Here is a 55,324-nt window from a genome sequence, read left to right on the forward strand (position 1 = left end):
CCCGGGGGCGGGGGGGCCGCCGGGGCCCCCCGGGGGGGCTTGTTTTTTTTCCGCCCGCGCCCGGGGGGGGGGGGGTGTGTCGCGGCCGGCCGGCTCACCACCACGCGCCCGTCGGGAAGCGGAACGCACCCCGGAACGGATCAGAGGGCCTGCGCCCCCTGCGCCACCGGGGCGGCGATGCCGAGTGCCGTGGTGTACATCGACATCACCAGCTTGCCGATCGCCGGGTAGGCGCCGAGCGGCTCGGCCGCCGCGCAGCCCGCGTCCTTGGCGGCGGAGTCCAGCAGCCCTTCGGCCACCTCGGGGCCCACCAGGTACGGCGCGACCGCCAGCTGGATCGAGCCGGAGTCCTTCAGCTGCGCGGCGATCGACGCGACGGAACCCTCGACGTCGAGCGCGGCGGCCATCACGGGAACCGCCAGCCGTGCGGCCAGCAGCATGCCGGTGATCCCGGCCGCCTGCACGGCCTCCTCGCCGCCCACCGTGGCCAGTACGATCCCGTCGGCGGCCGTGGCCACCGTGAACAGCCTCGCCCGGTCGGCGCGGGCGAGCCCGGCCTCGGAGAGGCGTACGTGCAGTGCTTCGGCGAGCAGCGGGTGCGGGCCGAGCACATCGGTCAGCTCGGCCGGTGCCTGGCTGTCCGTGATCGCTTGGCGTATCCGCTGCACAAGGGTGCTGTCCGGTCCCGCGAGCAGCGGCACCACGACGGCGGCCGGCCCCTCGGGCGGAGCGACCTCGCGCCCGGCGGCCGTGGCCTGCTCGAAGCGTGCGGTCCGCTCGGCGGCGCAGTGGGCGAGGGCGGAGACAAGGGACGGGTACTCGGCATCGTCGCCGTCGAGGTAACCGATCACGGCGTTCAGACCGGGCAGCTCGGAGCGGGCGATGCTGATCACTTCCTCGGCCAGACCGCGGCTGGCGGAGGAGGGGGTACCGGGAACGGCGAGAACGAGCGCGGCAGCGCCCTCAGGTGCGACCACGGGCTCCGGGCGGCGGTGCCGTCCGGACTGGCGAGGTCGCGGCATTCGTACAGGCAGGCCGGAAGCGGGCCCAGTGGGGGTGCTCATGGCGCCGCATGCTACTGGTTTTGGGTACCCCACTGCGCGGGGAGGGTCCGGTCGCGCGTTGTCTGTCCGTATTTATCCGTTGGGCGGCTTACCGGTCAACTGCCCTGCTCTGTCACCCCTGCGGGGGTCTGTTGGTCCAATCCGGACAACGGAATGCTGAGCAGTGTCGGATGACGCGGCAGGAGCAGACCGCCGGTGGCCAGGGCCCGCGCGATGCGCAGGGAGCCGATCAGGGGATCACCCGAACCGGGGACCGTCCGCGCGTGCGGCAGCAGCCGGGCCAGCTCCTCGCGCAGCGGTACGAGCAGCGGCTCGCCCATCCGGAACAGGCCACCCGTCAGCGCCACTTCGCAGCCCTCGTCGCCGGCACCCGCCGCCGGGCACACGGCGGCGGCGGCCTCCGCGATATGTCCGGCGGCTTCGCGGAGGATGCCCTCGGCCACCGGATCGTGCGCGGCGCAGCCGGCCACCTCGGGAGCGAACGAGGCGAGCACCGCGGGCCGGTCGGTACGCGGATAGAGCAGGCCGGGAAGTCCGGGCGCCGGGCCGAACACCGCCTCCAGCCGGCCGAGCAGCGCCTCGGATCCGCCGCGCCGCCCGTCGTGGGCGCGCATCGCCGCGTCGAGACCGGCCCGGCCGATCCAGGCGCCGCCGCCGCTGTCGCCCAGCAGATGACCCCAGCCGTCGGCCCGCCGCCACCGCGTCAGATCCGTACCCAGGGCGATCAGACCGGTGCCGGCCGCGACCACGGCGCCGGGGCGCTGTCCGACCGCGCCGGCGTACGCGGTCACGGCGTCGGCGGCGAGCGCCAGCCGGCGCACCCCGAGGGCGTCCGCCAGGGCGTCGGGCAGTTCGGCCCGCAGCCGGTCCCCGAGGGTGCCCATGCCGGCCGCGCCGATCGCCGCGGCCGCGATGCGGCTGCCGCCGCCGTGCCGTGCGAGCAGTTCCCGGACGGCGGGCAGCAGTTGTTCCAGCAGGTGGGCGGCGTCGATGCCGGAGGGGCCGGTCCGCACCGGTTCTGCGGATGCCGCCGTCTCCAGGGGGGTGTCGGAGCCCACGGTTCCCAGTGCCACCCGGAGCCCGGAGCCGCCCGAGTCCACGCCGAGGACGTACTCCCCGCCGTGACCCGGCCGTCCGGGGCCGCCGGGCACGCTCGTCACGGCAGGCGCCAGTCCACCGGAGCGGCGCCCTGACGCTCCAGCAGCTCATTGGTCCGGCTGAACGGGCGCGAACCGAAGAACCCTCGGTCCGCCGACATGGGGGAGGGGTGCGAGGACTCGATCGCCGGGAAATTGCCCAGCGAGGGGCGCAGGTTGCGGGCGTCGCGCCCCCACAGGACCGACACCAGCGGGGTGCCGCGCGCGACCAGCGCGGAGATCGCCTGCTGGGTCACCTCCTCCCAGCCCTTCCCGCGATGCGCGGCGGGCCGGCGGGGCGCCGTGGTCAGCGCCCGGTTGAGCAGCAGGACGCCCTGCTCGGCCCACGGCGTCAGATCGCCGTTGGAGGGGCGCGGAAGCCCCAGGTCCGAGTGGAGCTCCCGGAAGATGTTCTCCAGGCTGCCGGGCACCGGCTGGACGTCGGGTGCGACGGAGAAGCTCAGCCCCACCGCGTGCCCCGGTGTCGGGTAGGGGTCCTGACCGACGATCAGGACCCGCACCTGCTCGAAGGGTTGCTGGAACGCCCGCAGGACGTTCGCGCCCGAGGGCAGATAGGTGCGCCCGGCGGCGATCTCGCCGCGCAGGAACTCGCCCATCGCCGCGACGCGTCCGGCCACGGGCTCAAGGGCCCGTGCCCAGCCGGGCTCGATGATTTCGTTCAGAGGTCGTGCTGCCACGGGCGGCACTCTACTGCTGATACGACGGTATGGATCAACCGCCGGTGGCGGCCGCCCGCACGCACAGGACATCGGGCAGGTGCGAGATGAGCTGCTGCCAGCTGTCGCCGTCGTCCGCGCTCGCGTACACCTCGCCGTTGCGGTTGCCGAAGTAGACCCCCGCCGGATCGGCGTCGTCCGTGCAGAGCGCGTCCCGCAGCACCGTGCCGTAGTGCGCCCCTTCCGGAAGCCCCGCGGAGAGCGGCTCCCAGCTGTCACCGGCGTCACGGGTCCGGAAGACCCGGCAGCGGTGCTCCGCCGGCACCCGGTCGGCGTCGGCGTTGATCGGGAAGACGTACGCCGTGTCCGCCCGGTGCGGGTGCGCGGCCACGGCGAAGCCGAAGTCGGACGGCAGGCCCTCGCCGATGTCCTTCCAGTTGCTCCCGGCGTCGTCGCTGCGGAACACGCCCCAGTGGTTCTGGAGGTAGAGCCGGTCGGGATCGACCGCGTCCCGGCTGACCTTGTGGACGCACTGGCCGAACTCCGGGTGCGGGTCCGGCAGGAAGACGGCAGAAACCCCCTTGTTGGCCGGGGTCCAGCTCTCGCCGCCGTCCGCGGTCCTGAACACCCCGGCGGTGGAGACCGCGACCGTCACCGACCGGGCGTCCCGCTCGTCGGTCAGGACCGTGTGCAGCCCCTCGCCGCCCCCGCCCGGCACCCATTTTGAACGCGTCGGATGCTCCCAGAGCGGGCGGACCAGCTCGAACGACTCGCCGCCGTCCCGCGACCGGAACAGCGCGGCCGGCTCGGTGCCCGCGTACACGACGTCGGGCGCCTCCGGGCCCGCCGGCTGCAGCTGCCAGACCCGCTCCAGCGACGTGCCGGTGAACTCCGGGAACTTCACGGCCGGGCGCTTGGGCTCCACCCAGCTGACGCCCAGATCGTCCGAGTGGAAGACGGACGGGCCCCAGTGCGCGCTGTCGCCGCCGACCAGCAGCCGGGGGACCTCTCCACGGGTGTCGATCGCGACCGAGTAGATCGCCTGCGCATTGAAATGCGGACCCTCGAACGTCCACGCGCCATCGTGCCGACGGCCGATGAAGAGTCCTTTGCGGGTACCCACGGTGAGCAGAACATCGGTCATGACCCGAACCTCCCGAAACGCCGTTGTGCCGGATACCGGCCAGTTTGCACCCGGCCACTGACAGCGGCGCGCAGGACAGCCCGGGACACCGCCAATTCCACGGTCGTGCCAGGTCCGGCGGGGTGCCCGAGGTCCGGCGAGGGGCCTCGCCCCGCGACGGCCGCCGGGTCAGCTTCGGGGCGGCGCCGTGCTGCTGCGCACCACCAGATTGGTGGCCAGGTCGACCCGGGTGGTCGCGGGCTGCCGGCCCCGGCCCAGGTCGAGGACCAGCCGGGCGGCGGTCTCGGCCATCTCTATGAGCGGCTGGCGCACCGTGGTCAGCGGTGGGCCGATCCACCGGGTGAGCGGCAGGTCGTCGAAGCCGACGACGCTCAGATCCTCGGGGATGCGCAGTCCCAGCTCCCGCGCCGCCTCGTACACGCCGAGCGCCTGGAGGTCGTTGCCGGCGAAGACCGCGGTCGGCCGGTCGGCCCGGCGCAGCAGCTCAAGGCCCGCGGTGTAGCCCGCCTCGTGCTGGAACTCGCCCTCGCGGACCAGGGCGGGATCGATCGGCAGGCCCGCGGTCTCCAGGGCGGCGCGGTAGCCGTCCACCCGGGCCCGGCTGCACATCATCCGGGACGGGCCGCTGATCACCCCGATCCGCCGGTGCCCGAGTGCGGTGAGGTGACGGGTGGCGGCCAGGCCGCCCTGCCAGTTCGTCGTCCCGACCGAGGGGACGTCGTCGCCGGGATCACCCGCCGGGTCGACCACCGCGTAGGGGATGCTGCGGCTGGTCAGCTGGGCGCGCTGGGCGGCGGTGAGGTCCGAGAGCACCAGGATCACGCCGACCGGGCGCCTGGCCAGCACCCCGTCCACCCAGGTCTGTCCCGGGGTGAGCCGGCCCGCGCTCTCGGAGAGGACCAGGCTCAGCCCCTCCTCCCTGGCGACGTTCTCCACCCCGCGCACGACCTCCATGGCCCAGGCGCTGTCCAGCTCGTGGAAGACCAGGTCGATCAGCTGGGACTGGGTCGTGGAGCCGCGTCTGCGGCGGTAGCCGTGCACCAGCAGCAGCTCCTCCACCTTGGTGCGGGTGCCGGGGGCGACATCGGCGCGCCCGTTCAGCACCTTCGAAACTGTCGGAGCCGAGACTCCGGCCGCTCGGGCGATTTCCGCCAACGTGGCGGTGCCTTCCGACGGTTCGCCGGCCGGCGCATTTCCCTGATGTGACTGGACGTTTGCGGGGCTCATAAAGGGATCGTAGCTTCCCGCCGCACCGGCCGACGGCTGGGTCAGGCGCGAGTAAATCCCGTTCCCCGACCCCTTGACGCACCCGAAACCCGACCGTACGGTTCCGGCAACATTCGGAAGTCACACCGAAACATTCGACAGAGGTGCGGTCATGCGGTCGGGTATTTTCACTCAGGGCACACGTACGGCGAGATGGACCGCGGCCGGTGCCGCCATGGTCATGGCCGGTCTGCTGGCCGGATGCGGCTCCGACAGCGGCAGCGGCAGCGGGGGCGGCGGAACCCTCACGGCCTACGTCTACGGGGACGACGCCGTGAAGATCCAGGAAGCGGCGGTGAAGGAGTTCAACAAGACCTCCGACGTCAAGGTCAAGCTCGTCCCCGTACCCGGCACCGACTACGTCAACAAGCTCCGCAGCGCCATGGGCTCCCCGAGCGCCCCCGACATCTTCTACAACTGGGGCGGCGGCTCCATCAAGCCGTACGTGGACGCCAAGCAGGTCGTCGACCTCACCTCGACGATTCAGAGCGACCCCACACTCAAGGACGGCTTCCTCCCGTCGATCGTCGAGGCGGGCAGCCTCGACGGGAAGAAGTACGGCATCCCGATGCGCGGCATGCAGCCCGTGATGCTCTTCTACAACAAGACCCTCTTCGCGCAGAACAAGCTCCAGCCCCCCAGGACCTGGGAGGACATGCAGAAGGCCATCACCGTCTTCAAGGGCAAGGGCATCACGCCGTTCGCCCTCGGCGGCTCCGACAAATGGCCCGAGCTGATGTGGATGGAGTACCTCCTCGACCGGATCGGCGGCCCCGAGGTCTTCCGGAAGATCCAGGGCGGCGACAGCTCCGCCTGGGGCGACCCCGCCGTCCTCAAGTCGGCGCAGACCGTCAAGGAGCTCGTCGACGGCGGCGCGTTCGGCAAGAACTTCAACTCCGTCGACTACGGCAACGGAGGCGCCCCCACCCTGCTCAACAAGGGCAAGGCCGCGATGCACCTGATGGGCTCGTGGGAGTACTCGACACAGCTCGGCAAGGCACCCGCGTTCGCCAGGAAGGACCTCGGCTGGACCGCCTTCCCGACCGTCGCCGGCGGCGTCGGTGACCCGGCCGACGTGGTCGGCAACCCCACCAACTACTGGTCCGTCAACACCAGGACCAAGCACAAGGACGCCGCGATAGCCTTCCTGAAGACCATGGCCGCCAAGTCCTACAGCAAGGCCCTGGTCGACAACGGCGACATCCCGACCACGTCGAACGCCGCCTCGACGCTGGACTCCGCGCCCAACCCGCGGTTCGCGCACGACCAGTACTCGATGGTCCAGAAGGCGCCGAGCTTCACGCTCTCCTGGGACCAGGCGCTGGAGTCGCAGATCGCCACCCCGCTGCTCACCGAGATCAGCAAGCTGTTCGCCGGCAAGTCCACGCCCGAGCAGTTCGTCGCCGCGATGAAGGCCGTCAAGTAACGATGTCCCAGCTCTCTCCGTACACCGAGGTGCGTGGCGGAAGGAAGGCGGCCGCCGGCAACGTCGGCCGCCCCTCGGTCGCCTGGGCCCTTCCCGGGATCGTCTTCTTCGCCCTCTTCGCGATCGTCCCGCTGGCGATCGCCGTCTACCTGTCCTTCTGCCACTGGGACGGGCTGAACTCCCCGACACCGGTCGGCACGGACAACTGGACCCGGCTGTTCAAGGACCCCGAATTCCGTCAGGCCGCCTGGCTCAGCCTGCTGCTCACCACCGTCAGCTGGGCCTTCCAGACCCCGGTGGCGCTGCTGCTGGGCGTCTGGGCGGCAGGCAGACAGCGCAGCCGGACCTTCCTCTCCGCCGTCTTCTTCATCCCGCTGCTGCTCTCCACCACCGCCATCGCGATGCTCTTCCACGCTCTGCTCGACCCCAACTTCGGCGTCATCAAGCAGATCGGCCCCTGGTTCGGCATCGACCCCAACATCATGGGCTCCTCCACCGGCGCCCTGCTCACCGTGGCCTTCGTCGGCGGCTGGCAGTTCATGCCGTTCCACACCCTGATCTACCAGGGCGGCGCCCGGCAGATCCCCGAGGTCCTCTACCAGGCGGCCGCCATCGACGGCGCCGGCATGCTGCGGCAGTTCTTCCATATCACCCTGCCGCAGCTGCGCAACACCATCACGACCTCCTCGGTCCTGATGATCGTCGGCTCGCTGACGTACTTCGACACCGTGCTGATCATGACCAAGGGCGGTCCGGGCACGGACACCACGATCCTGCCCTACCTGATGTACCGCACCGGATTCCAGACGTACGACCTCGGCTACGCCGCCGCCATCGCCACGGCCCTGGTGGTCGTCGCCACCGGCCTTTCACTGATCCTGGTGCGCTTCAGCGGCTTCGGCTCCATGCGCTCGACGCGGGAAGGTATGTGACGTCATGTCAGTCGACACCCGTCGTGCGGCGCCGCCCACGACACCCGCGCTCCGGACCCGGAAAACCGCCGCCCGCCGTCCCAGGAGATGGGGCAATCCGCTGGCCGGCCTCGGCTCGCTGGTCTGGCTCGTCATCGTCGTCGTCCCGCTGTACACGCTGGTCTCCTCCTCGCTGATGCACCAGGACGAGGCGCTCAGCGGTGATCCGCTGGCGTTCCCGTCCCACCCCACGCTGGAGAACTACAACAGCGTGCTGCACAGCGGCTTCCTCACCCTGCTGGGCAACACCGCGATCGTGGCCGCCGCCACGGTGGCCATCGTGCTGGTCCTCTCGGTGCCCGTCGCCTATGTCGCGGTGCGCACCCGCAGCAGGCTCTCCTCGCTGGCCTTCCGGACGTTCCTGCTCGGCGTGGCCATCCCGGCGCAGGCCGTGATCGTGCCGCTGTACCTGCTGATCGGCAAGATGGGCCTGTACGACACGCTGCCGGCGATCATCCTGCCCACCGCGGCCTTCGCGATGCCGGTGGCCGTCCTCGTCCTGAGCGGCACCATGCGCGACGTCTCCGAGGAGATGTACGAGGCGATGGCGCTCGACGGCGCGACCCCGCTGAGGATGCTGTGGCAGCTCGCCATCCCGATGTCCAAGGCCGGCATCAGCACCGTGGCGATCTTCTCGGCGCTGCAGGCCTGGAACGGATTCCTCTTCCCGCTGATCCTCACCCAGTCGGAGGAGAAGCGTGTCCTGACGCTCGGTCTCTTCAACTTCATGTCCCAGTTCGGAGTTAACATCCCCGCCGTACTGGCGGCGATCGTGCTCTCCGTGGTGCCGATCTTCGCCGTGTACCTCGTGGCGCGCAGGGCGCTGGTCAACGGACTGATGGGGGTGGGCGGCAAATAACGCACCCACGCCGCCCCGCACCACCGCACTCATGAGAGGAACCCCTGCCCCCATGGCAATCCCCGCTGTCCCGCACACCCGCCGCACCGAGGCGGCCCCCGAGACCGACGGCCCCTGGCGCGACCCCTCGCTCACCGCGCGGGAACGGGTCGCCGACCTGATCCCCCGGATGACCCTGGAGGAGAAGGCCGCCCAGCTGTACGGAGTCTGGGTGGGCGCCGACGCCGACGGCGACGGGGTCGCCCCGCACCAGAACGACATGGTCGACCCGGTCGACTGGGACGACCTCACCACCCGGGGCCTCGGCCAGCTCACCCGCCCCTTCGGCACCGCCCCCGTCGACCCCGGCCTCGGCGCGCTCGCCCTGGCCCGCGCCCAGCGCCGGATCGCCGGTGCCGGACGGTTCTCCATCCCGGCCCTCGCCCACGAGGAGTGCCTGGCCGGATTCACGGCCTGGGGCGCCACCGCCTACCCCGTACCGCTGTCCTGGGGCGCGGCCTGGAACCCGGAGCTGGTCACCGAGATGGCCCACCGGATCGGCCGGGACATGCGCTCGGTCGGCGTCCACCAGGGCCTGGCCCCCGTCCTGGACGTGGCACGCGACCTGCGCTGGGGCCGCGTCGAGGAGACCATCGGCGAGGACCCCTACCTGGTCGGGACCATCGGCACGGCGTACGTACGCGGCCTGGAGTCCGCCGGCATCGTCGCCACCCTCAAGCACTTCGCCGGGTACGCGGCTTCGGCGGGCGCCCGCAACCTCGCGCCGGTCCGGTCCGGGGCCCGCGAGATGGCGGACGTCACCCTGCCGCCCTTCGAGATGGCACTGCGCGAGGGCGGCGCCCGCTCGGTGATGTCCTCCTACGCCGAGATCGACGGAGTGCCCTCCGCGGCCGACCCCGCCCTGCTCACCGAACTGCTCCGCGAAACCTGGGGGTTCACCGGGACCGTCGTCGCGGACTACTTCGGCATCGGCTTCCTGGAGACCCTGCACAAGGTCGCCGCCGACCGCGCGGACGCCGCCCGGCTCGCCCTGGGCGCCGGCGTCGACGTGGAACTGCCCACCGTCCGCAGCTACGGGGACACCCTCGTCGCCGCCGTACGCGACGGGGCCGTGCCCGAGGAACTCGTCGACCGGGCCCTGTCCCGCGTACTGCTGCAGAAGTGCGAACTGGGCCTCCTCGACCCCGGCTGGTCGCCGCTGCCCGCCGCCCTGCTGGACACCGACCCCGAGCCGGCCCGTGGCACCGTAGACCTCGACCCGCCGGAGAACCGGGCGCTGGCCCGCGCACTCGCCGAGCAGGCCTGTGTGCTGCTCGCCAACCCCGACGGCGTGCTGCCGCTGCCCGGCACAGGCCGGATCGCGGTCGTCGGACCGCGCGCCGACGACCCGCTGGCCATGCTCGGCTGCTACTCGTTCCCCAGCCACGTCGGCGTCTCGCACCCCGAGACCGAGATGGGCATCGAGGTGCAGACCGTACTGGAGTCGCTGCGCGGCGAACTCGCGGGCGCGGACGTCGGATTCGCGGCCGGCTGCCAGGTGGACGGTACGGACACGTCCGCGATCGCGGAGGCCGTCCGGCTGGCCGGGGACGCCGATGTCTGTGTGGCCGTGCTCGGTGACCGGGCCGGTCTCTTCGGCCGGGGCACCTCCGGGGAGGGCTGCGACGCGGCGGACCTCTCGCTGCCGGGTGTGCAGGGTGAGCTGCTGGACGCCCTGCTGGCCACCGGTACCCCGGTGATCCTGGTGCTGCTGACCGGCCGCCCGTACGCGCTGGGGCGGTGGGCGGACCGGACGGCCGCCGTCGTGCAGTCCTTCTTCCCCGGGGAGGAGGGCGGTCCGGCGCTGGCCGGGGTGCTCTCCGGGCGGGTCAACCCCTCCGGCCGGCTCCCGGTGGGCGTACCGAGGGGGCCGGGCGGTCAGCCGTGGACGTACCTGCAACCGCCGTTGGGGCTCGCCAGCGGGGTCAGCAATCTGGACCCGACGCCGCTCCACCCCTTCGGGCACGGCCTGTCCTACACCTCCTTCGACTGGGAACAGGCAGGTCCGGTCCCGGCCGAGATCCCCACCGACGGCTCGGCCGACATCGAACTCACCGTCCGCAACACCGGTGACCGGGAGGGCGCCGAAGTGGTGCAGCTGTACGTCCACGACCCGGTCGCCCAGACGACCCGCCCCCAGGCACGGCTGATCGGCTACGCGCGGGTGCCGCTCGCCGCCGGTGCGGCGGCCAGGGTCCGGTTCCGCTTCCACGCGGACCTGGTGTCCTTCACCGGCATCGGCGGCCGCCGGATCGTCGAACCCGGCGACCTCGAACTGCGGCTCGCCGCCTCCAGCGCCGCCACCGCTGTGCGCCGCACGGTACGGCTGCGGCTGACCGGGCCAGAGCGGACGGTCGACCACCGGCGGCGGCTCGTCTGCGGGACCTCGGTCGAGCCCGTGACGGAGCCGGCCGCGCGCTGACCGGCCGCCCGTGAACCTCCCCGCCGGACGTGCGGGGAGGTTCACGAAACTTTCGACATTTCTCCACGGCCGGGCGCGGAAAGGAATCAATTACGGCAGCGCTGTTATATTAGTGCTGTGACATCTTCCGATCCCACAGCGCTCCCCGACCCCTGGCGCTCCCTGCACGAGCTTCTGGCCGCCATGGACGCCGAGATCGAGCAGGTCTACGTCGAGCGGGGCATCAAAGGCGTGCGCCCCCGGTTCGCCTATCCGCTGATCCGGCTCGCCCACACCGGACCGCTGACCATCCGCGAGCTCGCGAAGTCCCTGGACCGCTCGCACTCCGCGATCAGCCAGACCGTCGCCGCCATGCGCAAGGAGGATCTGGTCACCTCGGAGCCGGGGCCCGACGCCCGAACCCGGCGGATCGACCTGACCGAGCGCGGGCGGTCGCTGGTGCCGTTCCTGGAAGCGGAGTGGCGCGCCACCCACGCGACGGTCGCCGAGCTGGACAGCGAGGTCCCGTACGCGATGACAGCCGTGGTCGAGGACGTGCGGCGGGCGCTGGAACACCGGTCGATGCGGCAGCGGATCCTCCACCACCTCGTCGAGTCACCGCGATGAGGGAGCGTGCCCGTGTCCGGTTCCTCGATACCCGCCCGCTGCGCGGAAACCGGCCGTTCCGCGACCTGTGGATCGGTACCGCGATCTCTCAGATCGGCGGGCAGACAGCCAACGTCGCGGTCCTGGCCCAGGTCTGGGACCTGACCGGCAGCCCGGTGTCCACCGGCGCCATCGGGCTCGCGACCGGACTGCCGATGGTGCTGTTCGGGCTGCTCGGCGGCACGTTGGCCGACACGGTGGACCGCCGTGCCGTGGTGCGGGCCACCACGGCGGGCCAGTTGCTGGCCTCCGTCGGGCTGTGCGCCCAGGCCCTGGCGGAGAACCGGAACGTGTGGCTGCTGCTCGCCCTGGTCGCCTCCGGGACGGGCTGCGGCGCCCTCGGAGCCCCTGCCCGGCGCACCTTCCCGGTCCGGCTGCTGCCGGGCGACCAGGTCGCGGCTGGGCTCGCGCTGACCAACGTCTCCTTCCAGGCGGCGATGCTGACCGGCCCCGCTATGGCCGGGCTGATCATCGCCCGCTGGGATTTCCCCGCCGCGTACGCCGCCCAGGCCGTGGCCATGGCCGTCTCGATGCTCGCGGTGATCCGGCTGCCCGCGATGCGGCCGGAAGGCGCCGGCGCGGCGGGAGGCAGACGCCGCCCGGAGCGCGGTGGTCGGCGGATCGTCCTGCGCCGCCCGACACTGTGGGGCTCGATGGCCACCGACCTCTCCGCGACGCTGCTCGCCATGCCCATCGCACTGTTCCCGCTGGTCAACGAGATCCGCTTCGGGGGAGACCCGCGGACCCTCGGCCTGTTCCTCTCGGCTGTCGCGGTCGGGGGAATCACGGCCGGCCTGCTCTCCGGTACGGTGACGCGGCTGCGCCGCAGCGGCCTGGTGCAGCTGTCCGCGGCGGCGGTGTGGGGGTTGGCGCTGGCCTGTTTCGGGCTGGCGGGGCCCTTGTGGCTCGCGCTCGGCTGCCTGGCGGTGGCGGGCGCCGCCGACACCGTATCCGTCGTCACCCGCAGCGCCCTGGTCCAGCTGGAGACCCCGGACGCGTACCGGGGGCGGGTCTCCTCGGTCGAACACGTCATCGGTGTCGCGGGCCCCGAACTCGGCAACTTCCGGGGTGGCCTGTTGGCGTCCGTCACCTCGGCCCCCATCTCCCTGGTCCTCGGGGGACTGTCCGCCGTCCTGGCGATCGGAGCCGTAGCCGTGACCAACCCCCCTCTTCGCGCCTACCGCACGCCGCCTGCCGCCGCGAAGCCGACCGCCCCCGGTGTCACCGACGCGGCGGTGGCCGCTGGTTAGTCTCCCGGCCCGCCGCCGGGCTTGAGCCGGCGAGCGGGCATGCTTCATCCAGCCCGGAACTCCGGGCACAGGGGAGTAGCAGAGCGGATGAAGAACGTGAACGAGGACAGTGCTGTGCCGGCCGAACGCCTTGAGGTGACCCCAGTCGGCGAGGGCGTCGAGATCAGGCTCGGCACACCGGAAGGAGAGCTCGCGCTGATCTGCACTCCGGAGCGGGCCCGCGAACTGGCCACCGCCCTCGGGCTCGCGGCGGACGAGGCCGACAGTGTGCGTACGGCCGACCCCGTCACGGTCAGGGCCGGCGAACTGCGCCGCGGAGACGTCCGGGACGGCGACCGTGCGATGACGGTGGACGGTGTCAGGGTCGACGGGGCCACCGTCCACGTCACCTGGAAGTCGGGCGCCGGACGCGGCTGGAACCAGCTGTACGACGCGGACGCCCGCATCACCCTGCGCCGCCGCGGCCGGTAGGCGCCCCCGGTCGCCCCTGCTCCCGCCGCGCACCGCCGGGTGAAGGGGCGCACCCTGGAGGAAGAACCTCCGGAGGTGAGCACCCATGACGCAGACCGCTGTCGGATGGCACATCGAGCTGGAATTCGAGGAGGACTCCCACCGCACCCGCGCCGCCGCTCTGGTGCGGCTCTCCGACGGGAGCGAGGTACGGGCCCACGGCTACGCCAGCAGGCATCCCGCGGACTCCGAGCAGCCCCGGGTGGGCGAGGAGATCGCCGGTGCGCGTGCGCTCAACGAGCTGGCGATGAAGCTGCTGACCAAGGCGCACGACGAGATCGACGAGGAGTCCGGCCGTACGTCCTATCCGCTGACCTGATCGGCCGGACAGCCCTCAGGGGGCTACGGACCCGGCCTCGTACGAGAGGCGTCGTAATTTGACGGACGTCGTAGTACGGGATGTATCGTACTAGCGATTCTTCCGTACCCGGCGAAACGGAGTCCGTCGTGAGTGCCCTTTTCGAGCCCGTCACCCTGAGGTCGCTTGTCGTGCCCAACCGGGTGTGGATGGCGCCGATGTGCCAGTACTGCGCCGAACCGGTGGGGCCCGAGGCGGGCGTACCGACCGACTGGCACTTCGCCCATCTCGCGGCCCGCGCCGCCGGCGGCACCGGGCTCATCCTCACCGAGGCGACGGCCGTCAGCCCGGAAGGCCGGATCAGCCCGGCCGACCTCGGCATCTGGAACGACACCCAGGCCGCGGCCTTCCGCCGGATCACCGACTTCGTCAAGGCGCGGGGCTCCGTGGTGGGAATCCAGCTGGCGCACGCCGGGCGCAAGGCGTCGACCGCCGCTCCGTGGACCGGCGGCGGACCCGTCGGGCCCGAGGCGCACGGCTGGACGCCCGTCGCGCCCAGCCCGCTGCCGTTCGACACCGGCCACCCCGTGCCCCACGAGCTGACCGTCGAGGAGATCCAGGGCGTCGTCGCGGACTTCCGCGAGGCCGCGCGCCGCTCGCTCGACGCGGGCTTCCAGGTCGTCGAGGTGCACGGCGCGCACGGCTACCTCATCGGGCAGTTCCTCTCCCCGCACAGCAACCGGCGCACCGACGAGTACGGCGGCAGCTACGAGAACCGGGTCCGGCTGGCCCTCCAGGTCGTCGACGCCGTGCGCGAGGTGTGGCCCGAGGACCTGCCCGTCTTCTTCCGGGTCTCCGCGACGGACTGGCTCACCGAGAACGCCGACGACGAGCGCGAGGGCTGGACCGCCGACGAGACCGTCCGGCTCGCCGCCGAGCTGCGGGACCACGGGGTCGACCTGCTGGACGTCTCCACCGGCGGCAACGCACCCCGCGCCCGCATCGCGACCGGGCCCGGCTACCAGGTCCCCTTCGCCGAGCGGGTGAAGCGGGAGACCGGCCTGCCCGTCGCGGCCGTGGGCCTGATCACCGACCCGCAGCAGGCCGAGAAGATCCTTGACGAGGACCGGGCGGACGCCGTGCTCCTGGGCCGCGAACTCCTGCGCAACCCGTCGTGGGCGCAGCACGCGGCGCGTGAACTGTGCGGCACGGTACGCGTTCCCGAGCAGTACGAGTACGCGATCTGACCGCCGCCCGACCGCCGTCCGCCCTCCGCGCACACTCCCTCCCGGCCCGCCCGGGAGGTGCGCGGAGGGCGGACGCGCGCGTGGAGCGACACGGCAACCGTTCACCGCGCGTTCACCGGGGATGACGGCTGGGGCATTCCCTCCCGCGCCGCAGGGATCTACGCTCGGCCGCGAATCGATCACCGTTGTCCCCGGCCGGACCCCGGACGAAGACAACGTTGTCCGAACTCCCTGGAAGGTACCGCGACATGCCCACCAGACCGTTGCCCGTGGCCCGGCGCCTCACCGCGCGGACAGCCGCCGTGCTCGTCACCGGAGCACTCGCCGCCGCAGTGCTGCCCCCGGCAGCAGAAGCCGCCGCCCCCGCGACCCGCCCCACCGCCTACGTCGACCCGCTCATCGGCAGCGCGAACGGCGGCAACACCTTTCCCGGCGCCACCCTCCCGAACGGCATGATCGCCTGGTCGCCCACGAGCACCAAGGGCGACCAGACGAGCACCGGAGCCGCGAACGGGTACCAGTACGACACCACCCGGCTGCGCGGGCTGAGCCTCACCCACGTCAACGGCGCCGGGTGCGACCCGGGCGCGGCCGGTGACATCCCGATCATGCCGTTCGTCGGGGACGTCACCTCCTCGCCGTCGGCCGACACCAAGGACGCCGTCTACGCCTCGGACTTCTCCCACGACGACGAACGAGCCGTCCCCGGCCGCTACACCGTCGGCCTGGACTCCGGTGCCGGGGCCGACCTCGCCGTGAGCCGACGGGCCGGGGTGGCCGACTTCTCGTTCCCCGCCGGGAAGCCCGCCAGCCTCCTCTTCCGGGTCTCCAACTCGCTCAACGGCAGCGAGGACGCCCAGGTCGACATCGACACCGCGCACCGCAAGGTCACCGGCTCCGTCCTCACCGGCGCGTTCTGCGGGCGACGGGCCAACGGCGGTACCAACAACCGCAAGAGCTACTACCGGCTCTACTTCAGCGCCTCCTTCGACCGCGCCTTCTCTACCACCGGCACCTGGAAGGACGGCACGCTCGCCCCGGGGTCGACCTCCGGCAGCGGCGGCGAGGGCTACGCCACCGGAGCGGACCGGGCCGGGCGCGGATCGGGCGGCTGGGTCGGCTTCGACACCGCCTCCGACAACGACGTCCACATGCGGATCGGCATCTCCTACGTCAGCCTGGCCGGCGCCGAGGCCAACCTCCGTGACGAGATCGCCCCGCACGCGGGCGTGGCCGACGTGGCGGCCGCCGCGAGCCGGAGCTGGGACAAGGAGCTGAACTCCGTACGCACCGGAGGCGGCACAGAGGCGCAGCGCACCACCTTCTACACCGCGCTGTACCACTCGCTGATGCAGCCCAACATCATCAGCGACACCGACGGCCGCTACCCGGGCATGGACGGCAAACCGCAACGGATCGAGCGCGGACAGGGGGCGCAGTACAGCAACTTCTCCGGCTGGGACCAGTACCGGGCACAGATACAGCTGCTCGCCCTGCTGAAACCGGACATCGCCGGGGACTTCGCCCAGTCGCTGTACAACTTCGCCCGGCAGAACGGCGGTGTGTGGGACCGCTGGGTGCACATCAACGGCGCGACCCACGTCATGACCGGTGACCCCACGGCGGCCACCCTCGCCACGTTCTACGCCATGGGGGTGCGGAACTTCGGCTACGAGGGCGCCTACGAGTCGCTGGCCCGCCAGGCGACCGTCCCCGTCGACGACGGCCTCTCGGACGCCGGCTGCCCGGGGCAGTGCACCGGCCAGCGGCCCAACCTGGCGCAGTACCTGGAGTCCCACTACGCGCCGCAGGACGTCTGCCACTGCTGGGGCGGAGCCGCAGAGACCCTGGAGGACGCGGTCGCCGACGACGCGCTCGGCCGCTGGGCCGCGCTGCTCGGCCGGGACAAGGAGGCCAAGGCGTTCAAGGAGCGCGGCGGCTGGTGGCGCAACGTGTTCAACCCCGACGCGACGGACGGCGCGGGCACCGACGGCTACATCCAGGCCCGTAACCTCGACGGCTCCTGGGTCTCCCCGTTCAGTCCGGGAAGCGACCTCGGCTTCGCACAGGGCACCAGCGCCACGTACACCTGGATGGTGCCGCAGGACGTCCAGGGGCTGGCGGCGGCGATGGGCGGCCGGGACGTCGCGGCGCGGCGCCTCGACGGCTTCTTCCACAAGGCGGACGGTTCCTGGTCGGTGAAGGGCGGCGATTCCGTGCGCTACGACCCGACCAACGAGCCCGGCATCCACGCCCCCTGGCTCTACAACGCGCTCGGTCAGCCGTGGAAGACCCAGGCGACCGTCCGCGAGATCCTGAACACGGTGTACGGGACGGGCCCGCGCGGTCTGCCCGGCAACGACGACCTGGGGACGATGTCCGCCTGGTACGTCTTCTCCGCGCTGGGGCTGTACCCGCAGTCGCCGGGCGGCGGCGCGATGCTGCTGGGCGCCCCGCTGTTCCCGAAGGCGGTGATCGACCGGCCGCACGGCAGGGACATCACCCTCACCGCCCCGGCCGCCGACGCCGCGCACGCGTACATCGACGCGGTGACGGTCAACGGCAGGCGCAGCGACCGCTCATGGACGGACACGAGCCTGCTCACCAGGGGCGGCACGCTGGCCTTCAGGCTCTCCGGTGAGCCCAACACCAGCTGGGCGACAGCCACTTCGGGGCTGCCGCGCTGACAGGCCGGTGACCCCGTGCCGGATCGCCGCGAACGGGGCGCGGCGATCCGGCACCGGGTGCGGCGGCCGGTCTTTCTATCGTTGAAAATTCCCTGTGCATGACTGTTGTTTTACGTTTGTTGCTGTGGCTGAATGTTCGATTGTGTGCCGTGCCTCACAGGTTCGAGGCACTTCTAGCTCTCTCGACAGGACGACGCCTTGAGACGACAAATGCCCCGCCCCCGCGCTCTGTTCCGAACGGCGGTCTGTGCCGCCGCGCTGCTGATCCCCGCCGGTGCCACCCTGGTCCCGGCCGTCGCGGCCACCCCCGCCGCAGCCGCCGGCGCCGCCTCCGCGACCACGTTCAAGGCCGGTGACCCGGCCACCGAGGTCCACGGGCTGAAGGGCGAGTACTACAGCATGTCCGCGCCCGGCGCGCGGGACTTCGCCAAGCTCGGCGGGGTCGCCCTCGACCCGCAGATCAACTTCCCCGGTCTCACCGGCACGTTCGAGTCCACCACCGGGCAGACCGAGAACACCACCGCCCGCTGGACCGGCGGCATCACGGCCCCCGAGGACGGCGACTACACCTTCGCCGCGAGCGGCGACAACGGCTTCCGGCTCTACATCGACGGCAAGGTGGTCATCGACCACTGGGAGCCCGACTGGGACAACGAGCAGACCAGCGAGCCGATCGCGCTCAAGGCGGGCGAGACGCACGAGTTCAAGCTGGAGATGTTCCAGGACACCGGCGGCGCCAACATGTTCCTGCGCTGGTCCAGCGCGAAGCTCGCCAAGCAGATCGTCCCGGAGTCCGCCTTCACCCCGCCGGCCGACTTCGAGGTCTACCCGGTCGGACTGAGCGTCCCGAGCGACGGACAGCGCCTCCAGCTGGCGTTCGACGACAAGGTCGGCGCCTACTCCTCGGTGAAGGACCACCTCACGCTGGAGGCGGACACCTCGCCGATCCCCGTGAAGTCCGTCGCCCGCGTGCCCGGCAACGCCAAGGCGCTGCTCGTCACCCTGACCGCCCCCGTGCAGCAGGACCAGCAGGTCCGGGTCGCGTACGACGGCAAGGCCGGGCTCACGGTGGGCGGCAAGGCCGTTCCCCAGATCAGCCGCACCGCGAAGAACCTGTCCACGCACCGCCTCACCACGACCTGGGGCGACAAGCTCGACCGTAACCACCCGCTGCCCGAGTACCCCAGGCCGCAGCAGGTCCGTGACGACTGGAAGAACCTCAACGGGCCGTGGGAGTTCGCCGGGGCCAAGGCCGGCGAGAAGCCCGTCTTCGGGAAGAAGCTCGGTGAGCGCATCACCGTGCCCTTCCCCGTGGAGTCGCAGCTCTCCGGCCTGGAGCGCCACGAAGACCACATGTTCTACCGCAAGCTCGTCACGGTGCCGAAGAACTGGTCCGTGAAGGGTGACAAGCACGGCAAGGGCGACAGCAACCGGCTGAAGCTGAACTTCGGTGCCGTCGACTACCAGGCCACCGTCTGGGTCAACGGCAAGCAGGTCGCCGAGCACACCGGCGGCTACACGTCCTTCAGCGCGGACATCACCGACGCGGTCAAGGGCAGCGGCCCGCAGGAGATCGTCGTCGCCGTCACCGACACCACCGGTGACGACCAGCCGAAGGGCAAGCAGTCCCGCGACCCCGGCGGCATCGTCTACACGCCGTCCTCCGGCATCTGGCAGACCGTCTGGATGGAGCCGGTGGCCCCCGCCTCCGTCGACTCCCTGACGACCACGCCCGACATCGACAAGGGCACCCTGGCCCTGAAGGTCAACTCCGCGCAGGCCTCGGCCGGTGCGCGGATCACCGCCGTCGCCCGCGACAAGAAGGGCAAGGTCGTCGGCACGGTCTCCGGACCGGCCAACCAGGCGCTGAGCCTGCCGGTGAAGAAGCAGCACCTCTGGACCCCGGACGACCCGTACCTGTACGACCTCCGGGTCAGCCTCACCGACGGCCGCTCCAAGGACACCGTCACCAGCTACTTCGGGATGCGCTCCCTCGGCATCCAGAAGGTCGGCGGCTACCAGAAGCTGGTGCTCAACGGGAAGCCGTTCTACTCCCTCGCCATGCTGGACCAGGGCTTCTGGCCCGACGGTCTCTACACCCAGCCGAGCGACGCCGCGCTGACCTTCGATCTGAAGGCACAGAAGGAGCTCGGCTTCAACGCCGTGCGCAAGCACATCAAGGTGGAGTCGGCACGCTGGTACTACCACGCCGACCAGCTCGGACTGCTGGTCTGGCAGGACTTCGTCTCCTCCGACATCACCGGTGAGAAGGGTCAGCAGGCCTTCCTCTCGCAGGGCAAGCAGATGATGGAGCAGCTGCACAACTCGCCCTCGATCGGCGGCTGGATCGTCTTCAACGAGGGCTGGGGCGAATGGGACCGCACCGAGACCGGCAAGATCGCCGAGTCCGTCAAGGCCGCCGACCCGTCCCGTGTCGTCAACGCGCACAGCGGAGTCAACTGCTGCTCGTCCAAGGGTGACTCGGGCAAGGGCGACATCATCGACCACCACGACTACCTCAACAACGAGGCACCCTTCCCGGACGACCGGGCGGCCATGGACGGCGAGCACGGCGGCTTCACCCTCCGCAGCCCCGGGCACATGTGGCCGGGCGCGCCCGCGGCGATCTACAGCGGCGTCGCGGACAAGGACGCCCTCACCGCCAAGTACGTCGACAACACCCGGACGTACTACCTCGCCGCCGCCGGCGCCGAACTGTCCGGCTCGGTGTACACCCAGGTCAGCGACCTGGAGAACGAGCTGAACGGTCTCTACACCTACGACCGGCGCGAGATCAAGGTCGACCCGAAGAAGGTCCGCCAGATCAACCAGCAGGTCATCGCGGCCGGTGCGAACGCCGGCCACCGCGACGAGGTGAAGGGCGGCGCCGCCTGGAACCTCGACGAGGGCAAGGGCACCAAGGCCGCCGACCAGGGCCCCAACCGGCTCCCGCTCACCCTCTCCGCCGGCACCACCTGGACGCGCGGTGTCCAGGGCTCCGCGCTGAAGTTCGACGGCGCGGGCCAGTACGCCCAGACGGCGGGCCCGGCCGTCGACACCACCGGCGACTACACCGTCTCCGCCTGGGCCTCGCTCGACGCGCTGCCCGGCAACTACGCGACGGCGGTCAGCCAGGACGGCCGCCGCACGGAGAACCCGTTCTATCTCCAGTACGGGCAGGGCGCGTTCGCCTTCAGCACGCCGGGCGGCAAGCGCGCGCGGGCGGAGATGACGCCCGAGACCGGCAAGTGGTACCACCTGGTGGGCGTGCGCGCGGGCGACGAGCTGAAGCTGTACGTCGACGGCAGCCTCGCGGCCACCGCACCGGCCGGTCCCGCCGACGTGAGCACCGGCCCCCTGTCGGTGGGCCGCGGGCAGTACGCCGGGGAGAAGGGCGACTTCTGGAACGGCTCCATCGACCAGGTCAGGGTGTACGACAAGGCCCTCACCGCCGACGAGGTGAGCGCGCTGCACGACGCCGGACAGCCGTAGCAGGTCCGGTACGGTGACCCGCTGCCTGCCCTCGCACCCGTGCGACGGCAGGCAGCGGCATGCCCCGGCAGCCGGCCGGGGCCGGGCGTCGTGTGAGGATCGGCGGATGGATGATCCGGAGATCCGTCGCCGCCGCGACGACGAGCTGAAGGCCTGCGTCGAGGCACTGGCCACGGTGTACGAGGCGGACCGCTACCCGGCCCGGTGGCCGGACGACCCGGCGGGCTGGCTGACCCCCGAGGGGCTGCTCGACGTCTGGGCGGCCTGGGACGGCCCCGACGTCCTGGGGCATGTCGCGCTGACCCGGACCGGGCATGCCATGGCGGCCGAGGTCGGGCTCCCACCGGACGCACTGGCCTCGGTGTCACGGCTGTTCGCGACGGCGTCGGCCCGGCGGAGCGGGGTGGCCACAGCGTTGCTCGCGACCGCGGTGGCCGCCGCGACAGCCGACGGCCTGCGGCCGGTGCTGGAGGTGGAGGACGGCGGAACCGCCGCCGTCCGGCTCTACGAGCGCGCCGGCTGGCGGCTCGTCTCCAGCCGGGAGGGCGACTGGACGACGGCCGACGGCCGGACGGCGCTGCTGCACACGTACCTCGCCCCGGCCGGTGAGCCGCGCTAGCGCACCCGCCGAGGACGGACCGACGGCCCGGACGCGACGCTTTCATGCGTCACGGCCGGGCCGTCGGCGTGCTGCGGACCGTGCCCAGGAGCAGGTCAGGGAGCCCAGGGCGCCTCGACCGCCCAGGTGGTGTCCTCGGTGAACGTGGCGGGGTTGTCCCAGGCGTGGGTGCCGCCCGGAGTGGCCAGCCACACCTCCGAGTCGATGTGGCGCAGATAGCTGCCCGGCAGGTTGGCGCTGGACAGCCGCACCCCGCCGGAACCGGCGACCGCGCACCAGGTGGCATCGGCCTTGAACAGCGCCGAACCGTCACTGGCGTCCCGTCGGACCCGGAAGTCCCGGTGCCGCAGGTACTCGCCGGGATAGTTGCGGGACTCCAGCGAGTAGCAGTTGCTGTTGGCGAGCCCGGTGACGATCTTCCACGTGGCGTCGTTCTTCAGCAGCGCGCTGCTCCCGCTGTCGACGACCTCGGTGAAGGCGAGCGCTTCCTGATGGCGCAGGTACTTGTTGGTGTACCCGGGCGTCGTGACGCGCAGCGACTTGTACTGCCCGGTGGGCAGGGTCACCGGGGGAGCGGGGTTCCGTGAGGCGTCGATGAGGGCCTGGTTGGCGGCCTTCACCCGGGCGGTGTCCACCTTGACGACCTGACGGTCGTAGGTGAGCAGCCCGTTGGCCTCGTTCTCCACATCGGTGATCTCGGTGTAGACGGAGGCGGAGAGGCCCGCGGGCAGCTGGCCGACCCGGATGCTGTCGAGCAGTCCGACGAACCGGTTGTTCAGCGCGGAGACGCTCGGCTGGTCCTCGTAGCTGAAGCCGCCGCCGGGGAACCACTCGTGTCCAGGGACCTTGTAGCCGAGGCCGCCGAACTCACCGAGGACCGCGGCTCTCGTCGCGGTCGGGGCGGTGTTGCCGGGGCCGACGTAGATGTGGTTGTCGACCACGTCCCCGTTGCCGCCGTCCACGGAGCCGCAGCAGTTGACCCCGCTCATGTTGTTGACCAGCCGGGTCGGGTCGTACGCCTTCACCTCGTTGGCGATCCTGGCCTGGTCGTACTGGCCCCAGCCCTCGTTCTGGTCCACCCACATCACCAGCGAGGGCGAGCTGCGGTGCTGGTCGATGATCGCGTGGAACTCGGACTCCCACTGGGTGCGGGCGGCGGAGTCGGGGCTCTTGCCGGTGTCCATGGCGGGCATGTCCTGCCAGACCAGCAGACCCAGCTTGTCCGCCCAGTAGAACCAGCGCTGCGGTTCGACCTTGATGTGCTTGCGGACCATGTTGAACCCGAGGTCCTTGTGGGCCTGGAGGTCCGACTTCAGCGCGGCGTCGGTCGGCGCGGTGTAGATGCCGTCCGGCCAGTAGCCCTGGTCCAGGGTGCCGGTCTGGAAGACGAACTTCCCGTTGAGGACCGGGCGCAGCACGCCGTCGACCTTCGCCACGGCGATGGACCGCATGCCCGTATAGCTGCCGGCCGAGTCGGTGACGGCCGAGCCGTCGAGCAGTTCCGCCTTCACGTCGTACAGGAACGGGTCCTCCGGGGTCCACAGATGCGCGTTGGGCACCGCTACGGAGATCTCGGAGCCGACGGTCCCGGTTGCCGTACCCACGACGGTCCCGCCGCTGGAGACGGTGACCCGGGCGCTGCGGCCGGACGCGGACGCGCCCTGCACCTTCACCCGCAGGGTGCTGTCGCCCAGGTTGGGGGTCATGTCGAGGCGGGTGATGTGCGCGGCGGCGACGGGTTCCAGCCAGACGGTCTGCCAGATGCCGGAGGCCGCGGTGTAGAAGATCCCGCCGCCGCTATGCGGCTGCACGTCGTTGATGCGCTGCTTGCCGACGGCCTGCCCGCCGGTCTGCGTCGGGTCGTAGACGGAGACCACGACGGTGTTCGTACCGCCGTTGAGCTGCGGCGTGATGTCGTACCCGAACGAGTCGTAGCCGCCCTTGTGGGCGCCGACCTGGGTGCCGTTGACCCAGACCGTGGTCTGCCAGTCGGACGCGCCGAAGTTCAGCTCGACCCGGCGCCCGTTCCAGTCGGACGGCACGGTGAAGGTGCGCTTGTACCAGAGCTTGTCGTTCTCGGTGATCTTCCGCTGGATGCCGGACAGTGCCGACTCCGCGACGAACGGCACCCGGATCTGATCGGTGAACGACGCGGGCTGCCCGGCGTCGCGGCCGGTCACGGCGAAGTCCCAGATGCCGTTGAGGTTGGCCCAGTCGGGCCGGGTGAGCTGCGGGCGCGGGTACTCGGGCAGCGGCTTGTCCACCGGGACCTGGCTCGTCCAGGGCGTGGTCATGGGGGCGGGCTTGGGCGTCCAGGACGCCGCGCCGGCCGGTGCCGTGCCGATTCCCACCAGGGCGGTGGCCACCAGCGCCAGCAGTCCGGTGGTGGCGATCGTCCGTCTCCACCATGGCCTGCGGCCCGGAACACGTAAGCGGCTCATCGGTTCGTCTCCTTCGCCGGGGGGCTGCCCCGGTACGGGGAAACTCCCCGCGCCGGGTGGCGCGGGGAGCGGTGCGGGGGGAACGGTCAGGGGGTCAGACCAGCTGCCAGAGGTGGTCGTCGGTGCCGGTGTCACCGAATTGGACGACGTGGGCGCTGTCGGCGGTGGACATGTTGTCGACGCCCAGCACCTTGCCGGAGTTGCGGTTGCGGACGCGGTACCAGCCGTCGCCGTCCGGAACCAGCTGCCAGAGGTGGTCGTCGGTGCCGTTGTCGTCGAATTGGACGACGTGGGCGCTGTCGGCGGTGGACATGTTGTCGACGCCGAGGACCTTCCCGGAGTTGCGGTTGCGGACGCGGTACCAGCCGTCGCCCTCGGGAACCAACTGCCAGAGGTGGTCGTCGGTGCCGGTGTCACCGAATTGGACGACGTGGGCGCTGTCGGCGGTGGACATGTTGTCGACGCCCAGCACCTTCCCGGAGTGCCGGTTGCGGATGCGGTACCAGCCGTTGGTGAGCCAGGGCGTCCCGTCCGGACCGGCGGTCGGGAACGAGGTGATGCGCAGCCGCGCCGCGCCCATGGGGACGAGCGTGACCTCCTCCACCGGCTCGGCGCTGCGGGCGGGGCTGTCCTGGAGCGGGGTGACGACATGCTCGCCGTCCGCCGTCCACTCCGGGATCCGGCGGGCCCGTGCGGTCATGGTCAGCGGGGTGCCGTCCAGCGTGAAGGGGTTGTCGTCCCTGACGTGGCGCACGGTGTGGTGGTGCAGCGAGGCGGCCGGTTTCCGCCCGTCCAGGACGAGCCCGTAGTTCCACGGACCGGTGGCGTGCACCTCGTACTCCGGGAACTGATCGGTGCCGCCGATGCGGCGGTACTCCTCACCGATCCGCAGCGAGTACGTGAGCGGGCCCCGGTCGACGCTGACGGAGTGGTGGTTCTGCTCCCAGGTGCGGACGGTGGTCGTCTGCGGGAAACGCAGGGTCACCCTGTCACCGTCGGCCCAGGTGCGTTCGACGCGGGTGAAGGCGGGACCGGCCGGGGCGTCCACCCGGCGCCCGTTCACCTTGATCTCCGGGGCGTCGCACCAGGCGGGCACCCGCAGCACCAGCGGGAAGCGCAGCTGCCCCGGCGCCTTCAGGGTGAGCGTGACCGAGTCCGTGAACGGGTAGCCGGTCTCCTCCGTGAACGTGACCTCGGTGCCGCCGGCGACCTTGGCGGTGACCTCGCAGGCGGCGTACATCGCGGCGGCGAGGCCCCCGTCGGGGGTGGCGAGCCAGAGCTCCTCCGTGAAGTACGGCCAGCCCATGCCGTAGTTGTGCGGGCAGCAGCGGTACTGGTCGACGCCCGGCAGGAACGCCTGCATGGCGAAGCCGTTCTGGAACTGCCGGTCCTTCTTGGGGACGTTGTCCAGATCCACGCTGTTGGCGCTGGTGACGTAGTGGATCGCCCTGCCCGAGGGATCGAGCGACGCGGGCAGCGAGTTGAAGGCCAGTTCCTCGCAGCGGTCGGCCCACAGCGGATCGCCGGTGATCCGGGTGAGCAGCTGGTGGCTGGCCATGAACTCGACGATTCCGCAGGTCTCGAAGCCCTGCCGGGGGTCGCCGTGCCCGGGGCGGGCGTTCTCGTCCCCGGCGAAGCCGCCGCCGGGGAACTGCCCGTACTGGTCCATGGCCTTGCCGTACGTCCCGTACGTGTTCCGGGTGTCCTGGGCCGAGCCGCTGCGCAGCGCGTACTGGGCGGGCTCGCGGAAGCCCTGGGCGATGTTCACGTTGTGCGGGTTGACCAGGTTGTCGCCCCAGTCGGCGCCGTTCGCGTGGATCTTGTCGGCGAGGTCGAGGAGGAAGGTGTCGCCGGTGCGGTTGAAGAGCCAGAACACGCTGTCCAGCCCGTCGCCCCAGCGCAGCGCGATCCAGCTGGTGTTGAAGGCGCCCGGCCCCTGGGCGTTCATGTAGCGGAAGAACTTGCTCAGGAACGGGATGATCCGGGTGTCGCCGGTGTACTCCTGCCAGGAGCGCAGCGCCTGGACCAGCGGCAGGAAGGGCCAGAAGTCCGGGCCGCCGTTCAACGACGTACGCAGCGACTTCGGGCCGAAGAAGCCGTCGGACTGCTGGGTGGTGAGGATCGCGTCGAACCAGCGGCGCACCGCCGCCAGCGCCGTGGCGTCACCCGTGACGATCGCGAGGTCGGTGTAGCCGCGCAGCCAGTACGGGACCTCCTCCCAGCCGCCCAGTTCGGGGCGGACCCAGCCGGTGGCGGCGAAGTCGAGGAAGTGGGAGAACTCCTCGTACCGGCCGCAGAGACCGTCCAGCTGGAGTTTCAGCTGTCCGGCCAGCCAGCCGCGTGCGGTGACCCGGCCCGGCGGGAGTTTCAGGAACGCCGTCGGGTGCAGTGGCGCGGCGTTGGGGGAGTAGTGACCGCCGTGGGCCGGTTTCACCCGGTGTTCGGCCGCGGTCGCGGTGGTGGCCCAGCGGCCGTTCGCCGCCGTGGCGGCGGCGGCCGTGGCCAGCGCGCCTGCCATGAGTTGTCTGCGGTTCAGGGGCATGGAGGGGGCTCCTGCTCTCTGCCGGCCGTGCGGGGCTCCGGCTCGGGGAAGGCACATGACACGTGTGGGGCCGTCATGACGCGGCGGACCGGGGGGAGCCGGAGCGCGTGCATGGCGAGAAGCGCCGTCGCGGCCGGAAGGGCTGCGCGGCCCGGTGCTTGCAACGTTGGAAATTTGGCTACCGGCGGTATGACAGCACGGGCCTCGTGCGGCTGTCCAGGGTTGCGGCAGTAACCGGGGCCCGGTGGCCGTCATTTCGCCCCGGTCGGCTCCGACACATTTTGGAAACGCATCGACAACGCTCTTGCCGCCCGTGCCACGCCGCCTATATAACGTTGTAAACCGAGCCGCCGAGAGGCCGCGCAGGCTTTCACGACCGCAGTTCGTGCAGCTGGGGACCACCCCCGCGAAGCATGACGGGGGTCGTGAGGAATGCAGTGACATCAGCCGCCGCGCGGCCGATGCGTCGTCCAGCCATGCCCGACCGCACGCCCGCCGGTGTGCCGTCAACCCGCCAAGGAGCTCCCGCGCATGATGATCCAGCGCCGAACCCGTACCCTCGCCGTGGCCTGCCTCCTCGCCGCCACCGCCACGCTGGCCGCCTCCGGCTGCTCCAAGTCGGAGGGCTCGGACAACGCGAGCGCTGACAGCAGCCAGGGCGCACAGGAGGCCAAGTCCCCCGAGTCCTCCTCCGGTTCCGGCTGCTCGCTGCAGAGCTACGGGGCGCCCAAGCTGGACCTGAAGAACGCGGTGGTCGGCTTCTCCCAGTCGGAGAAGGAGGCCAACCCGTTCCGGATCGCCGAGACCAAGTCCATCAAGGACGAGGCGGCGAAGGTCGGTGTCAAGAAGCTGCTCACCACCAACGCCCAGTCGCAGCTGTCCAAGCAGATCAGCGACATCCAGGACATGCTGTCGCAGGGCGCCCAGTTCCTCATCGTCGCCCCGCTGAACTCCGACGGCCTGGAGCCGGCGCTGAAGGCCGCCGCCGCCAAGAAGGTCCCGGTCCTCACCATCGACCGCAAGCTCAACTCCACCGCGTGCAAGGACTACGTGTCCTTCCTCGGCTCCGACTTCGTCGAGCAGGGCAAGCGCGCGGCCGACGCGATGATCAAGACGACCGGCGGCAAGGGCAAGGTCGCCATCCTGCTCGGCACCTCGGGCAACAACACGACCACCGACCGCACCAAGGGCTTCGTCGACCAGCTCAAGGCCAAGGCGCCCGGCCTGCAGATCGTCGCCCAGCAGACCGGTGAGTTCGCCCGCGACAAGGGCCAGCAGGTCATGGAGCAGCTCATCCAGTCCAAGCCCGACATCACCGCCGTCTACGCGGAGAACGACGAGATGGGACTGGGTGCGCTCACCGCGCTGAAGGCCGCGGGCAAGAAGCCCGGCAAGGACGTCAAGATCGTCTCCGTCGACGGCACCCGCAACGCCGTCCAGGCCCTGGTCAACGGCGAGTACAACGCCGTCATCGAGTCGAACCCGCGCTTCGGCCCGCTGGCCTTCTCGACCGCCCAGAAGTTCTACGGCGGCGAGTCGATCCCGGAGAACGTCATCATCTCCGACCGTGCCTACGACGAGTCCAACGCCAAGGCCTCGCTCGGCGGCGCGTTCTGACCGTCACCGGTTCCACCTGCCCGTAGGGCGTGTCCGCGAAGTCCCGCCCGCCCTCCGGGCGGACGACGCGACTTCGCGGACACGCCCCAGCAACCGTGGGGGAGTTCGCCGGGCCGGGGCCGGACGCGTACCGATCCGTACGCGTCCCGACCGGCCCGCACCGCCCCCGACGCGGCACCGCCGCCGTGACGCTCCCACCCGTCACGGCGGCCACCGGGCCCACACCCTTGGAAGAGCGGAAGGCCAAGACCAGCCATGGCACCACCCGAAGCAGTACCGCAGCCGCCGGAGCCGGCCGCCGACGCGAAGGAGGCACCCTCGCCCGGCCCCCTCGTGAAGGAGGCCGCCGGCGCGTCGGACGCCGCCGCACCGGCCGCGGCCGTCCTCGAAGCCCGCGCGGTGAGCAAGCGATTCCCGGGCGTCGTCGCCCTGGACGGCGTCTCCTTCTCCCTGCGCGCCGGGGAGACCCACGCACTGGTGGGGGAGAACGGAGCCGGAAAGTCCACCCTGATCAAGGTACTGACCGGGGTGTACCAGCCCGACGAGGGCGAGCTGCGGCTGACCGGGGATCAGGTCGCCTTCGGCCGCCCGTTCGAGGCGCAGCAGGCCGGCATCTCCACGATCTACCAGGAGGTGAACCTCGTCCCGCTGATGAGCGTGGCGCGCAACATCTTCCTCGGGCGAGAGCCGAAGAACCGTTTCGGCCTGATCGACTTCTCCCGGATGAACCGTGAGACCACCGAACTCCTCGACGGATTCGGCGTCCGCGTCGACCCCAAGCGGCCGTTGCACACCCTGGGCATCGGCACCCAGCAGATGGTCGCGCTGGCCCGAGCCGTCTCGGTCAACGCCCAGGTCGTCATCATGGACGAGCCCACCTCCTCGCTGGAGCCGCGCGAGGTCGAGACCCTCTTCCGGGTCATCGAGGACCTGCGCGCACGCGGCATCGCGGTGCTCTACGTCAGCCACCGCATGGACGAGCTCTACCGGATCTGCGACCGCGTCACCGTGCTCCGCGACGGCCGCCACATCCACACCGGCGACCTGGCGGACCTCGACCGCATGCAGCTCGTCTCCATGATGCTCGGCCGCGACATGGCGGAGGTCCGCCGCTCCGGCGTGACCAGCTTCGGCTCCGAGGGCCACGACGCCTCGCGCACCCCGGTACTCACCGCCTCCGGCCTCTCCCGCAACCACCAGCTCCACGACATATCACTGTCGTTGTACGCCGGTGAGGTGCTCGGCCTCGGCGGACTCCTCGGCTCGGGCCGCAGCGAGACCGCGAAGGCCCTGGCCGGTGCGCTCGGCCTGGACTCCGGTGAGATCGGGATCGGCGGACGCACCCTGCGCCGGCTCTCCTCCGCCGCGGCCATCCGCGCCGGCATCAGCCTGCTCCCCGAGGACCGCAAGGCCGAGGGCATCGTCCCCGGACTCTCGGTGCGCGAGAACATCGTGCTGGCCGCGATGCCGCGCCTCTCCCGTGCGGGCATCGTCTCCCGCGCCAAGCAGGACCGCATCGTCGAGATCTTCATGAAGCGGCTGCGGATCAAGGCGGCGAGCCCCGAACAGAAGGTCGGCGAGCTTTCCGGCGGCAACCAGCAGAAGGTACTGCTCGCCCGCTGGCTCTGCCTGGAACCCAAGGTGCTGTTGCTCGACGAGCCCACCCGGGGCATCGACGTCGGCGCCAAGGCCGAGGTACAGAGCCTCATCGACGACCTCGCCCGCGAGGGCCTCGCCGTCCTCCTCATCTCCTCCGACATCGAGGAACTCATCGAGGGCGCCGACCGCATCGTCGTCCTGCGCGGCGGAGCGGTCGCGGGCGAACTGGCGGGCGAAGAGGTGGCCGAGAGCCATCTGCTCGAAGTGCTCGCCGACCACTCACCGGCGCCCGCAGGGAAGGCCCCGGCCGCTCAGGAGGACCCCCGATGACCCAGGCCACACTCTCCACCCCCGCCGCCCGCCCCTGGGCGCGGCTGCGCGACCCCGCCTGGTACCAGGAGTACGGGGTGTACCTCGCCGTCGCGGTGGTGCTCCTCTTCAACGCCCTTTTCACCGAGCACTTCATGACCGCGGACAACCTCCGCACCCAGCTCGTCCAGGTCGCGCCCATCGTCATCGTCGCCCTGGGCATGGCCCTGGTGATCGGCACCGAGGGCGTCGACCTCTCCGTCGGCTCGACCATGGCGGTGGCCGCCGCGCTCCTGCCGCTCTACCTCGGCTACGGACTGGTGCCCGCGCTGGTCATGGCACTGCTGGCCGGTGCGCTCGTCGGAGCGGTCAACGGCACGCTGGTCTCCCTCGTCGGACTCCAGCCCATCGTCGCCACCCTCGCCCTGTTCGTCGGCGGCCGGGGACTGGCCCTGGTCATCGCGGACGGCCAGCTCAAGCAGATCGTCAACCCCGACCTGCTCTCGCTCGGCACCGGATCCTTCCTCGGCATCCCGCTGGTCGTACTCATCGCCGCCGTCCTCGCGGCCGCCGTCGCCTTCCTGGTCCAGCGCACCACCTTCGGCCGCCAGATCGTCGCCATCGGCGGCAACCGGTCCGCCGCCTCGCTCGCCGGACTGCCCGTGCGCCGCGTACTGATCGGTGTGTACGTGCTCTGCGGGGTGCTGGCCGCACTGGCCGGCATCCTCGCCACCGCCCGGCTCACCGCCAGCGACCCCTCCTCGCTCGGCACCCTCATGGAGCTCTCCGCCATCACGGCCGTCGTGGTCGGCGGCACCCCGCTCAACGGCGGCTCCGTCCGGGTGCTCGGCACGGTCGCCGGCGCCCTGCTCATGCAGCTGCTGCGCGCCACCCTCGTCAAGCACGACCTGCCCGACTCCACCGCACAGATCGCCCAGGCGGCCATCATCATCGCCGCCGTCTACGTCGCCCGGGAGCGTCGGTCCCGATGAACGAAACCTCACCCGCACCGGTGGCCCAGGCCCCCGCACCGCGCAAGACCCCCGCCCCGACGGACGGCGGCACGGCCGGCCCCGTGACCGGCGCACCACCGCCGCTCGGACAGCGGCTCGCCGAGCTCCTCCAGCGCCAGGGCGTGCTCGCGGTCCTGCTCACGGTCGTGATCGTCGCGTCGTTCATCTACCCGACGTTCCACACCCTGGACAACGCCCGCGGCGTGACCGTCCAGGCGTCGTTCCTGGCGGTGGTCGCCCTCGGCATGACCATGGTCATCATCACCGGCGGCATCGACCTGTCCGTCGGATCGGTCTTCGCGCTGGGCGGCGTCCTCGCCGCCTGGGCCTCCCAGTGGGGCTTCCTGGCCGCACTGCTCGTGCCGCTCGTGGCGTGCGGAGCCGTCGGTCTGCTCAACGGCTTCCTGGTCGCCCGCGCCGGAATGGCCCCCTTCATCGTCACCCTCGCCACCCTGCTGGGGGCCCGCGGCATCCTCCTCGCCATCACCGACGAGGGCGCCACCACCTACCTGATCCCCAAGGGCTCCGCCTTCGCCGAGCTCGGGCAGGGCAGCGTCTGGGGCTTCGGCTACCCGATCCTGATCGCCCTGGTGCTCTTCGGCGTCGGCGGTCTCCTCCTCCAGCGCACCTCGTTCGGACAGACGCTCTTCGCCGTCGGCGGCAGCAGTGACGCGGCCACCTTGATGGGCCTGCCCGTGGCCCGTACCAAGATGCTGGTCTACACGCTCAGCGGACTGCTCGCCGGACTCGCCGGCGCGCTCAACGCGGCCCGGCTGTCGTCCGGGGTCACCATCGTCGGCGTGGGCATGGAGCTCGACGCGATCTCCGCCGTCGTCATCGGCGGCACGCTCCTGATCGGCGGCGCCGGATCGATCAGCGGAACGCTCTGGGGCGTACTGCTGCTCGCCGTCATCCAGAACCTGATCAACCAGATCGGCTCGCTGAACTCCTCGTACCAGTCCGTGGTCAGCGGAGGGTTCCTTATCGTTGTCGTCGTGGCCCAGCGCTATCTGGCGCGCAGCCGCAGAACCACTTGAACCTGTGCCGGGGCCCGGGCCCCGGCACAGGCCGAGCCGAACCGAACCGGCGGAGCCGGGCCACCGCGCCTCAACGCGCGTCAAGTCGATTCAGGGAGTGCCGTGGGCGTCAGCCTCAAGGACGTTGCGCAACGGGCGGGCGTATCCATCAAGACCGTGTCGAACGTGGTGAACAACTACCAGCACGTCACACCGAAGATGCGTGCCAAGGTGCAGCAGGCCATCGACGAGCTCGGCTACCGGCCGAACCTCACCGCACGGCATCTGCGCAAGGGCCGTACGGGCATCATCGCCCTCGCCGTCCCCGAGTTCGGCAACCCCTACTTCGGGGAGCTGGCCGGAGAGGTCGTCGACGCGGCCGCCCGGCACGACTACACCGTGCTGGTCGACCACACGGGCGGGCTGCGCGAGAAGGAACTCCTGGTCAGCCAGGGTTTCCGGTCCCATGTTATCGACGGCCTCATCCTCAGCCCCATCCACCTGGAGACCGAGGACCTGATGGCGCGGGCCGAGACCGCCCCGCTGGTGCTGCTGGGCGAGCGCGAGTACGAGGCGCCCTACGACCACATCGCCATCGACAACGTCGCGGCCTCCCGCGACGCCGTGCGCCACCTCATCGACCAGGGCAACCGGCGGATCGCCTTCCTCGGCTCGCGCACCGGCCGCGAACGGCAGCCGGCCCACCTGCGGCTGCGCGGCTGGCGGGAGGAGCTCGCGGCAGCGGGCATCACCCCCGACGAGTCGCTCGTCGTGGTCACCGACGGCTACGGCCGCGAGGACGGCGCCACCGGAATGGCCGCGCTCCTGGACCGCGGTGAACAGCCCGACGCCGTGTTCGCGTACAACGACCTCATCGCCATCGGGGCGATGCGCACCCTCTCAGAACGCGGTCTGCGCATCCCGGAGGACGTCGCCGTCGTCGGGTTCGACGACATCGAGGAGAGCCTCTACGGCGCCACCACGCTGACCACGGTCGCCCCGGACAAGGCGGCCATCGCCCGGCTCGCCGTCGACAGTCTGGTGGAACGGCTCTCCGGCGACGCCTCGCCCGCCCCCCGGCGCCCCCGGCCCGGCTACCGGCTCATCGTCCGGGAGTCCACCGTCCCCCGGCCGGCCGGATCGTAGTCCGGTCCCGGCCGTCCGCTCCTCGCAAGGACCTCTGATGCCTCGCCCCACCGTGAACCGCAAACCGTTCGGCGCCCATGGCAACACGGACGTCGATGTCTGGACGCTCGACTCCGGCAGCGGAGTCCGCGCCGAGATCCTCACCTACGGCGGCATCCTGCACCGTCTCACCGTGCCGGACACCGGGGGAGCCCCCGCGTCGGTCGTCCGGTCGCTGGCCGGCCTGGCCGACTACACGGGAGACAACCCGTTCTTCGGCGCCCTCATCGGCCGCTTCGCCAACCGCATCGCGCACGGCCGCTTCACCCTCGACGGAACGGACCACCAGGTCCCCGCCACCGACCGGGGACACGCCCTGCACGGCGGGCCCGAGGGCTTCCACACCCGCGTCTGGCAGGCCGAGGGGGAGGCCACAGACACGGCCGCGACGCTGCGGCTCACGCTGCGCAGCCCCGACGGCGACATGGGATTCCCCGGCACGCTGGACGTCACCGTCACCTACAGCCTCGGCCCGGAAGGCACCCTCGCCCTCGACTACACGGCGACAACGGACCGCCCCACCGTCGTCAACCTCACCAACCACGCCTACTTCGACCTCGCCGCGAAGGGCGACATCCTCGGCCACACCCTCCAGGTGGACGCCGACAGCTACCTCCCCGTCGACGCGGACGGCATCCCCGAGGGCCCGGCCGCGCCGGTGCACGCCACCCCGTTCGACCTCACCACCCCCCGCACCGTCGGGGACCGGATCGCGCTCCCCGGTGAACAGCTGCGCAGGGCGGGCGGCTTCGACCACTGCTGGATCCTCCGGTCGCCCGGCACGGGCCTGCGCCGGGCCGCCCGCCTCACCGCCCCGGGCGCCGGGCGGATCATGGAGGTGTGGACCACGGAACCCGGCATCCAGGTCTACACCGCCAACCAGCTCGACGGCACCCTCACCGCTCTCGGCGGCGGCCGCCACGAACGCCACAGCGCCGTCTGCCTGGAGACCCAGCACCTGCCCGACTCACCCAACCGGCCGGACCACCCCGGTACCGTGCTCCGCCCGGACCAGGTCTTCCGCAGCCGCACCGAGTTCAGGTTCCCGCACCTGGCCGCCTCGGCCTGACCCCGCCGCGCCCATGAGACGGCCCGGCCCGCGGATGTCGCACCTTCCGCCGGCCGGGCCTCCTGGCATGTCGCGCTACTTCAGATACGGTCCCGCCGAACCGACCTTCCCCGGCGCCGCGTTGCTGCCACCGAGGTCCAGGACGTAGACCCGCGTGTTGCCCTTGCCGGGGGCCGCCACGCTCAGCCTGCCGCCCGCCACCACCTGGGTGTCACCGGTGACGGCGTCCTTGTAGGTGCCGTTGGGGATCCCCGTGTACGTGGCCGCGCCGGTGACCGTCACCAGGGCGAAGCTGTCCACCCCGCTCGCGGCGTCGGTGTAGCGCCGCTTGTACGCCATCGAGCCGGTGATGCCCTCGGTGGAGTACTGGCCCATCTGCAGGGCCGGCACCGCGCGGCGGATCTCGTTGAGCCGCTGCACGTGCTTGACCAGTGGCTTGCTCAAGGTGTTCGCGACCTCGCCGGTGGCCGAGGACACCTTGCCGAAGTCCGACGCCTCGACCGTGCCCGCGAGGTGGTCGCCGTAATAGGCGCGGCCCGTGGTCGCCAGCGGGCAGCTGGGCCCGCAGTCGATCCGCTTGCCGGCCTGGAACTCGATCTCCGACCCGTAGTAGAGGGTCGGGATGCCGCGGAACGTCCACATCAGGGCCATGTTCTCGGCCCAGGCGTCGGTGCCGCCCGCATAGCGCTCACTGCTCTTGTTGGGGCCGTAGTCGTGACTGTCGACGTAGACGACGTTGTACGTGGCGTCGTTGTAACTGTCGTCCGAGTCCTTGCCGTTGTTGTACGCGTTGTCGGCGTCACCGAAGTTCATGTGCATCCGCATGTCGATGACGTTCATGCCGGAGAACTCGCTGTGGTCGGGCGTGTGATAGGCGTTCCCGTCCAGGAAGGCGTTGGCCGACGTCGGCTGCGCCCCGGTGCCGAGCTTCTCCTCGTAGTCGTACATCTCCAGTGCGGCCTTGGTGTCGTCGGCGTCGTACTCCTTACGCTCCTTCCAGGTGTAGAACTGCGCCGAGTGGTTGACCGAGCCCCGGTTCCACTTGTCGTTGACGAACGCGCCCACCTCACCGAACACGAAGAAGTTCTTCGCCGCCTCCGCGCCGAACCGCTGGGTGACGCGCTCCTGGATCGCCGGCAGGAAGCGGCGGTTCCAGGTGGTGCGCGGGATGTGCACGGCGGTGTCGATGCGGAATCCGTCGACGCCCATGTCGATGTACTTGTCGTACGCCCCGATCAGGTAGTTCTGGACGGGAGCCGACTCGGTGTTGAAGTCGGCGAGGTCCTCGTGCAGCCAGCAGGAGCGCGAGTCCTCGCCCTCCCAGTTCCCGAGCCAGCAGTTGTGGTAGTAGATCTTCGGGAACATGCCGGAAGTCGGGTTGGGCCACTGGCAGTTGTAGATGGTGTACCCCTCGGCTGACTTCCCGCCGGTGGGCTTGCCCCAGTCGACGCAGGTGTTGCCGGAGGGCTCGGCGGTGGACCACAGATCGCCGTTGTAGTACGACTTCCCGGACTTCGTCTCGACGCTCACTCCGTCGTACTCGAAGCCCTCGTTCTTCTCGTCGTAGTACCAGCTCCACTGGTCGTCGCGTACGCCGTAGACGGTCGGGGTGTACAGGCCCTTGGCACCCCAGCGCGAGGAGTGGTTGTAGACGACGTCCTGGTAGATCTTCATGCCCTTGGCGTGCGCGGCGTTGATCAGGTCCTGGTACGAGGCACCGGCCGATTCGAGGCGGCCGTCGACCTTGTAGAAGTCGTAGCCGTGATAGCCGTGGTAGTCGTAGTCGGACCGGTTCAGCACCACCGGAGTGATCCAGATCGCGGAGAAGCCGAGCCCCTTGATGTAGTCGAGCTTGTTGACCAGGCCCTTGAAGTCCCCCCGGAACATGGGGTCGTTGTTGGCCGCGTTGCCGGACTTCACGTCCTGGCTGCCGCCCCGGTTGTTGCCGGTGTCCCCGTCGTTGAAGCGGGCGGTGAGGACGAAGTAGATCGGGTCCTTGCGCGGGTCGGTGCCCAGCGGCTTGCCGGGGGCCGGAGCCGCCGGTCTGGTCCCGGTGGTCGCCTCGGCGGCGGTCGAGGGCGCCGAGGTGTTGCCCGCCGCGTCGACCGCCCTGACGGTGTAGCTGTACGCCGTTCTCTCCTCCAGGCCCGCGTCGGAGAAGACGGTCGAGCCGACGTCGCTCACCCTCGTGCCCTTGCCGCCGCCCGTGCGGGTGACCTGATATTTCGTCACCCCCCGGTTGTCGGTGGACGGTTCCCAGGTGAGCACGATCGAGACGCCGTCCGCGTCGGCCTTCACGGCGGTGGGGACGGTGGGGGCCTCGGTGTCCGCCGGTTCGGCGACGCACGGGTCGGGGGCGTCCTTGGTGACCTTCCGGTCCTTGACCGTGGAGACCCCGGAGGGGACGCGGTAGTCGCTGCCGTTGTTGTTGTCCCAGACCCCGTTGCCGTTGTTGAACGCGGCCTGCATCTCCGTCGCGGTGCCGAGGTCGACGGAGCGCTTCACCCAGCCGGTGCAGGCCGGCTCCATGCCGACGCCCGGCACGGTGGTCCAGGAGCCGCCGGCGGGCCGGTAGTGCAGGTTGGTGGTGCTCCAGCCGACGGTCGTGGTCGAGTAGTAGACCGTCGCGTTGTTCCCGGTCCCCGGCGAGGGGTCCTCGCCGGGCCCGGTTCCGGCGCACGGGTCGCTGTGCGCCACCACTCCGTCCTTGACGGTGATGGCGCCGGTCCCCAGCGCGTAGTTCTTCCCGGAGTTGTTGTCCCAGACCCCCGAACCGTCGGTGAAGGTGGCGGCCAGTCCCGCCGAACCGCCCAGCGGAACGGTCTTCTTGACCCAGTCCGTGCACGCGGCCTCCATCCGCACGCCGGGCACGGCCGTCCAGGAGCCGCCGTCGGGCGCGTAGTGAAGGTTGTACGCGGACCAGTCACGGGTCTTGGTGTAGTAGAAGACCGTCGCCGTGTTCTCGGCGGCCGCCACGGGTACGGCTGACGAGGCGTCCGCCGGGTCCGGTACGGCGGTGAGCAGACTCAGCAGCCCGGCCGCGGCCGCCGCCGTTGCCAGGAGGCGTCTGAGCCGTGGATGGGGGGAGCGTTTCATTCGACTCTCCAGGGGAGTGCGACGGCCACCGGGGCCGCCACGGCTGAGCGGGGTGCCCATCGAGCACCCCGCGGGTCCCGCCGGAGAACCCGGACGCGCCTCGGGGTTCGGGCGAGCAGTGCATCCGACAGCAAGAGCTGTCTGAATTTTGCTGCAATCTTTTGCGGTCAGGAAGTTACCTGGGCATGACAGGTACGTAAAGGGCTGCGGCACGGCCCGTTGCCCCGGGTCCCGCCATGCCCGCCCCGGGAGTGAGGGAATGCCGGAATACGCCGGGCTGTTGCGAAGTCCATGACCTTCTTTGTTGACGTCACAGTGCGGGGCTATGAACTCGACACCCAGGGCCATCTGAATCAGGCCGTCTATCTCCAGTACGCCGAGCACGCACGCTGGGAGCTGCTGCGCGCCGCCGGGCTTCCCCAGGAGAAGCTGCTGGCCGACGGCGTGGGGCCGGTGGCGCTGGAAGTCACGGTGAAGTTCCGCAAGGAACTGCGCGGCGGCGAGCGCGTACGGGTGTCCTGCCGGTTCGACTACGGGACGGGCAAGACCTTCACGATGGCGCAGCAGATCCTCAAGGAGGACGGCTCGGTGGCGGCGGAGATCACCGGCGTCGCGGGCATCCTCGACCTGTCGACCCGCAGGCTGGTGCCCGACCCGGGCGGCCGCCTCGCCTCGCTCGCCAAGGACCCGGAGCTGCTGAGCGGCTGACTTACGCGCATGCGGCCGGCACACACGCACATCGAGTACCCGGACGGGGGCTTTATCGGCAGAGTCGTCCAGTCGCGGATGCGGTCCGGGAGGATGGCCGCGTGTTGGTCAGAACAGAGACAGTGCGGCAGCTCCCTTCGACGCCCGCGGTGGTCCGCGTGCACTGCGCGGTCGGAACCGCCGTGGTGCACTGGTGCGGCGCCCCGGACGGGCCGGACGCCGAGCACCATGTCGAGTGGACCGTCGACGAGGACATCACCTGGGCCGCGAACACGCGGCCCGCGGCCTCTCCCACGCCCAGGCTGTCGCAGGACGCCGGCCGCGTCGTCTTCCGCGGCCGGCTCAGCCTCACGGAGGACAGCGTGGCCGTCCTGGACATGGGCGGCGCGCTGATCCTTTTCGACCTCGCCGGCCCCCGGCCCCCGGACGGCGCCGACGGGTCATGGATCGAGGTTCACGTCGGCCGAGACCGCGTAAGCGTCTGGCCGTACCTGCCCTGACCCGTCACCACCGGCCCGCGACTCGCCCGCGCTCTCCGTCAGAACGCGTCCAGCCCGGTGAGTCCGGCGGAGAGCTCCCAGAGCCGGGACGCCGCCTCCGGGTCCGTGGCCCAGGGCTTGACCCCGCCGACGAGCATGTCCTCCGTGGTGGCCGGTTCCGCGATGTCGCAGTCCTGGCAGTAGGCGCCCCCGTGCCCCTCCAGCAGCGGTGACGTCGCCGCCCACACAGCCGTCGCCGCGCCCTGCTCCGGGGACTTGAAGCCCGCCGCCGGCTTCCCGTCCGGGGTCACCCAGCCCTGCGCGAGCCACTCCTCGCGAGGGATGTGACGCTGCAACGGGGTGAGGATGCTGCCGGGGTGCACCGAGAAGGCCCGCAGCCCCAGGCCGGAGCCGAGGCCGTCGAGGTGCCGGGCGAAGAGGGCGTTGGCGGTCTTGGACTGGGCGTAGGCCAGCCAGCGGTCGTACCCGGCGCGGAAGTGGATGTCGTCCCAGCGGATGCCGGACAGGAAATGACCGGACGAGGCCACGGACACCACCCGTGACCCCCTGGAGGCAGCGGCCAGGGCCGGACGGAGATGCTGGACGAGCGCGAAATGGCCGAGGTGATTGATGGCGAAGTGCGCCTCCCAGCCGGGGCCGATACGGGTTTCCGGGCAGGCCATCACGCCCGCGCCGTTGATGAGGATGTCCAGCGGACGGCCGGTGTCCAGGAAGCGTTCGGCGAAGGACCGGACGCTCCGCGGATCCGCCAGATCGAGCGCGTACACCTCCGTACCGGGGATGCCGTGCAGCGCGCGCTGCGCGGTCGTGGGCCGGCGGGCGGGGACGACGACGTGTGCTCCCGCTCGGGCGAGAGCGCGGCCGGCCGCCAGCCCGAGCCCGGAGTACCCGCCGGTGACCAGGGCGGTCGTGCCGGTCAGATCGATCCCGGCGAGAACGTCGTCTGCCGTGCTGTGGGCACCGAATCCGGTGCCGATCCTGAGCTGCTTCGTGATCATCCCCCGACGCTAGGACTTGGACCGCACTCCAGGTCAAGGCGCATTGCCCCGGTCCTCGGGAGACCGGCCTCAAGCTACGACGGATCTCGTATTATGGGAGCCCCGGACGAAGCGACGATGTGGAGCCACCGTGACCCCTGCCAGTGCCACAGAGCCGGCCGTCGGCGCGCGCACGCTGGCCCACCCGGCGCGTGAGGACATCAGGATCGAGGCGGTGCTGCACGCGCTCTCGGACCCGGTGCGGCTGTGCGTGGTGCGTGAACTGGCCGCCGCCGACGAGGAACTCACCTGTTCCCGGTTCGACCTTCCGGTGACCAAGTCGACCACCACCCACCACTTCCGGGTGCTGCGCGAGAGCGGCGTCGTCCAGCAGGTCTACCGGGGCACCGCCAAGATGAACGGACTGCGCCGGGCGGACTTGGAGGCGCTGTTCCCCGGGCTGCTGGACCGGGTGCTGGAAGCGGCGAACCGGCAGGCGGACCGGCTCGGCGAGGGCTGAGGGCCCGCGCCACCGCCGCGCGGTGTCGGGCACACCGCACGGCGGTGTTCCGTCAGGAGGACAGCGCCCGCATCCGGCTGATCTCGGTGGTCTGCTGGGCGACGACGTCGTCGGCCATCTCCTCGACCTGGATGTTGTTGCCCTCGGAGAGCGCCTCTGTCGCCATGGTGACCGCGCCCTGGTGGTGGGTGATCATGAGCTTCAGGAACAGCTGGTCGAAGGCCTTGCCCTTCGCGGCCCGGAGCTGATCCAGCTGGGCGTCGGTGGCCATGCCGGGCATGGCAGTGTGGTCGTGGCCTTCGGCCTGTTCCGTGCGGCCGTGGCGGCTGAGCCAGCCCTTCATCGCACCGATCTCCGGCTGCTGGGCCGCGGTGATGCGTTCGGCGACCCGCTTGACGGCGTCCGAACCGGAGCGGTCGGGGACCAGCCGGGTCAGCACCAGCGCCTGGGCATGGTGCTCGATCATCATGCGCACGTACCGGACGTCCGCCGAGTTGGGGGTGTCCACACCCGCGGCGGCCTTCGCGGCCTGGGAGGCGGAGAGGGTACGCGCGGGTTCCCCCGGCTTTCCGGGCGCCACGACCGAACCGCCCCCGGCCGCACGGTCCTTGGAGCCGTCGCCGCCGCCTCCTCCGTCGCAGCCGGCCGAGGTGAGCACGACAGCGGTCACGGTGACGGCGAGTGCGAGTCCGCGGAACCGGCGGACCTGACGACGAATCAACAAAGCGACCTCCGTTGATATATGGCTGGTTGCGCTCTGTACTAGCACGTCAACGCACAGGTGCGCTCAGAAACTTTCATTACGTTCCTGTTGCCGTCTGTTGGGATGTCCATGGCAAGGACGATACTGCCGGAGTCCGTGAACCGGTCAACCACATTCGGATCCATGGGAGGACGCAGTGACCCCGTTGCACACCACCCCGGTGCGGCGCAGACGTCTGGGCGTGGCGGCCGCCGCCGCCGGGCTCTTCGCCACTCTGCTGATGGCCGGACCCGCGGCCGCCACCCCCGACCCGGGAGACCCGGCGGCGAGCCCGGCCGAGGTCTCCACGAGTCAGGAGGCGGAGGCGACCGCCGCGATCAGGAGCGGTGAGATACCCGGCGTGGACGAGATCATCCACAGCCGCAACATCACCCATGTCGCCAACGTCCCGAAGGACGCGCTCCAGGGGCTGAACACCGACCTGGCCTTCCAGGGCAAGTACGCCTTCGCCGGGAACTACGACGGCTTCAGGATCTTCGACATCAGCAACCCGAAGTCTCCGAAGACGGTCGCCCAGGTCCTGTGCCCGGGATCGCAGAACGACATCTCCGTCTCCGGGAACCTGCTGTTCCTGTCGACGGACTCCTCGCGCAGCGACAACTCGTGCGCGAGCACCACCCAGCCCGCCACGGAGAAGTCCTCCTGGGAGGGCATGAAGGTCTTCGACATCAGCGACAAGCGCAATCCGAAGTACGTCGCCGCCGTCGAGACCGCCTGCGGATCGCACACCCACACCATCGTCCCCGAGCGCAAGAACGTATACGTGTACGTCTCCTCGTACTCGCCGAGCGAGACGTTCCCCGACTGCCAGCCGCCGCACGACGGCATCTCCATCATCAAGGTGCCGCGCCAGGCACCGGAGAAGGCCCGCGTCGTGAACTTCCCGGTGCTCTTCCCGGACGGCGGGAACCCGGGCGCGCCCACCAACCCGGGCGTGTCCAAGACCACCGGCTGCCACGACATCACCGTGCTGCCCTCCAAGGACCTGGCCGCCGGCGCCTGCATGGGCGACGGGCTGCTGTTCTCCATCAAGGACCCGGAGAACCCGCGGATCATCGACCGGGTGCAGGACAACGTGAACTTCGCCTTCTGGCACTCCGCGACGTTCAACCAGCGCGCGGACAAGGTCGTCTTCACCGATGAGCTCGGCGGCGGTGGCGCCGCCACCTGCAACGAGGAGATCGGCCCCAAGCGCGGCGCCGACGGCATCTACGACATCGTCGGCAAGGGCGACCACCGCAAGCTGGTCTTCCGCAGCTACTTCAAGATCGACCGCCCGCAGGCCGACACCGAGGTCTGTGTCGCACACAACGGGTCGATCATCCCGGTCAAGGGCCGTGACCTGATGGTCCAGGCCTGGTACCAGGGCGGAGTCTCGATCTGGGACTTCACCGACTCCTCGAAGCCGAAGGAGATCGGCTACTTCGAGCGAGGCCCCGTCACCCTGGACGAGGTCACCACGGCCGGCCCCTGGTCGGCGTACTACTACAACGGCTACATCTACTCCAACGACATCGAGAAGGGCTTCGACGTCCTGAGGATCGACGACCGGCGCACCGACCCGGCGAAGCGGGTGCGGACGGACGAGCTCAACGTCCAGACGCAGCCGGACTACTTCGACCGCTGAGCCGACGGCCGGTCCGCTGTTGGGGCGGGCCGGTCCGCGCGTCACCGCCACCGGGTCCCGCCGGGTGCCTCACCCGGCGGGACCCGGTGGCTCCCGCGACGCCGGGGACCGCCGGAACCGGAGGTCTCAGGCCGCCTCGTACCGGTGCGCCCGGCCGCCCCGCCACTCGACCCACTCGGGGCTGTCCAGAATCCGCTCGGGGTCGTCGAGCCCCGCGCCCTCCAGGAACACGATCACATCGTGGTCGGAGTGCGCGAGGCCGAGTATCTGGACCCGCCCGCCGCGCTGCACGGTGACGCGTCGCCCGCCCGAGGGGGACGGGCGGAAGATCACGATCGGGGGAGGTGTCATGCCTCCAGGGTGCGACGCGACGCGGGCCGCCGCACCGTGAACCGGAAACCCGGCACGGGGGCGGATCAGGGAGGCGCGCGGAGGATGGGCGCGGATGCCCGGCGGGCGGCGCTCAGGCCGCCGAGCGGTTGCCGCCGCCCGTGGCCGCGGCCCACTCGACCAGCAGCCGCTGGTACTCCTCCTCGTCCTCCGGCGACAGACGTCCGCCCGAGCGCTGCCACAGCCGGCGAATGTCTTCATTCACCACTGCGGCGGAACGCACGGAGCCGGACGGGCACGGAGTCGGGGACATACCTACCAGGCTAAGGCCCCGATGTGACTATCAGACCCATTGCGCGCAAGGGACATCTCTCACATGTTCCTCAGGCAACCCCGGGCGCCAATCCGAGCTCCAGCAGCCCGTGCGGCCGTTCTGCCAGCGGCGCGTGCTCCACGAACCGCACCTCGCAGCCCACCGCGGCGGCCCCGGCGTCCGCGTGCCGGTCGTCACCGACCATGACCACATCCGTCGGATGCTGTCCGAGAAGTGTGCAGGCCGTGTGGAAAAGCTGTGCGTCCGGCTTCCGGGTGCCGTGCTCGAAGGACAGCACGTACGCGTCCACGAAGGTGTCCAGACCGTGTGCCCGGAAGACCGGCCGCAGGTCCCAGCCGATATTGCTCACCACGCCGATCCGGACGTCGCCCGAGGCCAGCGCGCCCAGCACCTCGGCCGCGTCCGGATACGGGCACCAGGCCTCCGGCGTCCGGTGCCGGTCGTAGAGCGCGTCGTACAGCCCGGGATCCGGCAGCGCGACCTGGCGGGCCAGCCCGGTGTACGCGGCCCGGTGCGCGTCCGCGCTCCTGTCACGGGAGGCCCAGACCTCCGCCAGGTGCTCCGGAACCCGCTGCGGAGCGGGCCCGCCCGGCAGCGCGCCGGTGGCCTCCAGCTCCCGCACGTACCGCTCGAAGGCGGCCTCGTCCACGCTCACCTTCCGCTCGGAGAGGGCGGCGGAGAGCCAGGACCGGACGGATTCGTTCCGGAACAGCGTCCCTGAGAAATCGAAGAGCACACCCTTGATCGGCATGGCCCCGATCCTTGCCGATGTGCCGACGGCGCCGCAAGGATGCCTGTTCAGGCGTCATCCGAAGAGTGCTCACGGACCCCGTACCGTTCGAATCCGGCCACCGTGAACGCGACCAGCGCTGCCCCGAGCAGCCACCCGCCCAGCACATCAGAGGGCCAGTGCACCCCAAGGTAGAGCCGGGTGACACCGACCCCGAGCACCGAGACCCAAGCCACCACCAGGGCCGCCCGCCACACCCGTGGGCCGGTCCCGTGGCGCCGCAGCAGCCACAGCAGCAGCCCGCAGCTCACCGTGGCGGTCATCGCGTGTCCGGAGGGGAACGCCGCGTAGTGGGCGGAGTCCACCGGGTCGGGCCACTGGGGCCGCTCGCGGTCCACAGCCGCCTTGATCCCCTGCTGGATCAGGCCGGAGAGCACGGTGCTCGCGGCAACCCAGACCGCGAGCAGCCGGGCGCCGCGCCACCACAGGCCCACCACGGCGACGGCGATCAGCGCGCGCATGGTCCACGGGTCCCACAGCCAGTCCGTCAGCACCCGGTTGACGTGGACGAGGCCGGGCTCCGTCACGGCCCGCCGGTGGAGCGCGTCGGCGACCGTGCGGTCCAGGCTCATCAGCGGAGACCACCGCGCGGCCACCAGGGTCAGCAGCGCCAGGAAGAGGACCGCACAGACCGTCCCGGCCCGCAGGGCGTGCCGAGAGGCGCGGATGCGGTCCGGACGGGGGAGCGGCGGAGAGGAGAGCATGGAGGGATCCTCTCCGACGCGAGGTGTGCCGGGCCATTCGCGCCGCCCCGGCCCGGACATGTCCTGGCCCGGAGACCGTGTCCCGGAGATCATGTTTTGGAGGTCGTGTCCCGGAGGTCGTGTCCCTGCTCCGGACGTGCCCCGGCGGCCGGGGGCGGTGTGCCGCTAGCCCAGCGCGCTGATCGCCGGAACGAGCGCGACCAGCAGGGGAATCGCCGGGACGAGCGCCGCCGCCGCGGTGAGCCGCAGCCGACGGCCCGCGGTGAGCCGCCCGGCGGGGGCCAGCAGCCGGTCGACCCGGAGCGGCAGCTGCGCGTCCGGCGTCGGGCTCGGGCCGAACACGCCCCGGTCCTCGTTGAGTTCGACCAGCGCCAGAGCGGTCGTCAGCCGGCCGAAGCGGCGTGACGCCACATCGTCGGCGGCCAGTTCGACGAGCCGGTGCATCTCACCGCGGAACGCCGCGAACACCGGCACCTGCGGAAAACCGGACGCCAGCGCCGCGGAGCAGTTCAGCAGCCAGTCGTGGCGTGCTTTAGCGTGGCCCTGCTCATGGGCGAGCACGGCATCGAGCTGACGGCCCTTCAGTCTTCCCAGCGCCGCTGTGGTGATGACCAGTTGGGGCGCCGTACCAGGCAGCCACCAGGCGTCGGGTCGCTCCCCCTCCAGGACCACCAGCCGTTCCGCGCCGGGCTCCTCGCCGGGCATCAGCGGGGAACGCACCAGGAGTTCGGCGCGCCGCTGCCTGCGCCGCTGCCGCGCCCGGCGGATCTCGCGGGTCAGCATGGCGGCCGTCCACACCCCGCCCAGTGCCAGCAGTACGGCCATCACGGCCGACCAGGGCCCGTACGCCCCGAGGGCGTAGGCCTCGACCACGGCATGCGGCGCGGGCGCGAAGACATGGCCGCGTACCGCCTGCCAGGCGGCGGCGGCGCTGAACGTCATGGACAGGGCGAAGGAGATCAGCACACCGGCCACCACGCACTGCCACACCCACAGCGCCACAACGGGCTCGCGCTCGGGCCATTCGGCCCGCGCCATCAGCCGCGGGGCCACGACGGCGGCCAGTGCACCGAGCAGCAGCAGCGCGAGGGAGACCAACATGGGCGTCACCCTATGAGGGGCACGGCACACACGGGTATGGCTGTGCTCGGCAAGTGACGTACGCCACGGTTTGCCGGGCCCGCTGTCTCACAGGGTGAGCAGCATCGCGAACATGGATATCCCCATGGTCAGACGGCAGGCCAGGGCCAGCTCCGGCCTGGCCGCCCAGCCCCCCGGTGCCGTTCCTCCGGCCACCGCCCCGCCGGCCGCCACCGCTCCGCCACCGCTCGCCGTCGCCGCCACCGGGATCAGCCGGGCGCCCGAACGCAGCACATAGGCGGCGTAGTAGACGAGGAGCAGCCCGGTCAGCAGCGGGACGCCCCCGGCCGCGGCCATGGTGTGCGATCCGTGACCGCCGTGGGCCGCCGCCCCCGGGCCCGCCATGGTGACGGCCATGTAGACCATCGCCGACGAACCGACCAGATGATGCAGATGGTGACCGCTGCGGCGGGAGAACCAGAGGGCGCGCAGGGCCGCGGCACCGAAGAGCGCCGCGTATACGGCCCAGGCCCACGCGGGCGGGGCGACGACGGCGGCGGGCACCGCCATGGCGGCCATGCCGAAGCCCATCAGCGCCTCCGCGCGCGCCGTTCTGCGCTCCTCGCCGGTCCCGGCGCGGGTACGCAGCAGGCAGTACGCGCCCGTCAGCGCGCACAACGCCATCAGCAGCCAGCCGGACATCGCCGGTCCGTGCACAGCAGACCTCCCCCGGGCGAACGACATCGCCGTCGCCTAGTCGATGCCCAGGGCCGGACACCTGTACGCGGCGCACTGGAGCACTGGGGGAGCGCGCGGCGGTGGCGTATTGCGGATGTGCCTGGTGCGAGCGGTCCAGGACGTCAGGGCCTGAACCGCAGAGGATGGTCCCCGGGCACCTCGACGACGGCGATGCGGACCCCGTCCGGATCGGAGATCCACATCTCGTCGAGCCCCCAGGGCTCACGCCTCGGTGCCCGGAGCACCTCCACGCCGCGGGCCGACAGCTCCTCGTACGCCGCCCGCACATCGGCCACCTGGAGCCACAGCAGCAGCCCGGGGGACGGTGGCGCGTCGCCCCGGCCGGACACCTCCAGGAAGCCGCCGCCCAGGAAGTAGACCGTCCCCCGCTCGGGACCGGTACCGAACTCCCGGTAGACGGGCAGGCCGAGGGACTCCCCGTAGAAGACACGTGACCGTTCGGGATCCGTGGGGCGCAACAGGATCCGGCTGCTCAGCACATGAACCATGCTCCGGAGCGTAGGCCGGTACCGGAGAGCTACGCTGCTGCGGCACGGCCACACAGAGAATCGGAGAGACCCCTCATGGACACCGCACCGCCCCGGGACTCGGGAGAGCTGACCTTCCGCGACGCGACCGACGCGGATGTGCACGCACTCGTGGAGCTCATAGAGGCCGCGTACCGAGGTGACTCCAGCCGTGCGGGCTGGACCACGGAGGCGGACATCCTGAAGGGGCAGCGGACCGACCCGGAGGGGGTCCGCGCGGTGGTGGAGGACCCCCGCAGCAGGCTGCTCGTGGTGGAGCGCGACGGCGCGCCGGTCGCCTGCTGCCAGCTGGAGCACCGGGGAGAGGCCGCCTACTTCGGGATGTTCGCGGTCCGTCCCTCGCTCCAGGGCGGCGGCCTCGGCAAGGTGATCATCGCCGAGGCCGAGCGCACCGTCCGGGAGAGCTGGGGGGTGCGGGAGATGCAGATGACCGTGATCTCGGTCCGGGAGGACCTGATCGCCTGGTACGAGCGCCGCGGCTACCGCCGTACGGGAAAGATGAGCCCGTTCCCGTACGGCGACGAGCGCTTCGGAATTCCGCAGCGCGACGATCTCGCCTTCGAACTGCTGGTCAAGGACCTGCCGGCCGGCTGACCGACGGCTACGCGGTGAAGCGGCCCGCGCGGCGGATCTCCGGGAAGTCGGTCGTGGCGCCGTCGAGCCCGAGTCCGCGCGCGAGCCGCAGGTGGTCCTGGGTGTTGACCACCCAGCCGACCACGGTCAGCCCCTCGGCGTGCGCCTTCTCGACCAGTTCCAGGGTGATGCGCCGGACGTTGAGCACCAGCCGGGTGGCGCCCACCGCCTTCGCGCGATCCACCACGTCCTTGCCCCAGCGGCTGGCCACGAGCGCCGTCCGCACCCCTGGCACCAACTGCGCGATCTCGGCGATCGCCTCGTCGTGGAACGAGATCACCTCGACCCGGTCGACGAGTTCGCGCCGCCGCATCACCTCGGCCAGTGTGCGGGCGGCGGCCACGTCCTTGATCTCGGCCTGCATCGCTGAGCCCACCGCGTCGAGGACCTCCTCGAAGAACGGGACCCGTTCGCCCTGGCCGGCGTCGAGTTCGCGCAGCTCTGCCATGGTCTTCTCGGCGATCGGGCCCTTGCCGTCGGTCGTACGGTCGACATCGGCGTCGTGCATGACGGCGAGAGCGCCGTCCTTGCTCAGGTGAAGATCCAGTTCGATGAGGTCCATCCCGGCCTGCTCGGCGTGGACGAACGAACGCAGGGTGTTCTCCGGTTCGACACCCATCACACCGCGGTGACCGATGGTGAGAAAAGACAAGGCACTCTCGCTTCCGATTTCGACGGCGTCTCCCCGTGTTCCGCAACTACCCCCTACCCACGGGGCACCGCGGCATGACCCGATTCGGCCCTCAGTGCCCCGTCGGGGCGGTCCGGGCGGCCGGGCGGGGGAGCAGGGCGCTGTGCCCCTGGACAGCGGCCGCGCCGAGCAGGAACCCGGTGATGACTGCGGCGATCAGAACGGCACGGATGCTCACGCGGTGGTTCTCCGGAGTGCTACGGGAAGAGCGGTACGGGAAGAGCTGACGCCGTCCGTCCTATCGGCGCGGCGCGTGGTCCGCGAACTGCGTCACTCATGCGTGGGCGTGTCCCGCGCGGAGTTGCCGGGCCGCCCCTCCCACGGCCACCGGCGCAACGAAGGGGGCCCGCATTGCCGAATGACAGGAAAAAACGCGGTGACCATGGGGTCGCGCAGGATAATTTCCAGGGCTGCACTTGTCTCGGAGAACCGCACATGGATACGGTTACTTGACGCGAGGTTCTCCCGTGGAGGAAGTGTGATGACGGAAATTCTTGTGCACGACGTTGCAGCCGACGGCATATCTGCCGCCCAGCGGGTGATCGATCACCCGGCCTGGCCTGCGCTCAAGAATGCCGTGGAGGAGATCCGCCCCTGGCAGTCCAAGGACGGATCCATCGACTTCGGGGCCGAGGGCGCGCCCTCCCCCGCCGTCGCCGGGGCGGCCCTGGAGCGGGTCACCGACGCTGTCGAACAGCTTGCCCCGCTGCTTCCGCACGACGCCGCATACCACCGGGCCCTCGTCGCGGACCTGCGCCGCTGGGCGTCCGACGGCTTCGGCATCCCCGACTTCCTCGACTCGCTGCTCGCCTTCCAGCCGGCCAAGGAGCGCGCCGACGGCCTGCAGCACCTGGTCGTCTTCGCGATGTACACGCAGAACGGCAACCCCGACCGCAACCTCGAAGCGGTCGTGCTCCGGATGGTCTGGCCCGAGTGGCTCGCGGACCTGGAGGCGACCCGTTACGACAACCCGCTGTTCTGCGGGATCACCTTCGAGGACTTCACCTCCGGCTACGACACCAACTCCGCGGTGCTCTTCCCGGAGACGATCGCCGTGCGCGAGGCCCCCGAGCGCTTCAGCTGGGGCGGCATCTTCTGCGACCGCGAGGCCGCCCGCTTCCGCCGCGTCACGGAGGCGTCCGTCGAGCTCCTCGGCGTCGAGCTGCCCGACGACATCCGCGAGATGGTGGGCGACCAGCAGCGCTGTGAGCAGGCCTTCGTGCTCTGGGACATGGTCCACGACCGCACCCACAGCCACGGTGACCTGCCGTTCGACCCGTTCATGATCAAGCAGCGCCAGCCGTTCTGGATGTACGGCCTCGAAGAGCTGCGCTGCGACCTCACCGCCTTCCGGGAGGCCGTGAAGCTGGAGGCCGACGGCTTCGGCCAGGGCCGCGACGTGCAGTACGCCGTGCTGTTCGACCGGATGTTCCGCTTCCCGGTCACCGGCGAGCGCGTCCGCAACTACGACGGACTCGGCGGCCAGCTCCTCTTCGCCTACCTCCACAAGCACGATGTCGTCCGCTGGACCGACAACACCCTGAAGATCGACTGGGAGCTGGCTCCGCAGATCACCAACCAGCTCTGCGGCGAGATCGAGAAGCTCTACCGCGACGGCATCGACCGCCCGAAGCTCGTCCACTGGTTCGCCGCGTACGACCTGGTCGCCAGCTATCTGGCGCCGCACCCCGGATCCCGCTGGGCCAAGGGTCCCGACGCCCTGGACCTCTCCCAGCCGCCCCGCAAACTCGTCGACGACGTGCTTCCGGACGAGTTTCCCCTGAGCATGTTCTATGAGGCGCTTTCCAAGAAGCTGAAGAACGTGATCGCCTCCACCAAGGGCATCACCGCCGCGGATGCCGGGCAGGCGGCCGCGTGAGCACACGGAACGAGGAGGCGGTGGCCATGAACGGAAACGGCAAGGGCAGCGGGAGCGGTGCGCTCGAAGGGGCCGTGGTCGCCGTGGCGGGAGCGGCGGGTCCGGCAGGCCGGGCCACGCTGCTCCGGCTCGCCGAGGCGGGCGCGGTCGTCGTCGCCTCTGACGCGAACGCCACCCGCCTCGCCGAGGCCGTGGACGCGGCCCGATACGCCCACGGCGGCGCGACAGTCACCGGCGACACCGTGGATCTGCTCGACCTGGGAGCGGCCCGGGAATGGGCGGACCGGACGGAGAAGGAGTTCGGCAGGATCGACGGCCTGGTCCACCTGGTGGGCGGCTGGCGCGGCAGCGCGACCTTCGCCGACACCGACCTCGCCGATTGGACGCTGCTGGAGAAACTGCTGATCCGCACCGTCCAGAGCACTTCGCTCGCGTTCCAGGAGGGCCTCCAGCGCAGTGACCGGGGCCGCTACCTGCTGATCAGCGCGGCCGGCGCCAGCAACCCCACCGCGGGAAACGCGGCCTACGCCGCGTCGAAGGCCGCGGCAGAGGCCTGGACCCTCGCGCTCGCGGACGCCTTCCGCAAGGCGGGGGGCGAGGACGGGGCGCACAGCGCGGCTGCCATCCTGGTCGTGAAGGCACTGGTGCACGACGCCATGCGCGCCGAGCGCCCGAATGCGAAGTTCGCGGGCTTCACCGACGTCAAGGAACTGGCCGATGCCATCGCCGGCGTCTGGGACCGGCCCGCCCCCGAAGTGAACGGAAAGCGCCTGTGGCTGACCCCGCAACCCTAAGGACCGACGCGCGTCGTCATCACGACCCGCAGGTACGCGGCTTCGCCAGTGACAACTACGCGGGGACCCATCCGGAGATCCTCGCGGCCCTCGCCCTCGCCAACGGCGGCCACCAGATCGCCTACGGCGAGGACGACTACACCGGTCACCTCCAGCGCGTCATGCACAGCCACTTCGGCCCCACCGCCGAGGCCTTTCCGGTGTTCAACGGAACCGGCGCCAACGTGGTCTCGCTCCAGGCGATGACCGACCGCTGGGGTGCGGTCATCTGCGCCGAGTCCGCGCACATCAACGTGGACGAGGGCGGCGCGCCGGAACGGGTCGGCGGCCTCAAGCTGCTCACCGTGCCCACGGAGGACGGAAAGCTCACGCCCGAGCTCATCGACCGCCAGGCGTACGGCTGGGACGACGAGCACCGCGCCATGCCGCAGGTCGTCTCGATCACCCAGAACACCGAGCTCGGCACGGTCTACACGCCCGGTGAGATCCGCGCCATCTGCGAGCACGCCCACGGACACGGCATGAAGGTCCACCTCGACGGGGCGCGGATAGCCAACGCCGCGGCCTCACTGGACGTGCCGATGCGGACCTTCACCAACGCCGTCGGCGTCGACGTGCTCTCCTTCGGCGGCACGAAGAACGGCGCCATCTTCGGTGAGGCGGTCGTGGTCCTGAACCCCGACGCCGTCCGCGCCATGAAGCATCTGCGCAAGCTCTCGATGCAGCTCGCCTCCAAGATGCGCTTCGTCTCGGTACAGCTGGAGGCGCTGCTCGCCGGCGACCTCTGGCTGCGCAATGCCCGGCACGCCAACGCGATGGCCCAGCGGCTGGCCGAGGGGGTCCGCGCGGTGGGCGGTGTGGAGATCCTCTACCCGGTCCAGGCCAACGCCGTCTTCGCCCGGCTGCCGCACGCGGTGAGCGAGCGGCTGCAGAAGCGGTTCCGCTTCTACTTCTGGGACGAGAAGGCCGGGGACGTGCGCTGGATGTGCGCCTTCGACACCACGGAGGACGACGTCGACGCCTTCGTCCTCGCACTGAAGGAAGAGATGGCAGCCTAGCCATAAATGCATAACTATGCGGCCGACCGGAAATTGATTGACTCCGGTCGGCCGCATACCTACGCTCGGCGGCCATGGAGCTCATTCAGCAGGTCCCCGGCGACTCGGCCTATCTCGCGGCCGACGAGGCGATCGACCACGGCCACCCACTGGTCCGGGAGACGGCGGCGCGGCTGCGTTCCGCAACGGAAGACGCATACGCGTACGCGGCTGCCGCCTTCGACTTCGTACGCGACACGATCACGCACTCCGCCGACTCGGGTGACATGCGAGTCCCCTGGCGCGCCTCAGGCGTCCTCGCGACCCGCAACGGCATCTGCCACACCAAGTCCCACGCGCTGGCCGCCCTGCTGCGCGCGGAGGGCATCCCGACGGCCCTCTGCTACCAGCGGCTCGCGGACGACAACGGGGACCCCGGTCCGGTGCACGGGCTGATCGCGCTGCGGCTGCCCGGCCGGAACCGCTGGGACCGGCAGGACCCGCGGGGCAACCGGCCGGGCGTGGACACACGGTTCTCGCTCGACCGGGAGCGGCTGGCCTGGCCCGTGCGGCCGGAGTTCGACGAAGTGGACTACCCGGTGCTCTACGCCGCACCGCATCCGCTGGTTCTGCACGGCCTGCGGACCGCAGCCGACCGGGTCCGGCTCTGGCGCACGCTCCCGGTGGCCCTCTGAACCGCCGGCCGGTGCACGGCCACGGCTGAGACGTCACTCCGGTGAAACGTCACTCCGGCCCGCGTCAGCCCCGCTCGCGGACCTCGGCGGGCGTCGGGGCCGTACCGCCCAGATGCGCGGGCACCCACCAGGTGTCGTTCGCGTCCCTCGGGCGCACCGGGTAGGCGCGCTGGGCGGCTTCGAGCAGTTCCTGTACCCGCTCCCGCAGCCGGCGGGTGATCGCGCCCGCGTACTGGTCGGTGGGGGCCTCCATCGGCTCGCCGACGCGGATCGTCAGGGGAATGTGGCTGCGCCTGAAATTGCGCGGGCGGCCCTTGGTCCACAACCGCTGCGTCCCCCACAGCGCCATCGGGATCAGCGGTACCCCGGCCTCCTGGGCCAGCCGCGCGGCACCCGACTTGAAGTTCTTCAGTGTGAAGGACTCCGAGATCGTCGCCTCGGGGAACACCCCGACGATCTCGCCCGAACGCAGCGAGGCGAGGGCGTGCGCATAGGCGTCCTCGCCCTGCTTGCGGTCGACGGGAATGTGCTTCATGCCGCGCATCAGCGGTCCGGAGATCCTGTGCCGGAACACCGATTCCTTCGCCATGAAGCGGACGAGCCGCTTCTGCGGCAGCGTCGTGAGACCCGTGAAGATGAAGTCCAGATAGCTGATGTGGTTACTGACCAGAACCGCGCCGCCAGTCTTCGGGATGTGCTCCGAACCCTGGGTGTCGATCTTCAGGTCGAGCGCCTTGAAAAACGTACGAGCGGCGCCGATGACCGGCCGATAGACGAGTTCTGCCATCTGGGGGAAACCCTTCTTCAGCGCCTGGGGAGGGTTCTCCCGGCGGAAGTTACGCAGCCGTAGGTTTTCGGCATTGGGCCGATCGTGCCCCATGCGCGTCGCGGTGGCCAGTCTCGGCGGGCGCGGGGCGCGAGATTCTCGTCACGTGGAACGGCCGGGAATGTCCCGGCGGCCGGGGGTGCTGACTCTTTGGGCAGAGCTCCGACAGGAGACCGAAGACGGACGGGCAGGTAAGGGTGAACAGACTGGATATCGCCCAACTCGGCGTGGAACCGGGGGAGCGGGCGACACTCGTGCAGTTCTCCAGCGCCTTCTGCCAGCCGTGCCGGGCCACCCGTCGCACGCTCGCCGAGGTGGCCGCCATGGTCGAAGGCGTCACTCACGTGGAGATCGACGCAGAGGCGCATCTCACTCTGGTGCGCGAGCTCGGAATCAGCGCGACCCCGACCGTTCTGGTGCTCGACGCCTCCGGCCGCATCGTCCGACGTGCCACCGGACAGCCGCGCACCGTCGATGTCGTGGCCGCACTGGGGCAGGCGATATGACGGACCGTGACGCATCTCCCACCTTGCGGGACGGTCTTGACCGCACCCACCAGTCATCGTCAGTCTGACGCTATGCCGCCAGTACTCCTTCTCCACGGCAGGGTCCACGTCGATCTCGCCCGCTGCGCGAGTGCGCGCTGTCCGGATGCCTGAGCATCCACGGCCCCGTACCTCCGACGCGCAGAAGGACGACACCTCCATGACGGCATCACCCATCGCGGCAACACCCGGACTCGGCGACACCCGGACGGCATCCCCGGACCTTCTGCGCTCCGTATTCCGGAAGCACGCCGCCGGAGTCGCCGTGATCACGGCGGCCGGTGACCGGCCGGTCGGCTTCACCGCGACCTCCCTCAACTCCGTGGCCGCGGAGCCGCCGCTCATCTCCTTCGGCGTGGGCACCTCCTCCTCCAGCTGGCCGGTCGTCGCGGAGGCGGAGCACATCGGGGTCCACATACTCGGCGAGCATCAGGAGGAACTGGCCGCCACGTTCGCGCGCAGCGGCGCCGACCGGTTCGGCCCGTCCACCTATTGGCGCAGTGGCCCGGAAGGCGTCCCGCTGCTGGACGGCGTGCTGGCATGGCTGGTCTGCCGGGTCGTGGCGCGGATTCCGGCGGGGGACCACCGGATCGTGATCGCCCAGGCGGTGGCCGGGGACCCGGCCGGGTCCGGGCGCCCGCTGGTCTATCACCAGGGCCGGTTCACCGCTCTGCGAGACTGAGAACGCCTTGGCGGCACGGGGCGGGGCGGCGTTGGACAGATCACAGTTCAGAGCGCTTGCCTATGGGGCAGGTACTGGATGTACTGGCGAGTAATATTACGGTCGGAGCGTCGGTCGCACCGACCGGAAATCGCCCCATCAGGCGCCTATGCTGCGTGCAACAAGGCAGCCCGGAAATGACGATGCAGTAGGAGAGCCGGCGTGAGCTTGAGGATCGTTGTCTGTGTGAAGTACGTGCCCGACGCGACCGGTGACCGGCATTTCGCCGATGACCTGACGTTGGA

Annotated in this window: 49 protein-coding genes and 1 pseudogene; 30 read left to right on the top strand and 20 right to left on the bottom strand. The window is 70.8% G+C overall.

Going from position 1 to position 55,324, the window contains the following annotated elements; genetic code table 11:
• Nucleotides 1-140: 140 nt before the first annotated feature.
• The 5 genes from ACFVQ0_RS35845 to ACFVQ0_RS35865 form a co-directional block, all read right to left on the bottom strand.
• Entirely contained in the window at nt 141-1,064 is a 924-nt protein-coding gene (locus tag ACFVQ0_RS35845; protein WP_390093381.1) for a sirohydrochlorin chelatase, read from the bottom strand.
• Between the two features lie 95 nt (nt 1,065-1,159).
• Nucleotides 1,160-2,224 (bottom strand): N-acetylglucosamine kinase, encoded by a 1,065-nt coding sequence (locus ACFVQ0_RS35850; protein WP_390093382.1) that lies wholly within the window; start codon nt 2,222-2,224, stop codon nt 1,160-1,162.
• Complete coding sequence (locus tag ACFVQ0_RS35855) at nt 2,221-2,898, bottom strand: uracil-DNA glycosylase (protein WP_390093383.1); 678 nt, start codon at nt 2,896-2,898, stop codon at nt 2,221-2,223. Before ACFVQ0_RS35855 ends, ACFVQ0_RS35850 begins: the two co-directional genes overlap by 4 nt.
• Nucleotides 2,899-2,932: 34 nt before the next feature.
• Nucleotides 2,933-4,021: a WD40/YVTN/BNR-like repeat-containing protein gene (locus ACFVQ0_RS35860; RefSeq protein WP_390093384.1), complete on the bottom strand. Its 1,089-nt coding sequence runs from the start codon at nt 4,019-4,021 to the stop codon at nt 2,933-2,935.
• A 168-nt stretch (nt 4,022-4,189) separates the two neighbouring features.
• Nucleotides 4,190-5,248, bottom strand: a complete 1,059-nt coding sequence (locus tag ACFVQ0_RS35865; protein ID WP_390093385.1) for a LacI family DNA-binding transcriptional regulator — start codon at nt 5,246-5,248, stop codon at nt 4,190-4,192.
• 214 nt (nt 5,249-5,462) lie between these two features.
• Between ACFVQ0_RS35865 and ACFVQ0_RS35870 the strand changes: the two genes are divergently transcribed.
• From ACFVQ0_RS35870 to ACFVQ0_RS35925, 12 genes are all read left to right on the top strand, one after another.
• The gene (locus ACFVQ0_RS35870; RefSeq protein ID WP_390093426.1) at nt 5,463-6,713 is read left to right on the top strand and encodes an extracellular solute-binding protein; all 1,251 of its coding nucleotides are present in this window, start codon (nt 5,463-5,465) and stop codon (nt 6,711-6,713) included.
• 2 nt (nt 6,714-6,715) lie between these two features.
• Nucleotides 6,716-7,645: a carbohydrate ABC transporter permease gene (locus ACFVQ0_RS35875; RefSeq protein ID WP_390093386.1), complete on the top strand. Its 930-nt coding sequence runs from the start codon at nt 6,716-6,718 to the stop codon at nt 7,643-7,645.
• Between the two features lie 4 nt (nt 7,646-7,649).
• On the top strand, nt 7,650-8,543 hold the full coding sequence (locus ACFVQ0_RS35880) for a carbohydrate ABC transporter permease (protein WP_390093387.1): 894 nt from the start codon (nt 7,650-7,652) through the stop codon (nt 8,541-8,543).
• 52 nt (nt 8,544-8,595) lie between these two features.
• Nucleotides 8,596-11,004 (top strand): glycoside hydrolase family 3 N-terminal domain-containing protein, encoded by a 2,409-nt coding sequence (locus ACFVQ0_RS35885; RefSeq protein ID WP_390093388.1) that lies wholly within the window; start codon nt 8,596-8,598, stop codon nt 11,002-11,004.
• A 117-nt stretch (nt 11,005-11,121) separates the two neighbouring features.
• Nucleotides 11,122-11,610, top strand: a complete 489-nt coding sequence (locus ACFVQ0_RS35890; RefSeq protein ID WP_390093389.1) for a MarR family winged helix-turn-helix transcriptional regulator — start codon at nt 11,122-11,124, stop codon at nt 11,608-11,610.
• Complete coding sequence (locus ACFVQ0_RS35895; RefSeq protein ID WP_390093390.1) at nt 11,607-12,899, top strand: MFS transporter; 1,293 nt, start codon at nt 11,607-11,609, stop codon at nt 12,897-12,899. The genes ACFVQ0_RS35890 and ACFVQ0_RS35895 overlap by 4 nt, the downstream gene beginning before the upstream one ends.
• A gap of 87 nt (nt 12,900-12,986) precedes the next feature.
• Nucleotides 12,987-13,370 (top strand): hypothetical protein, encoded by a 384-nt coding sequence (locus tag ACFVQ0_RS35900; RefSeq protein ID WP_390093391.1) that lies wholly within the window; start codon nt 12,987-12,989, stop codon nt 13,368-13,370.
• Nucleotides 13,371-13,455: 85 nt separating this feature from the next.
• A complete protein-coding gene (locus ACFVQ0_RS35905; RefSeq protein ID WP_390093393.1) occupies nt 13,456-13,728 on the top strand; it encodes a DUF1876 domain-containing protein in 273 nt (90 codons plus the stop codon).
• 128 nt (nt 13,729-13,856) lie between these two features.
• A complete protein-coding gene (locus ACFVQ0_RS35910) occupies nt 13,857-14,954 on the top strand; it encodes an NADH:flavin oxidoreductase/NADH oxidase (protein WP_390093394.1) in 1,098 nt (365 codons plus the stop codon).
• A gap of 248 nt (nt 14,955-15,202) precedes the next feature.
• Nucleotides 15,203-17,641 (top strand): GH92 family glycosyl hydrolase, encoded by a 2,439-nt coding sequence (locus ACFVQ0_RS35915; protein WP_390093395.1) that lies wholly within the window; start codon nt 15,203-15,205, stop codon nt 17,639-17,641.
• A 210-nt stretch (nt 17,642-17,851) separates the two neighbouring features.
• Nucleotides 17,852-21,133 carry a LamG-like jellyroll fold domain-containing protein gene (locus tag ACFVQ0_RS35920; protein ID WP_390093396.1) on the top strand — a complete coding sequence of 1,094 codons (3,282 nt, stop codon included), beginning with the start codon at nt 17,852-17,854 and terminating at the stop codon, nt 21,131-21,133.
• A 106-nt stretch (nt 21,134-21,239) separates the two neighbouring features.
• Nucleotides 21,240-21,752, top strand: a complete 513-nt coding sequence (locus ACFVQ0_RS35925) for a GNAT family N-acetyltransferase (RefSeq protein ID WP_390093397.1) — start codon at nt 21,240-21,242, stop codon at nt 21,750-21,752.
• A 95-nt stretch (nt 21,753-21,847) separates the two neighbouring features.
• Here ACFVQ0_RS35925 and ACFVQ0_RS35930 read toward each other — a convergent pair whose 3' ends face one another.
• A complete protein-coding gene (locus ACFVQ0_RS35930) occupies nt 21,848-24,193 on the bottom strand; it encodes an AbfB domain-containing protein (protein ID WP_390093398.1) in 2,346 nt (781 codons plus the stop codon).
• A 94-nt stretch (nt 24,194-24,287) separates the two neighbouring features.
• Nucleotides 24,288-26,735: an RICIN domain-containing protein gene (locus ACFVQ0_RS35935; RefSeq protein WP_390093399.1), complete on the bottom strand. Its 2,448-nt coding sequence runs from the start codon at nt 26,733-26,735 to the stop codon at nt 24,288-24,290.
• 531 nt (nt 26,736-27,266) lie between these two features.
• Between ACFVQ0_RS35935 and ACFVQ0_RS35940 the strand changes: the two genes are divergently transcribed.
• From ACFVQ0_RS35940 to ACFVQ0_RS35965, 6 genes are all read left to right on the top strand, one after another.
• On the top strand, nt 27,267-28,352 hold the full coding sequence (locus tag ACFVQ0_RS35940) for an ABC transporter substrate-binding protein (protein WP_390093400.1): 1,086 nt from the start codon (nt 27,267-27,269) through the stop codon (nt 28,350-28,352).
• A 255-nt stretch (nt 28,353-28,607) separates the two neighbouring features.
• Entirely contained in the window at nt 28,608-30,281 is a 1,674-nt protein-coding gene (locus tag ACFVQ0_RS35945; RefSeq protein WP_390093401.1) for a sugar ABC transporter ATP-binding protein, read from the top strand.
• A complete protein-coding gene (locus tag ACFVQ0_RS35950; protein WP_024493761.1) occupies nt 30,278-31,252 on the top strand; it encodes an ABC transporter permease in 975 nt (324 codons plus the stop codon). Before ACFVQ0_RS35945 ends, ACFVQ0_RS35950 begins: the two co-directional genes overlap by 4 nt.
• Nucleotides 31,249-32,310: an ABC transporter permease gene (locus tag ACFVQ0_RS35955; RefSeq protein ID WP_390093402.1), complete on the top strand. Its 1,062-nt coding sequence runs from the start codon at nt 31,249-31,251 to the stop codon at nt 32,308-32,310. The genes ACFVQ0_RS35950 and ACFVQ0_RS35955 overlap by 4 nt, the downstream gene beginning before the upstream one ends.
• Before the next feature lie 102 nt (nt 32,311-32,412).
• Nucleotides 32,413-33,435, top strand: coding sequence for a LacI family DNA-binding transcriptional regulator (locus ACFVQ0_RS35960; RefSeq protein ID WP_390093403.1), 1,023 nt, complete (start codon nt 32,413-32,415; stop codon nt 33,433-33,435).
• A 37-nt stretch (nt 33,436-33,472) separates the two neighbouring features.
• Entirely contained in the window at nt 33,473-34,543 is a 1,071-nt protein-coding gene (locus ACFVQ0_RS35965; RefSeq protein WP_390093404.1) for an aldose epimerase family protein, read from the top strand.
• 75 nt (nt 34,544-34,618) lie between these two features.
• On the opposite strand, the gene ACFVQ0_RS35970 is transcribed toward ACFVQ0_RS35965, so the two are convergent.
• Nucleotides 34,619-37,639, bottom strand: coding sequence for a carbohydrate binding domain-containing protein (locus tag ACFVQ0_RS35970; protein ID WP_390093405.1), 3,021 nt, complete (start codon nt 37,637-37,639; stop codon nt 34,619-34,621).
• 291 nt (nt 37,640-37,930) lie between these two features.
• Between ACFVQ0_RS35970 and ACFVQ0_RS35975 the strand changes: the two genes are divergently transcribed.
• Both ACFVQ0_RS35975 and ACFVQ0_RS35980 read left to right on the top strand, forming a co-directional pair.
• Entirely contained in the window at nt 37,931-38,347 is a 417-nt protein-coding gene (locus ACFVQ0_RS35975) for an acyl-CoA thioesterase (protein WP_390093406.1), read from the top strand.
• A 101-nt stretch (nt 38,348-38,448) separates the two neighbouring features.
• Nucleotides 38,449-38,847: a hypothetical protein gene (locus ACFVQ0_RS35980; protein WP_390093407.1), complete on the top strand. Its 399-nt coding sequence runs from the start codon at nt 38,449-38,451 to the stop codon at nt 38,845-38,847.
• Nucleotides 38,848-38,885: 38 nt separating this feature from the next.
• On the opposite strand, the gene ACFVQ0_RS35985 is transcribed toward ACFVQ0_RS35980, so the two are convergent.
• Nucleotides 38,886-39,845 carry an oxidoreductase gene (locus ACFVQ0_RS35985; RefSeq protein WP_390093408.1) on the bottom strand — a complete coding sequence of 320 codons (960 nt, stop codon included), beginning with the start codon at nt 39,843-39,845 and terminating at the stop codon, nt 38,886-38,888.
• 130 nt (nt 39,846-39,975) lie between these two features.
• Between ACFVQ0_RS35985 and ACFVQ0_RS35990 the strand changes: the two genes are divergently transcribed.
• Nucleotides 39,976-40,344, top strand: a complete 369-nt coding sequence (locus ACFVQ0_RS35990; RefSeq protein ID WP_390093409.1) for an ArsR/SmtB family transcription factor — start codon at nt 39,976-39,978, stop codon at nt 40,342-40,344.
• Nucleotides 40,345-40,396: 52 nt separating this feature from the next.
• On the opposite strand, the gene ACFVQ0_RS35995 is transcribed toward ACFVQ0_RS35990, so the two are convergent.
• Nucleotides 40,397-41,068: a DUF305 domain-containing protein gene (locus ACFVQ0_RS35995; RefSeq protein WP_390093410.1), complete on the bottom strand. Its 672-nt coding sequence runs from the start codon at nt 41,066-41,068 to the stop codon at nt 40,397-40,399.
• 175 nt (nt 41,069-41,243) lie between these two features.
• On the opposite strand from ACFVQ0_RS35995, the gene ACFVQ0_RS36000 reads away from it, so the two are divergent.
• On the top strand, nt 41,244-42,734 hold the full coding sequence (locus ACFVQ0_RS36000; RefSeq protein WP_390093411.1) for an LVIVD repeat-containing protein: 1,491 nt from the start codon (nt 41,244-41,246) through the stop codon (nt 42,732-42,734).
• 126 nt (nt 42,735-42,860) lie between these two features.
• Here the strand turns inward: ACFVQ0_RS36000 and ACFVQ0_RS36005 are convergent, their stop codons facing one another.
• The 7 genes from ACFVQ0_RS36005 to ACFVQ0_RS36035 all read right to left on the bottom strand — a co-directional run bounded on the left by ACFVQ0_RS36005 (nt 42,861) and on the right by ACFVQ0_RS36035 (nt 47,219).
• Entirely contained in the window at nt 42,861-43,085 is a 225-nt protein-coding gene (locus tag ACFVQ0_RS36005) for a hypothetical protein (protein WP_311307251.1), read from the bottom strand.
• Between the two features lie 112 nt (nt 43,086-43,197).
• Nucleotides 43,198-43,377, bottom strand: coding sequence for a hypothetical protein (locus ACFVQ0_RS36010; protein WP_073736034.1), 180 nt, complete (start codon nt 43,375-43,377; stop codon nt 43,198-43,200).
• A gap of 70 nt (nt 43,378-43,447) precedes the next feature.
• The gene (locus ACFVQ0_RS36015) at nt 43,448-44,149 is read right to left on the bottom strand and encodes an HAD family hydrolase (RefSeq protein ID WP_390093412.1); all 702 of its coding nucleotides are present in this window, start codon (nt 44,147-44,149) and stop codon (nt 43,448-43,450) included.
• Nucleotides 44,150-44,196: 47 nt separating this feature from the next.
• Complete coding sequence (locus ACFVQ0_RS36020) at nt 44,197-44,892, bottom strand: phosphatase PAP2 family protein (RefSeq protein WP_390093413.1); 696 nt, start codon at nt 44,890-44,892, stop codon at nt 44,197-44,199.
• 165 nt (nt 44,893-45,057) lie between these two features.
• Complete coding sequence (locus ACFVQ0_RS36025; RefSeq protein WP_390093414.1) at nt 45,058-45,993, bottom strand: M56 family metallopeptidase; 936 nt, start codon at nt 45,991-45,993, stop codon at nt 45,058-45,060.
• Nucleotides 45,994-46,080: 87 nt separating this feature from the next.
• Complete coding sequence (locus ACFVQ0_RS36030; RefSeq protein WP_390093415.1) at nt 46,081-46,689, bottom strand: DUF5134 domain-containing protein; 609 nt, start codon at nt 46,687-46,689, stop codon at nt 46,081-46,083.
• Between the two features lie 143 nt (nt 46,690-46,832).
• Nucleotides 46,833-47,219, bottom strand: a complete 387-nt coding sequence (locus tag ACFVQ0_RS36035; protein WP_390093416.1) for a VOC family protein — start codon at nt 47,217-47,219, stop codon at nt 46,833-46,835.
• Nucleotides 47,220-47,294: 75 nt separating this feature from the next.
• On the opposite strand from ACFVQ0_RS36035, the gene ACFVQ0_RS36040 reads away from it, so the two are divergent.
• Nucleotides 47,295-47,852 carry a GNAT family N-acetyltransferase gene (locus tag ACFVQ0_RS36040; protein ID WP_390093417.1) on the top strand — a complete coding sequence of 186 codons (558 nt, stop codon included), beginning with the start codon at nt 47,295-47,297 and terminating at the stop codon, nt 47,850-47,852.
• Between the two features lie 7 nt (nt 47,853-47,859).
• On the opposite strand, the gene ACFVQ0_RS36045 is transcribed toward ACFVQ0_RS36040, so the two are convergent.
• Both ACFVQ0_RS36045 and ACFVQ0_RS36050 read right to left on the bottom strand, forming a co-directional pair.
• Complete coding sequence (locus ACFVQ0_RS36045) at nt 47,860-48,543, bottom strand: glycerophosphodiester phosphodiesterase (RefSeq protein WP_390093418.1); 684 nt, start codon at nt 48,541-48,543, stop codon at nt 47,860-47,862.
• A 91-nt stretch (nt 48,544-48,634) separates the two neighbouring features.
• Complete coding sequence (locus ACFVQ0_RS36050; RefSeq protein WP_390093419.1) at nt 48,635-48,760, bottom strand: hypothetical protein; 126 nt, start codon at nt 48,758-48,760, stop codon at nt 48,635-48,637.
• Nucleotides 48,761-49,063: 303 nt separating this feature from the next.
• Here ACFVQ0_RS36050 and ACFVQ0_RS36055 point away from each other — a divergent pair, with 303 nt between their 5' ends.
• The 4 genes from ACFVQ0_RS36055 (at nt 49,064) to ACFVQ0_RS36070 (ending at nt 52,987) form a co-directional block, all read left to right on the top strand.
• The gene (locus ACFVQ0_RS36055) at nt 49,064-50,461 is read left to right on the top strand and encodes a DUF6421 family protein (protein ID WP_390093420.1); all 1,398 of its coding nucleotides are present in this window, start codon (nt 49,064-49,066) and stop codon (nt 50,459-50,461) included.
• 26 nt (nt 50,462-50,487) lie between these two features.
• Nucleotides 50,488-51,255: an SDR family NAD(P)-dependent oxidoreductase gene (locus ACFVQ0_RS36060; RefSeq protein WP_390093427.1), complete on the top strand. Its 768-nt coding sequence runs from the start codon at nt 50,488-50,490 to the stop codon at nt 51,253-51,255.
• On the top strand, nt 51,234-52,313 hold the full coding sequence (locus tag ACFVQ0_RS36065) for a threonine aldolase family protein (protein WP_390093421.1): 1,080 nt from the start codon (nt 51,234-51,236) through the stop codon (nt 52,311-52,313). Before ACFVQ0_RS36060 ends, ACFVQ0_RS36065 begins: the two co-directional genes overlap by 22 nt.
• Nucleotides 52,314-52,387: 74 nt before the next feature.
• Nucleotides 52,388-52,987 carry a transglutaminase domain-containing protein gene (locus ACFVQ0_RS36070; RefSeq protein WP_390093422.1) on the top strand — a complete coding sequence of 200 codons (600 nt, stop codon included), beginning with the start codon at nt 52,388-52,390 and terminating at the stop codon, nt 52,985-52,987.
• A gap of 64 nt (nt 52,988-53,051) precedes the next feature.
• Here ACFVQ0_RS36070 and ACFVQ0_RS36075 read toward each other — a convergent pair whose 3' ends face one another.
• The gene (locus ACFVQ0_RS36075) at nt 53,052-53,774 is read right to left on the bottom strand and encodes a lysophospholipid acyltransferase family protein (RefSeq protein WP_390093423.1); all 723 of its coding nucleotides are present in this window, start codon (nt 53,772-53,774) and stop codon (nt 53,052-53,054) included.
• A 236-nt stretch (nt 53,775-54,010) separates the two neighbouring features.
• Here ACFVQ0_RS36075 and ACFVQ0_RS36080 point away from each other — a divergent pair, with 236 nt between their 5' ends.
• The 3 genes and pseudogenes from ACFVQ0_RS36080 to ACFVQ0_RS36090 all read left to right on the top strand — a co-directional run.
• Complete coding sequence (locus ACFVQ0_RS36080) at nt 54,011-54,319, top strand: TlpA family protein disulfide reductase (RefSeq protein WP_390093424.1); 309 nt, start codon at nt 54,011-54,013, stop codon at nt 54,317-54,319.
• Between the two features lie 199 nt (nt 54,320-54,518).
• Nucleotides 54,519-55,040 (top strand): flavin reductase family protein, encoded by a 522-nt coding sequence (locus ACFVQ0_RS36085; RefSeq protein WP_390093425.1) that lies wholly within the window; start codon nt 54,519-54,521, stop codon nt 55,038-55,040.
• A 201-nt stretch (nt 55,041-55,241) separates the two neighbouring features.
• Nucleotides 55,242-55,324: pseudogene (locus ACFVQ0_RS36090) on the top strand (electron transfer flavoprotein subunit beta); the annotation flags it as partial.

This window comes from Streptomyces sp. NPDC057900, from assembly GCF_042887885.1.
Lineage (GTDB): Bacteria > Actinomycetota > Actinomycetes > Streptomycetales > Streptomycetaceae > Streptomyces.

Bases quoted from the DNA above. Each gene is read 5' to 3' on its own strand.
- ACFVQ0_RS35925 (WP_390093397.1), top strand. From the start codon at position 21,240: ATGGATGATCCGGAGATCCGTCGCCGCCGCGACGACGAGCTGAAGGCC.
- ACFVQ0_RS35945 (WP_390093401.1), top strand. From the start codon at position 28,608: ATGGCACCACCCGAAGCAGTACCGCAGCCGCCGGAGCCGGCCGCCGAC.
- ACFVQ0_RS35935 (WP_390093399.1), bottom strand. From the start codon at position 26,735: ATGCCCCTGAACCGCAGACAACTCATGGCAGGCGCGCTGGCCACGGCC.
- ACFVQ0_RS35955 (WP_390093402.1), top strand. From the start codon at position 31,249: ATGAACGAAACCTCACCCGCACCGGTGGCCCAGGCCCCCGCACCGCGC.
- ACFVQ0_RS35860 (WP_390093384.1), bottom strand. From the start codon at position 4,021: ATGACCGATGTTCTGCTCACCGTGGGTACCCGCAAAGGACTCTTCATC.
- ACFVQ0_RS35845 (WP_390093381.1), bottom strand. From the start codon at position 1,064: ATGAGCACCCCCACTGGGCCCGCTTCCGGCCTGCCTGTACGAATGCCG.
- ACFVQ0_RS36020 (WP_390093413.1), bottom strand. From the start codon at position 44,892: ATGCTCTCCTCTCCGCCGCTCCCCCGTCCGGACCGCATCCGCGCCTCT.
- ACFVQ0_RS35875 (WP_390093386.1), top strand. From the start codon at position 6,716: ATGTCCCAGCTCTCTCCGTACACCGAGGTGCGTGGCGGAAGGAAGGCG.
- ACFVQ0_RS35985 (WP_390093408.1), bottom strand. From the start codon at position 39,845: ATGATCACGAAGCAGCTCAGGATCGGCACCGGATTCGGTGCCCACAGC.
- ACFVQ0_RS35865 (WP_390093385.1), bottom strand. From the start codon at position 5,248: ATGAGCCCCGCAAACGTCCAGTCACATCAGGGAAATGCGCCGGCCGGC.
- ACFVQ0_RS36075 (WP_390093423.1), bottom strand. From the start codon at position 53,774: ATGGCAGAACTCGTCTATCGGCCGGTCATCGGCGCCGCTCGTACGTTT.
- ACFVQ0_RS35905 (WP_390093393.1), top strand. From the start codon at position 13,456: ATGACGCAGACCGCTGTCGGATGGCACATCGAGCTGGAATTCGAGGAG.
- ACFVQ0_RS35950 (WP_024493761.1), top strand. From the start codon at position 30,278: ATGACCCAGGCCACACTCTCCACCCCCGCCGCCCGCCCCTGGGCGCGG.
- ACFVQ0_RS35895 (WP_390093390.1), top strand. From the start codon at position 11,607: ATGAGGGAGCGTGCCCGTGTCCGGTTCCTCGATACCCGCCCGCTGCGC.
- ACFVQ0_RS36085 (WP_390093425.1), top strand. From the start codon at position 54,519: ATGACGGCATCACCCATCGCGGCAACACCCGGACTCGGCGACACCCGG.
- ACFVQ0_RS35885 (WP_390093388.1), top strand. From the start codon at position 8,596: ATGGCAATCCCCGCTGTCCCGCACACCCGCCGCACCGAGGCGGCCCCC.
- ACFVQ0_RS36010 (WP_073736034.1), bottom strand. From the start codon at position 43,377: ATGTCCCCGACTCCGTGCCCGTCCGGCTCCGTGCGTTCCGCCGCAGTG.
- ACFVQ0_RS36025 (WP_390093414.1), bottom strand. From the start codon at position 45,993: ATGTTGGTCTCCCTCGCGCTGCTGCTGCTCGGTGCACTGGCCGCCGTC.
- ACFVQ0_RS35970 (WP_390093405.1), bottom strand. From the start codon at position 37,639: ATGAAACGCTCCCCCCATCCACGGCTCAGACGCCTCCTGGCAACGGCG.
- ACFVQ0_RS36055 (WP_390093420.1), top strand. From the start codon at position 49,064: ATGACGGAAATTCTTGTGCACGACGTTGCAGCCGACGGCATATCTGCC.
- ACFVQ0_RS35900 (WP_390093391.1), top strand. From the start codon at position 12,987: ATGAAGAACGTGAACGAGGACAGTGCTGTGCCGGCCGAACGCCTTGAG.
- ACFVQ0_RS35965 (WP_390093404.1), top strand. From the start codon at position 33,473: ATGCCTCGCCCCACCGTGAACCGCAAACCGTTCGGCGCCCATGGCAAC.
- ACFVQ0_RS35915 (WP_390093395.1), top strand. From the start codon at position 15,203: ATGCCCACCAGACCGTTGCCCGTGGCCCGGCGCCTCACCGCGCGGACA.
- ACFVQ0_RS35920 (WP_390093396.1), top strand. From the start codon at position 17,852: ATGCCCCGCCCCCGCGCTCTGTTCCGAACGGCGGTCTGTGCCGCCGCG.
- ACFVQ0_RS36070 (WP_390093422.1), top strand. From the start codon at position 52,388: ATGGAGCTCATTCAGCAGGTCCCCGGCGACTCGGCCTATCTCGCGGCC.
- ACFVQ0_RS35930 (WP_390093398.1), bottom strand. From the start codon at position 24,193: ATGAGCCGCTTACGTGTTCCGGGCCGCAGGCCATGGTGGAGACGGACG.
- ACFVQ0_RS36015 (WP_390093412.1), bottom strand. From the start codon at position 44,149: ATGCCGATCAAGGGTGTGCTCTTCGATTTCTCAGGGACGCTGTTCCGG.
- ACFVQ0_RS35975 (WP_390093406.1), top strand. From the start codon at position 37,931: ATGACCTTCTTTGTTGACGTCACAGTGCGGGGCTATGAACTCGACACC.
- ACFVQ0_RS36060 (WP_390093427.1), top strand. From the start codon at position 50,488: ATGAACGGAAACGGCAAGGGCAGCGGGAGCGGTGCGCTCGAAGGGGCC.
- ACFVQ0_RS35940 (WP_390093400.1), top strand. From the start codon at position 27,267: ATGATGATCCAGCGCCGAACCCGTACCCTCGCCGTGGCCTGCCTCCTC.
- ACFVQ0_RS36035 (WP_390093416.1), bottom strand. From the start codon at position 47,219: ATGGTTCATGTGCTGAGCAGCCGGATCCTGTTGCGCCCCACGGATCCC.
- ACFVQ0_RS36040 (WP_390093417.1), top strand. From the start codon at position 47,295: ATGGACACCGCACCGCCCCGGGACTCGGGAGAGCTGACCTTCCGCGAC.
- ACFVQ0_RS35880 (WP_390093387.1), top strand. From the start codon at position 7,650: ATGTCAGTCGACACCCGTCGTGCGGCGCCGCCCACGACACCCGCGCTC.
- ACFVQ0_RS35870 (WP_390093426.1), top strand. From the start codon at position 5,463: ATGGTCATGGCCGGTCTGCTGGCCGGATGCGGCTCCGACAGCGGCAGC.
- ACFVQ0_RS36005 (WP_311307251.1), bottom strand. From the start codon at position 43,085: ATGACACCTCCCCCGATCGTGATCTTCCGCCCGTCCCCCTCGGGCGGG.